General features: G+C 46.6%; 51 protein-coding genes, 1 tRNA gene, 1 other RNA gene, 2 pseudogenes and 1 riboswitch (2 of these 56 cut by a window edge). Of the genes and pseudogenes, 28 read left to right on the top strand and 27 right to left on the bottom strand.

All coding sequences use genetic code 11. The annotated features are described in order from the left end of the window. Positions 1–618: the 5' portion of a glycosyltransferase family 2 protein gene (locus M2125_RS05455; protein WP_280742001.1), read on the bottom strand. 144 nt of this gene lie to the left of the window's left edge; only the first 618 of its 762 coding nucleotides appear in the window; it begins with the start codon at positions 616–618; its stop codon lies beyond the left edge, outside the window. Positions 619–628: 10 nt separating this feature from the next. Here M2125_RS05455 and msbA point away from each other — a divergent pair, with 10 nt between their 5' ends. Next, positions 629–2,392: a lipid A export permease/ATP-binding protein MsbA gene (msbA, locus tag M2125_RS05450; RefSeq protein WP_076023831.1), complete on the top strand. Its 1,764-nt coding sequence runs from the start codon at positions 629–631 to the stop codon at positions 2,390–2,392. Here the strand turns inward: msbA and rng are convergent. The 8 genes and pseudogenes from rng to M2125_RS05410 all read right to left on the bottom strand — a co-directional run bounded on the left by rng (position 2,389) and on the right by M2125_RS05410 (position 9,066). After that, on the bottom strand, positions 2,389–3,852 hold the full coding sequence (gene rng / locus M2125_RS05445; protein ID WP_076023541.1) for a ribonuclease G: 1,464 nt from the start codon (positions 3,850–3,852) through the stop codon (positions 2,389–2,391). The two genes, msbA and rng, sit on opposite strands and share 4 nt — an antisense overlap. Further along, the gene (locus M2125_RS05440; RefSeq protein WP_198929281.1) at positions 3,849–4,478 is read right to left on the bottom strand and encodes a Maf family protein; all 630 of its coding nucleotides are present in this window, start codon (positions 4,476–4,478) and stop codon (positions 3,849–3,851) included. Before M2125_RS05440 ends, rng begins: the two co-directional genes overlap by 4 nt. Then, positions 4,471–4,914: a 23S rRNA (pseudouridine(1915)-N(3))-methyltransferase RlmH gene (gene rlmH / locus M2125_RS05435; RefSeq protein WP_280742661.1), complete on the bottom strand. Its 444-nt coding sequence runs from the start codon at positions 4,912–4,914 to the stop codon at positions 4,471–4,473. The genes M2125_RS05440 and rlmH overlap by 8 nt, the downstream gene beginning before the upstream one ends. Before the next feature lie 43 nt (positions 4,915–4,957). Then, positions 4,958–5,350: pseudogene (gene rsfS / locus M2125_RS05430) on the bottom strand (ribosome silencing factor); the annotation flags it as partial. A 38-nt stretch (positions 5,351–5,388) separates the two neighbouring features. Beyond that, entirely contained in the window at positions 5,389–6,078 is a 690-nt protein-coding gene (locus M2125_RS05425; RefSeq protein ID WP_277541692.1) for a nicotinate-nucleotide adenylyltransferase, read from the bottom strand. Position 6,079: 1 nt separating this feature from the next. Next, positions 6,080–6,991 (bottom strand): oxygen-dependent coproporphyrinogen oxidase, encoded by a 912-nt coding sequence (hemF, locus tag M2125_RS05420; RefSeq protein WP_277541749.1) that lies wholly within the window; start codon positions 6,989–6,991, stop codon positions 6,080–6,082. Positions 6,992–7,023: 32 nt separating this feature from the next. Then, the gene (gene purD, locus M2125_RS05415) at positions 7,024–8,301 is read right to left on the bottom strand and encodes a phosphoribosylamine--glycine ligase (RefSeq protein WP_280742660.1); all 1,278 of its coding nucleotides are present in this window, start codon (positions 8,299–8,301) and stop codon (positions 7,024–7,026) included. Positions 8,302–8,346: 45 nt separating this feature from the next. After that, positions 8,347–9,066: a YebC/PmpR family DNA-binding transcriptional regulator gene (locus M2125_RS05410; RefSeq protein ID WP_076023545.1), complete on the bottom strand. Its 720-nt coding sequence runs from the start codon at positions 9,064–9,066 to the stop codon at positions 8,347–8,349. Positions 9,067–9,216: 150 nt separating this feature from the next. On the opposite strand from M2125_RS05410, the gene M2125_RS05405 reads away from it, so the two are divergent. After that, positions 9,217–9,301 (top strand) — tRNA-Leu (locus tag M2125_RS05405). A gap of 39 nt (positions 9,302–9,340) precedes the next feature. Here M2125_RS05405 and M2125_RS05400 read toward each other — a convergent pair. The 3 genes from M2125_RS05400 to lptF all read right to left on the bottom strand — a co-directional run bounded on the left by M2125_RS05400 (position 9,341) and on the right by lptF (position 12,611). After that, the gene (locus M2125_RS05400; RefSeq protein WP_076023546.1) at positions 9,341–10,282 is read right to left on the bottom strand and encodes a CysB family HTH-type transcriptional regulator; all 942 of its coding nucleotides are present in this window, start codon (positions 10,280–10,282) and stop codon (positions 9,341–9,343) included. A 62-nt stretch (positions 10,283–10,344) separates the two neighbouring features. Next, on the bottom strand, positions 10,345–11,499 hold the full coding sequence (lptG, locus tag M2125_RS05395) for an LPS export ABC transporter permease LptG (RefSeq protein ID WP_076023547.1): 1,155 nt from the start codon (positions 11,497–11,499) through the stop codon (positions 10,345–10,347). Beyond that, complete coding sequence (gene lptF, locus M2125_RS05390; protein WP_076023548.1) at positions 11,496–12,611, bottom strand: LPS export ABC transporter permease LptF; 1,116 nt, start codon at positions 12,609–12,611, stop codon at positions 11,496–11,498. The genes lptG and lptF overlap by 4 nt, the downstream gene beginning before the upstream one ends. Positions 12,612–12,799: 188 nt before the next feature. On the opposite strand from lptF, the gene M2125_RS05385 reads away from it, so the two are divergent. The 9 genes from M2125_RS05385 to M2125_RS05345 all read left to right on the top strand — a co-directional run bounded on the left by M2125_RS05385 (position 12,800) and on the right by M2125_RS05345 (position 22,609). Then, positions 12,800–14,389: a leucyl aminopeptidase gene (locus M2125_RS05385; RefSeq protein WP_425334239.1), complete on the top strand. Its 1,590-nt coding sequence runs from the start codon at positions 12,800–12,802 to the stop codon at positions 14,387–14,389. Between the two features lie 10 nt (positions 14,390–14,399). Beyond that, positions 14,400–14,864 (top strand): DNA polymerase III subunit chi, encoded by a 465-nt coding sequence (locus tag M2125_RS05380; RefSeq protein WP_076023549.1) that lies wholly within the window; start codon positions 14,400–14,402, stop codon positions 14,862–14,864. A gap of 11 nt (positions 14,865–14,875) precedes the next feature. Further along, positions 14,876–15,664 carry a prolipoprotein diacylglyceryl transferase gene (lgt, locus tag M2125_RS05375; protein WP_280742658.1) on the top strand — a complete coding sequence of 263 codons (789 nt, stop codon included), beginning with the start codon at positions 14,876–14,878 and terminating at the stop codon, positions 15,662–15,664. Between the two features lie 21 nt (positions 15,665–15,685). Then, the gene (locus M2125_RS05370; RefSeq protein WP_076023551.1) at positions 15,686–16,603 is read left to right on the top strand and encodes a LysR family transcriptional regulator; all 918 of its coding nucleotides are present in this window, start codon (positions 15,686–15,688) and stop codon (positions 16,601–16,603) included. Positions 16,604–16,736: 133 nt separating this feature from the next. Beyond that, complete coding sequence (locus tag M2125_RS05365) at positions 16,737–18,041, top strand: malonyl-CoA decarboxylase (RefSeq protein WP_076023552.1); 1,305 nt, start codon at positions 16,737–16,739, stop codon at positions 18,039–18,041. Positions 18,042–18,149: 108 nt separating this feature from the next. Beyond that, positions 18,150–19,184 (top strand): TRAP transporter substrate-binding protein DctP, encoded by a 1,035-nt coding sequence (dctP, locus tag M2125_RS05360; protein WP_076023553.1) that lies wholly within the window; start codon positions 18,150–18,152, stop codon positions 19,182–19,184. A 1-nt stretch (position 19,185) separates the two neighbouring features. Next, on the top strand, positions 19,186–19,701 hold the full coding sequence (locus M2125_RS05355; protein ID WP_277541682.1) for a TRAP transporter small permease: 516 nt from the start codon (positions 19,186–19,188) through the stop codon (positions 19,699–19,701). A gap of 2 nt (positions 19,702–19,703) precedes the next feature. Then, positions 19,704–21,059, top strand: coding sequence for a TRAP transporter large permease (locus M2125_RS05350; RefSeq protein WP_076023554.1), 1,356 nt, complete (start codon positions 19,704–19,706; stop codon positions 21,057–21,059). A 26-nt stretch (positions 21,060–21,085) separates the two neighbouring features. Then, complete coding sequence (locus tag M2125_RS05345) at positions 21,086–22,609, top strand: malonate--CoA ligase (protein WP_280742657.1); 1,524 nt, start codon at positions 21,086–21,088, stop codon at positions 22,607–22,609. Here the strand turns inward: M2125_RS05345 and M2125_RS05340 are convergent. The 5 genes and pseudogenes from M2125_RS05340 to M2125_RS05320 form a co-directional block, all read right to left on the bottom strand. Continuing rightward, complete coding sequence (locus M2125_RS05340; protein ID WP_076023556.1) at positions 22,606–23,424, bottom strand: sulfite exporter TauE/SafE family protein; 819 nt, start codon at positions 23,422–23,424, stop codon at positions 22,606–22,608. The genes M2125_RS05345 and M2125_RS05340 overlap by 4 nt on opposite strands. Then, positions 23,425–23,643, bottom strand: a non-coding RNA gene (gene ssrS / locus M2125_RS05335) — 6S RNA. It lies immediately after the preceding gene. A gap of 99 nt (positions 23,644–23,742) precedes the next feature. Next, positions 23,743–23,964 (bottom strand): annotated as a pseudogene (locus M2125_RS10950) (cell division protein ZapA); the annotation flags it as partial. Then, complete coding sequence (locus tag M2125_RS05325) at positions 23,945–24,226, bottom strand: hypothetical protein (RefSeq protein ID WP_280742656.1); 282 nt, start codon at positions 24,224–24,226, stop codon at positions 23,945–23,947. The pseudogene M2125_RS10950 and the gene M2125_RS05325, both read right to left, overlap by 20 nt. A gap of 110 nt (positions 24,227–24,336) precedes the next feature. Beyond that, positions 24,337–26,397 carry a TonB-dependent receptor domain-containing protein gene (locus M2125_RS05320; protein WP_076023558.1) on the bottom strand — a complete coding sequence of 687 codons (2,061 nt, stop codon included), beginning with the start codon at positions 26,395–26,397 and terminating at the stop codon, positions 24,337–24,339. Between the two features lie 134 nt (positions 26,398–26,531). Beyond that, positions 26,532–26,747: riboswitch (cobalamin riboswitch) on the bottom strand. An 84-nt stretch (positions 26,748–26,831) separates the two neighbouring features. Here M2125_RS05320 and M2125_RS05315 point away from each other — a divergent pair. From M2125_RS05315 to M2125_RS05295, 5 genes are all read left to right on the top strand, one after another. Further along, positions 26,832–27,449, top strand: coding sequence for a Crp/Fnr family transcriptional regulator (locus M2125_RS05315; protein ID WP_280742655.1), 618 nt, complete (start codon positions 26,832–26,834; stop codon positions 27,447–27,449). A 141-nt stretch (positions 27,450–27,590) separates the two neighbouring features. Continuing rightward, positions 27,591–29,300: an oxalyl-CoA decarboxylase gene (gene oxc / locus M2125_RS05310; protein ID WP_076023560.1), complete on the top strand. Its 1,710-nt coding sequence runs from the start codon at positions 27,591–27,593 to the stop codon at positions 29,298–29,300. A 35-nt stretch (positions 29,301–29,335) separates the two neighbouring features. Continuing rightward, entirely contained in the window at positions 29,336–30,586 is a 1,251-nt protein-coding gene (gene frc / locus M2125_RS05305) for a formyl-CoA transferase (protein WP_076023561.1), read from the top strand. A 256-nt stretch (positions 30,587–30,842) separates the two neighbouring features. Continuing rightward, a complete protein-coding gene (gene frc, locus M2125_RS05300) occupies positions 30,843–32,090 on the top strand; it encodes a formyl-CoA transferase (RefSeq protein WP_277541678.1) in 1,248 nt (415 codons plus the stop codon). A gap of 1 nt (position 32,091) precedes the next feature. Continuing rightward, entirely contained in the window at positions 32,092–33,024 is a 933-nt protein-coding gene (locus M2125_RS05295) for a methionyl-tRNA formyltransferase (RefSeq protein WP_076023563.1), read from the top strand. Here the strand turns inward: M2125_RS05295 and M2125_RS05290 are convergent. From M2125_RS05290 to metG, 5 genes are all read right to left on the bottom strand, one after another. After that, a complete protein-coding gene (locus M2125_RS05290; protein ID WP_280742654.1) occupies positions 33,021–34,256 on the bottom strand; it encodes an MFS transporter in 1,236 nt (411 codons plus the stop codon). The two genes, M2125_RS05295 and M2125_RS05290, sit on opposite strands and share 4 nt — an antisense overlap. A gap of 47 nt (positions 34,257–34,303) precedes the next feature. Continuing rightward, positions 34,304–35,155, bottom strand: a complete 852-nt coding sequence (gene panC / locus M2125_RS05285) for a pantoate--beta-alanine ligase (protein ID WP_280742010.1) — start codon at positions 35,153–35,155, stop codon at positions 34,304–34,306. Next, positions 35,152–36,015, bottom strand: coding sequence for a segregation and condensation protein A (locus tag M2125_RS05280; RefSeq protein ID WP_076023566.1), 864 nt, complete (start codon positions 36,013–36,015; stop codon positions 35,152–35,154). Before M2125_RS05280 ends, panC begins: the two co-directional genes overlap by 4 nt. Further along, entirely contained in the window at positions 36,008–36,196 is a 189-nt protein-coding gene (locus M2125_RS05275) for a DUF3460 family protein (protein WP_076023567.1), read from the bottom strand. The genes M2125_RS05280 and M2125_RS05275 overlap by 8 nt, the downstream gene beginning before the upstream one ends. A 150-nt stretch (positions 36,197–36,346) precedes the next feature. After that, positions 36,347–38,017 carry a methionine--tRNA ligase gene (metG, locus tag M2125_RS05270; RefSeq protein WP_076023568.1) on the bottom strand — a complete coding sequence of 557 codons (1,671 nt, stop codon included), beginning with the start codon at positions 38,015–38,017 and terminating at the stop codon, positions 36,347–36,349. 145 nt (positions 38,018–38,162) lie between these two features. On the opposite strand from metG, the gene M2125_RS05265 reads away from it, so the two are divergent. The 4 genes from M2125_RS05265 to M2125_RS05250 all read left to right on the top strand — a co-directional run bounded on the left by M2125_RS05265 (position 38,163) and on the right by M2125_RS05250 (position 42,803). After that, positions 38,163–39,002 (top strand): formate dehydrogenase accessory sulfurtransferase FdhD, encoded by an 840-nt coding sequence (locus M2125_RS05265; protein WP_076023569.1) that lies wholly within the window; start codon positions 38,163–38,165, stop codon positions 39,000–39,002. A 61-nt stretch (positions 39,003–39,063) separates the two neighbouring features. Continuing rightward, positions 39,064–39,630: a dCTP deaminase gene (dcd, locus tag M2125_RS05260; protein ID WP_076023570.1), complete on the top strand. Its 567-nt coding sequence runs from the start codon at positions 39,064–39,066 to the stop codon at positions 39,628–39,630. A 12-nt stretch (positions 39,631–39,642) separates the two neighbouring features. Further along, the gene (locus tag M2125_RS05255) at positions 39,643–40,557 is read left to right on the top strand and encodes an ion channel (protein ID WP_076023571.1); all 915 of its coding nucleotides are present in this window, start codon (positions 39,643–39,645) and stop codon (positions 40,555–40,557) included. Further along, entirely contained in the window at positions 40,554–42,803 is a 2,250-nt protein-coding gene (locus tag M2125_RS05250) for an arginine/lysine/ornithine decarboxylase (RefSeq protein WP_076023572.1), read from the top strand. The genes M2125_RS05255 and M2125_RS05250 overlap by 4 nt, the downstream gene beginning before the upstream one ends. An 89-nt stretch (positions 42,804–42,892) precedes the next feature. On the opposite strand, the gene argH is transcribed toward M2125_RS05250, so the two are convergent. Beyond that, positions 42,893–44,311 (bottom strand): argininosuccinate lyase, encoded by a 1,419-nt coding sequence (argH, locus tag M2125_RS05245; protein WP_076023836.1) that lies wholly within the window; start codon positions 44,309–44,311, stop codon positions 42,893–42,895. Positions 44,312–44,354: 43 nt separating this feature from the next. Between argH and hemC the strand changes: the two genes are divergently transcribed. Together hemC and M2125_RS05235 are read left to right on the top strand one after the other, a co-directional pair. After that, positions 44,355–45,311: a hydroxymethylbilane synthase gene (gene hemC, locus M2125_RS05240; protein WP_076023837.1), complete on the top strand. Its 957-nt coding sequence runs from the start codon at positions 44,355–44,357 to the stop codon at positions 45,309–45,311. Between the two features lie 14 nt (positions 45,312–45,325). After that, a complete protein-coding gene (locus M2125_RS05235) occupies positions 45,326–46,132 on the top strand; it encodes a uroporphyrinogen-III synthase (protein WP_280742653.1) in 807 nt (268 codons plus the stop codon). Here M2125_RS05235 and M2125_RS05230 read toward each other — a convergent pair. The 3 genes from M2125_RS05230 to M2125_RS05220 all read right to left on the bottom strand — a co-directional run bounded on the left by M2125_RS05230 (position 46,122) and on the right by M2125_RS05220 (position 49,899). Next, positions 46,122–46,685, bottom strand: a complete 564-nt coding sequence (locus M2125_RS05230) for a chorismate--pyruvate lyase family protein (protein WP_277541665.1) — start codon at positions 46,683–46,685, stop codon at positions 46,122–46,124. The two genes, M2125_RS05235 and M2125_RS05230, sit on opposite strands and share 11 nt — an antisense overlap. Positions 46,686–46,687: 2 nt before the next feature. Then, complete coding sequence (locus tag M2125_RS05225) at positions 46,688–48,223, bottom strand: DEAD/DEAH box helicase (protein WP_076023574.1); 1,536 nt, start codon at positions 48,221–48,223, stop codon at positions 46,688–46,690. Between the two features lie 278 nt (positions 48,224–48,501). Beyond that, positions 48,502–49,899, bottom strand: a complete 1,398-nt coding sequence (locus M2125_RS05220) for a coniferyl aldehyde dehydrogenase (protein WP_280742652.1) — start codon at positions 49,897–49,899, stop codon at positions 48,502–48,504. 52 nt (positions 49,900–49,951) lie between these two features. Here M2125_RS05220 and msrA point away from each other — a divergent pair, with 52 nt between their 5' ends. Then, positions 49,952–50,524, top strand: coding sequence for a peptide-methionine (S)-S-oxide reductase MsrA (msrA, locus tag M2125_RS05215; protein ID WP_277541663.1), 573 nt, complete (start codon positions 49,952–49,954; stop codon positions 50,522–50,524). A gap of 29 nt (positions 50,525–50,553) precedes the next feature. On the opposite strand, the gene pdxH is transcribed toward msrA, so the two are convergent. Continuing rightward, positions 50,554–51,189: a pyridoxamine 5'-phosphate oxidase gene (gene pdxH, locus M2125_RS05210; RefSeq protein ID WP_076023577.1), complete on the bottom strand. Its 636-nt coding sequence runs from the start codon at positions 51,187–51,189 to the stop codon at positions 50,554–50,556. A 22-nt stretch (positions 51,190–51,211) separates the two neighbouring features. On the opposite strand from pdxH, the gene M2125_RS05205 reads away from it, so the two are divergent. The 5 genes from M2125_RS05205 to pepN all read left to right on the top strand — a co-directional run. Beyond that, the gene (locus tag M2125_RS05205; RefSeq protein ID WP_076023578.1) at positions 51,212–51,961 is read left to right on the top strand and encodes a tRNA threonylcarbamoyladenosine dehydratase; all 750 of its coding nucleotides are present in this window, start codon (positions 51,212–51,214) and stop codon (positions 51,959–51,961) included. Positions 51,962–52,193: 232 nt separating this feature from the next. After that, positions 52,194–53,567, top strand: coding sequence for an amino acid permease (locus tag M2125_RS05200; RefSeq protein ID WP_076023579.1), 1,374 nt, complete (start codon positions 52,194–52,196; stop codon positions 53,565–53,567). A 20-nt stretch (positions 53,568–53,587) separates the two neighbouring features. After that, a complete protein-coding gene (gene ald, locus M2125_RS05195) occupies positions 53,588–54,706 on the top strand; it encodes an alanine dehydrogenase (protein ID WP_076023580.1) in 1,119 nt (372 codons plus the stop codon). Between the two features lie 81 nt (positions 54,707–54,787). Continuing rightward, a complete protein-coding gene (locus tag M2125_RS05190) occupies positions 54,788–55,363 on the top strand; it encodes a TMEM165/GDT1 family protein (RefSeq protein WP_076023581.1) in 576 nt (191 codons plus the stop codon). Between the two features lie 26 nt (positions 55,364–55,389). Continuing rightward, on the top strand, positions 55,390–57,671 hold the 5' portion of the coding sequence (pepN, locus tag M2125_RS05185; protein ID WP_280742651.1) for an aminopeptidase N. It continues 316 nt past the right edge of the window; only the first 2,282 of its 2,598 coding nucleotides appear in the window; it begins with the start codon at positions 55,390–55,392; the stop codon falls past the right edge of the window.

Genomic DNA, 57,671 nt, shown 5'->3' with positions numbered 1-57,671 from the left:
GCCATTGAGAATGGCTTTGAGGGGGTTACTCGTTTTTCCCTTGCTAAATGCTTGCTGGGCGGATGCAGTCGAGTAGCGGTCGATTTTCTGTAAAACCTGCGAATAGTTCATAAAGCTGAAATGCAGCATGGGGTTTTCTAGTCGCGCAACTTGACCGCTGGGGATTAGTCGCTCATGGACTAAGTCATCGGAGAATCGTGCTGTACCCCGCTTGAATAAGCGCTTCACATAGTCGGGACTCCAGCCCGAATGGCGGATAAATCGCCCACAATACCAAGACAGGCGCGGGATCGCAAAGCAGTCAACATGAGCGCTATGGGCAATAGCCCTCTGAATTTCAGCTCTGAGGGCGGGCGTGAGCCTTTCATCGGCATCCAGGGATAAAACCCAGTCTCCACTAGCCAAATCAAGGGCGCGGTTCTTTTGGGGTCCAAAACCGGGCCAATCTGGTGGGCTGGAGATGACGGCAGCATGGTTTTTAGCGATTTCTAGGGTGCGATCGCTGCTATTGGTGTCTACCACCACAATTTGCTGGGCAATCCCCTCTAGAGAGGCTAAACAGTCGCCTAAATTGGCCTCTTCATTGCGGGTGATGAGTATGACGGATAAGGTGGGCATAATTCATTATATGAATGCTCAAGACCGTACTGCTCTAAATCGCTTAATTGCCTACCTCAAACCCCATATTGGCCTGATTATTGGGTCTTTATTGGCTATGGCTTTGGTGGCGGGCGCTGAAACCTCCATCCCTGCCTTAATGAAGCCTTTGCTGGATCGTGGCTTCACAGGCCAATTAAATAGCAAGCTCTGGCAGGTGCCGGTATTTTTGGTTGGCTTGGCTCTAGTACGTAGTTTGGCTCAATTTTTATCTAATTATTTATTAACTCGCGTGATTAATGAAGTGCTTTTAAAGCTACGAGAGCAAATGTTTCATACTTTGCTGCGCGCTAAAACAGCCTTTTTTCAGAAAAATTCTGCTTCCAACTTAATTAATGCAGTGGTTTTTGAGGTGAATAACGTACTCACCATTATGGGCAGCATGCTGATTAGTTTGGTGCGCGATTCTCTCACCGTAGTTGGTTTAATGGGTTATCTGATTTATTTGAACTGGAAATTGACGCTAGTTGTCTTGGTTATTTTCCCGGTCATTGCGCTCATTATGAGCAAAATTAATCGTCGCCTACGGTCTCTAAATCGTGAGCAGCAAACCTTAACCAGTGACCTTGCATATATCGTTGAAGAATCTGCGGCTGGATATAAAGTTGTCAAAGTGCATGGTGCAGAAGAGTATGAGATGCGGCGCTTCATGAATAAGGCTGAACGCTTACGCCAATTTGCCATGAAATCAGCGGTAGCTGGCGGTTTAAATCAACCCATTACACAGTTGATTGCCTCTATGGCACTGTCCATTGTTTTGGTGATTGCCTTGATGCAGTCTACCTCTGAAGGTACGACTGTTGGTGGGTTTGCAGCTTTTATTACCGCAATGATGTTAGTCATTTCGCCGCTAAAACATTTGGCTGATGTCAATCAACCACTACAGCGAGGCTTAACTGCCGCAGAAATGATCTTTGCCATGATGGATGAGCCGATTGAGGAAGATGAGGGGCGGCAGCAAGCAATGCAAAGCTTGGATAAAGCTAGTGGTGCCATTACATTTGAGCATGTTGGATTTTCTTATGCGCAGGAAGTAGGGCGACAAGATGCGCTAAAGGAAATTAACTTAACAATTGAACCGGGCGAAGTAGTAGCGTTTGTGGGCCCATCCGGTGGTGGTAAATCAACTCTGGTAAGTCTCATTCCACGTTTTTATATACCTACTAGTGGGCGCATCTTGTTAGATGGTATTCCCTTGGATCAAATTCGTTTGTCAGACCTCAGAAAGCAAATCGCATTTGTTAGCCAGGATGTGATTTTATTTAATGACACTATTGCAGCCAATGTGGCATATGGTGCAGTGGGCGATGAAGGGGTGGATCGTGCTCGTGTCATCAAGGCTTTGGAGGCTGCTAATCTGTCTGCCCTGATGCAGGAGCTGCCTGAAGGTATAGATACTTTGATTGGGGATAACGGTAATCGTTTATCTGGCGGTCAGCGTCAACGTCTCGCTATTGCTAGGGCAATATATAAAGATGCACCCATCTTAATTTTGGATGAGGCTACTTCGGCTTTGGATTCGGAGTCTGAGCGTCAGGTTCAGGATGCTTTAGAGCACCTCATGGTTGGCAGAACGACTCTAGTCATTGCACACCGCTTGTCGACTATTGAACATGCCAATCGAATAGTGGTTTTAGAGCAAGGCGAGATCGCAGAAGCCGGTTCGCATGCTGAGCTGATTGGGCGTGATGGTTTGTATGCTAACTTGCACCGCATCCAGTTTTCGAATGCTTAACTTAAAACGATATCGTATTGCTCTTGGCGGAAACTACTTTCTGATTGAAGTTTGATTGGCTTATTAATAAAGTCGCCTAATTGAGCTAAGAATTGATTTTCTTCTTCAAGGAATAAATCAATGACATCGGGTGCAGCCACAATTCGAAATTCTCTCGGGTTGAATTGACGATGTTCACGGACAATTTCTCGAAAAATCTCATAGCAGATGGTTTGTGCAGTTTTTACCTCGCCTTTGCCAGCGCAGCTAGAACAAGGCTCACAGGTAATATGTGCTAACGATTCACGGGTACGCTTGCGAGTCATCTCAACCAAACCAAGAGCGGAAAAATCACTGACTGAAGTTCTTGCATGATCACGCTCTAGATTACGTTTGAGTTCATGTAAAACTAACTCTTGGTAGTCTTTGCCAAGCATGTCAATAAAATCAATGATGATAATACCGCCTAAGTTGCGCAGACGGAGCTGGCGTGCAATTGCTTGGGCTGCTTCTAAGTTGGTTTTAAAGACCGTGTCATCGAGATTGCGTGCCCCAACATAACTTCCGGTATTGACGTCAACAGTCGTCATGGACTCCGTTTGATCAATCATGAGATAACCGCCAGACTTAAGATCAACGCGACGTCCCAGCGCCTTATTGATTTCGGCATCAACATCAAATAAATCAAACAGGGCGCGCTCACCACGATGCAGGGTTAATTTATCCAAAAGATTTGGCATATAGAGCGTGGCAAACGCTTTTAACTTTTCAAAATTCTCTGCCGAGTCCACCCGAATTTGAGATGTATCTTCGCCAGCGACATCTCGTAAAACCCGCTCAGCGAGACTGAGGTCTTGGTAAAGCAGTGCTGGTGCAGCTTGATGATTGGCTGCCGCCCGAATATTTTGCCAAGTCGTTCGTAGGTAATGCATGTCATGCTCAAGTTCGCTATCGCTGGCATCTTGTGCGCTGGTGCGCACAATTAGACCCCCTTTCTCATCAGGAGGCATTAAACGCGCTAAGCGGGCCTTAATAGCCTCACGATCTTCTGGTTGATCGATGCGCTGAGATACGCCAATATATTTTTCTACCGCAAGATCGCTACCAGCAGGTGGGAGATACACTAGATTTCTGCCGGCAATGCTCAGTTGGGTTGTTAATCTAGCGCCTTTAGTCCCTAGAGGATCTTTTAAAACTTGCACTAGCAAAGTTTGACCTTCAAATAGCAGTTTTTCTATTTGAGCCTGTGGATTGTTTTGGGTGATGTCAGCAACATGTATAAATGCAGTGCGCTCGAGACCAATCTCAATAAAAGCAGACTGCATTCCAGGGAGAACGCGTACTACTTTTGCTAAATAAATATTGCCAACGATGCCGCGTTGACGAGTACGCTCAATTTGCAATTCTTGGACAGCGCCTTGTTGAATGAGTGCAACCCGAGTTTCTTGGGGGGTGATGTTAATCAGTATCTCTTCATTCATTTGCGTGTCACTTTAGCGCGATTGAGTAGCTCTCTGGTTTCATGTAGCGGAAGTCCCATAATACCGCTATAGCTGCCTTCAATGCTGGGGATGAGTGATCCCCCAAGACCCTGAATGCCATAGGCGCCAGCCTTGCCAAATGGCTCACCGCTGGCAATATAAGTGGCTATATCCTGCTCTGAAAGCGCGGCAAATTGAACTTTCGAAACTTGCACGATGCACAGTGGCTTGAAGTCTAGGGCAGGCGTGATCGCAACCGCAGTGAGTACTTCATGTACTTTGCCGCTGAGCATGGTCAAAATGCGATCTGCATCCAATGCATCTGCTGGTTTACCTAGGATTTCTCCTTTGGGATCATCTGGCAGGCTAACGGTAGTATCTGCACATAAGATTGGGGCCCAAGGTAATTGACGCTCCTTCCAGCGTTGCAAGGCCGCAGTACTTTTGGCCAAGGTGACACGTTCTACATAGTCACGGGCTTTTTCATGGGGCAGGGGTATCTCGATAGACTCGCTATCTTCCTCGGGACTTGGCAGCAGCATCTCAAATTGCACCCCTAACTGCTTGAGAAGCTCTTGCCGGCGTGGACTCTGAGAGGCGAGATAGATGAAGGAATGATTATTCACGATGATAGGGGTGTCCCTGCAGAATCGTCCAGGCTCGATATAGCTGCTCAACCAACAGAACGCGTGCCATGGCGTGGGGCAAGGTTAAGCTTGATAAGCGCCACATGGCTTGCGCTGTCTGCTTGACGCTTGGATCTAAACCATCAGCACCACCAATTAAGAAGGTAATATCAAAACCCTCTTGTCGCCAGTTCGCTAATTGAGTGGCTAGATTTTGGGTGGTTTGATCTTTGCCGCGCTCATCAAGTGCAATGACTCGTGAACCTTTTGGTATTGCCGCAGCGATTTTAATTGCCTCTTTAGCGGGCGTTAAGTCTGGCTTGATCTCTTTAATTTCAATGCTGCAATCGGCAGGCATGCGCTTGATGTAATCATGGGTAGCAGCTATCACCCAGTCTGGCATCTTATGACCAACGGAAACGATTGTTAAGCGCATGAGCCCAATTGAACCAGTTAGGAACTAAAGATGAGAAGACTTAATCGTCATCCTCATCATTAGACTCACTTGCTTTCACTAAGCCCTTTTCGCCAGCCAGCTTCACTCGGACCGGTTTTGCACCCCACATACCCTCAAGTTGATAGTATGAGCGCAGCATCGGTTGCAGAATATGAACAACGATATCTCCGCAGTCGACCAAAACCCATTCACCAGTTTCCAAGCCTTCAACAGAAATGACTTCGCCGCCCTTGGCATTCACATCCTCTTTAACGGACATCGCCAAAGAGCGCGTTTGGCGATTACTAGAGCCAGTGGCAATAATGACCCGATCAAATAGCTCGCTTAATTTGGTGGTGTCATAGACGCGAATATCTTGCGCCTTGACGTCCTCTAGTGCGTCAATGATGACACGTTGTAATTTGCGTAATTCCATAATTTCTCAGTTATCTTTATAGGGTGATCTTAGCTTGATTATTGATATAAGCCTAGATTTGTGATGATTTCAAAAGCATGTGCAGGGATTTGCTCGGAGGCCACCGTAGTCCGAGCGCTTGTTTTAAGGTGATTTCTCAGTTCGGTAGATGAGAGATCGATCGAAAGCTTGTTATCAATATATATGTGGCCATATGCTTGATTTGCAAGTACCTCAAGCCCATTGGCACCTTGGTTTTTCAGTAATTGCGCCATTTCTGGGCTCAATTCTTTCTGTAGATCATGATGGGGTCGGCTGGCTGCAGCAATATTGACTTGATTGATCAGGTCTTTCCAAGATTTCCAACTGGGCAGCCCAATTAGGGAGTCTGCCCCCATTAACCAAATGAGGCTAGCGTCTTTGCCGTAACGCTCCCTAAGTGAAAGCGCGGTATCGATTGCGTAGCTCGGGCCAGCCCGATCAATCTCAATCCGATCTACCCCGATTTTGGTTGGAATCTTCAAATACAGAAAAGCCCTAGCTAAATCGATGGCAGCAGCCTCAATCAAACTAAAGCGCACTTGAGCAGATGTGATGGTGTCGCTTTTTTGCCATGGTTGACCACTCGGGATGAGCAGCAATTCATCTAAGTGGAGCAGTTTGGCAAAATGGGTTGCAAGTTTGAGGTGTCCAATATGTGGTGGATCAAAAGTCCCACCCAATATCCCAATTTTCTTCAGGGTATTCAAATTAAGCTAACCAGTCACGCGGCTTTAAATAAAAATCGTATAGCCGTGCTTCTGGGGTTCCTGGTTCAGGTTGCCAGTTATAGCGCCATTGGACCACTGGAGGCATCGACATCAGGATAGATTCTGTGCGACCACCAGAGTGCAACCCAAAAATAGTACCGCGATCAAAAATGAGGTTGTATTCCACATATCGTCCACGACGATATTCTTGGAATGATTTTTCTGCCGCTGTAAAAGGTGTTTTATAGCGCTTCTCAACGATAGGCAAATAGGCATCAACAAATGCATCTCCAACAGCACGTGTCATCGCAAAACTGGCTTCAAATCCAAGGGAGTTAAAGTCATCAAAGAAGATGCCGCCAATACCACGAGGTTCCTCGCGATGTTTTAAATAGAAGTACTCATCACACCATTTTTTAAAGCGGGGGTGGAGATCTTCACCAAAAGGTTCAAGTGCATTCTTGGCGGTTTGATGAAAGTGTCTGCAGTCCTCCTCAACCCCGTAGTAAGGGGTTAAATCAAAACCTCCCCCAAACCACCATACCGGCTCTTGATCTGGCGCTTGCGCAATAAAGCAGCGCACATTCATATGAGTGGTAGGTACATGTGGATTGTTGGGATGAAAAACAAGTGATACCCCCATTGCCTCAAAACTACGACCAGCTATTTCTGGGCGGTGATGAGATGCTGAGGGTGGCATCTGTTCGCCACGGACATGTGAAAAACCTACGCCACCTTTTTCTAGGATCGAGCCACCGTCCAAAATACAGGTGCGCCCATACCCTTTCAGCTTGCTATCTTCGGGTTTGTGCCACTCATCGGCAACGAAGGCTTTGCCATCGAGCGCACTCATTGCGCTAGTAATGCGATCCTGCAAACCCAAAAAGTAATTTTTTAGGGCGGCAATGTCGATTTGAGTGTGTGTGCTTGAAGACAAGATGTTCTTTATTTAACGGCGCGATAGCCAATATCTGTGCGGTATTGCATGCCATCAAAGTGAATTTTTGCAATCGCGTCATATGCTTTTTGTTGAGCGCCACGTACGGTATCGGCTAAACCAACCACGCACATCACACGGCCACCAGAAGTGACCAACTTGTCATCCTGAAGTTTGGTGCCAGCATGAAAGCTTAATTGATCTTCTGTATCCGCCGGAATGCCAGTAATCACATCGCCATTGCGTGGGGTATCCGGATAGTTATGCGCAGCCAGCACTACCCCTAAGGCTGTGCGGCGATCCCATTCGAGTTCAACTTCATTGAGTTTGCCATCGACGGCGTGATCTAAAGCGTTTACCAAATCACTGCGCAAGCGCGCCATGATTGGTTGCGTTTCAGGATCGCCCATACGACAATTAAATTCTAGGGTTTTAATTTTTCCATCCGGAGAAATCATGAGGCCAGCATACAAGAAGCCGGTATAGGGAATGCCATCTGCTTCCATACCCTTCACCGTTGGCATGATTACCTCGCGCAGTGCGCGCGCATGAATCTCTGGTGTGACCACTGGGGCAGGGGAGTAGGCGCCCATTCCCCCGGTATTAGGGCCTTGATCGGCATCAAGCAAGCGCTTGTGATCTTGGCTAGTTGCCAAGGCGAGCACATTTTTACCGTCAACCAAAACAATAAAGCTAGCTTCTTCACCAGTCAGAAATTCTTCAATCACGACACGGGCGCCTGCGTTACCAAGCTTGTTGTTGGCCAACATCATATCTACTGCTGCATGCGCTTCATCTACAGTCATTGCAACCACAACACCTTTACCGGCTGCTAAGCCATCAGCCTTAATCACAATCGGCGCACCTTTTGCATCAATATAGGCGTGCGCCTCTAGTGCACTGGAGAAAGTTTGATAGTCTGCCGTAGGAATGCCATGACGTTTCATAAAAGCTTTAGAAAAATCTTTAGAGGACTCCAATTGGGCGGCTAATTGTGTTGGTCCAAAAATACGCAAACCATTATTGCGGAATACATCCACAATACCAGCAGCCAAAGGCGCTTCAGGGCCAACAACAGTTAAATGAATTTTTTCACGTTTGGCAAAATCAGCTAGGCCTTGCAGGTCGCTGATAGGTAAATTCACAATGCCTGCAGCGGTTTGTTTTGCTGTGGCGGTACCGCCATTTCCAGGTGCGACATAAACCGTTTGCACCTGAGATGATTGGGCCAATTTCCATGCAAGGGCATGTTCGCGTCCGCCAGATCCAATAAGTAGAATTTTCATAACAATTTGCTTAATAAATTAATGAATAGTTTGTAGTGGCACCGCTTAGATGGCGGCATTCGAGAAGACTTCTTGAACATCATCTAGGTTCTCTAATGCATCTAACAGTTTCTGCATGCTTTCAGCCTGTTCTGCATCCAAGGCGATTTCAGTCTCAGGGCGCATGGTGACAGTAGCTAATTCGGGTTTCAGGCCAGCCCTCTCAAGTACTTCCTGCACCTGTGTAAATTCAGGCACTGGTGTTAAAACCTCGAAAGAGCCATCGTCATGACTGATAACATCCTCGGCACCAGCATCCAGGGCTATTTCCATGAGTTGATCTTCATTGGTGCCGGGTGCAAAGAGCATCTGACCGCAATGTTTAAATAGGAAGGCAACTGAACCTTCTGTACCCATATTGCCACCATATTTATTAAATGCATGACGTACTTCGGCAACCGTGCGAGTGCGATTATCGGTCATGCAATCGACGATGATTGCAGCACCATTAATTCCGTAACCCTCATAACGAATTTCCTCGTAGTTCACGCCCTCAAGGGAGCCTGTACCACGGGCAATCGCTCTTTGTACGTTGTCGTTGGGCATGTTGGCATCTTTTGCTTTATCAATTGCAAGACGCAAGCGCGGGTTGGTAGGGATATCTCCCCCGCCTAATTTAGCTGCAACAGTGATTTCTTTAATCAGTTTGGTCCAAATCTTCCCGCGTTTCTCATCTTGACGACCTTTGCGGTGTTGAATATTGGCCCATTTTGAATGGCCGGCCATACAGTAAGTCCTCTTAATAATTTGGCTATAGGACTCTATTTTAAGGGCTTACCAAGCAAAGGTAGGGGGAGCCAAGCATTTTTTGTTACACTCTTATGTCTTAGCAGCAACAAAGTAGTTAATTAAGCAGAATTTCCACTGCAAACACCTGCCCCGGTGATGGAATTGGTAGACGTGCCGGACTCAAAATCCGGTGCCGCAAGGCGTGGCGGTTCGAGTCCGCCCCGGGGCACCAATTCAGATGGCCATTGCCCTCTTGATTCCCTCAAAAATTTTAGATCTCGTAAGTTTCCGACTCGCTCGACATTGCTTGCTCAACTATTTTCTTTGTGAGGGTGGGTGAGAAGAGTTCAATAAAAGTGAAGACAAAAGAGCGCAGATAGGCGCCTTGTTTTACACCGAGATGAGTGACGTTGTTGCCAAACAAGTGCCCCACTGGAATCACCTTAAGATTGCGATCACGTTCGGCATCATGCGCCAGCCCCGATACAATCCCGACACCCATACCCGTTTCTACATAGGTTTTAATCACGTCGGCATCAATTGCCTCCAGAACAATATCGGGACTTAAATTGCGCTGGGCGAATGCCGCATCAATTTTGCTGCGTCCAGCAAAAGCTTTGTCATAAGTAATGATCGGATACTTGGCAATTTCTTCCAGGGTAATGCTAGCTTGATTAAGAAGCGGGTGGCTTAATGGCACCATGATGACATGCTGCCATTGGTAGCCTGGGAGCGCTAGTACACCGGGTGTATTGGCAATGCCTTCTGTAGCAATAGCGATGTCTGCACGATCATGAATTAAGAGCTCTGCAATTTGACCGGGGTTACCTTGCTGAATGCTGACCCGGACCTTTGGAAAGCGCTTGGTAAATTCTGTCAGCACTTTCGGCAGAGCATAGCGCGCTTGAGTGTGGGTAGTGGCAATGACAAAGCTGCCTTGATCTTGGCTGGCAAAGTCTTTACCGACGCGCTTGAGTGTTTCGACTTCATCCAAAATGCGCTCAATCGAAACCAAGATGCGCTTGCCAGGCTCTGTAAGAGAGCGTATGCGCTTGCCGTGGCGTCGAAAGATTTCAACGCCGAGCTCATCCTCCAATTCAATAATGGCCTTGGAAACTCCCGGCTGAGAAGTGAAGAGGGCTTTGGCAGCTGTCGTCAGATTAAAGTTTTGTCGTACCGCTTCGCGTACAAAACGAAATTGATGCAGGTTCATATTGATTCCGATCTATATATCTACATAGATATAGAAATCAAATTCTATATTATTTTAGGGCATTAAACCCGAGAAACTCGATTTAAGGAAACAATCGCTAAACAGAAATATAAGAGGGGAGGCATAGCTGCCGTCACCACTGCAGGCCAGGCACCAAGGATGCCGATATTAGAGAACAAGGAGTTGAAAAGCTGAAAACTCATACCCAGCATGATGCCGCCAAATACTTTGATGCCTACACCACCAGCTCGCACTTTCATGTAAGCAAAAGGGAGTGCCAAAGTCAGCATGACAAAGATGGTGAATGGATAAATTACTTTTTTCCAGAACGCAATTAACTGACGATGGGCATCTTGATTATTCTCTTTTAAATGAGAGATGAAGCGCCCTAGGCTAACAATCGACATTTTCTCGGGGCTGACCAGTAGGACGCTCAGAATTTGGGGTGTCACTTCAGATTGGAGGGTGACTATCGGATGCGTCAAGGTTTGTGCAGAATAGACTGGATTTAAGGGATCTGCTTGCTTCGTCTCTGTAAAGCGGGTCTCGGTGACATCATCTAAGATCCAGGTGCCCGAATGATCAAAACGCCCTGAGGCTGCCGAGCGAATCGAGAGTAGATGATAGCGCGCATCAAATTCATACATGCGAATATTAAGGATCTCGTTATCACCCCCTATTTTTCCGACATTGACATAGCGAACCCCTGGTCGAACGGGTCCATTGCCATCATCATTGCGCAAGCGATCCTTGACCCAGACTCCAGTTTTGAACTCTGATTCATAAGCTGAGCCTAGCGCTTTCACCCGAATTTGTTCTGACAAAGATTCAGAATAGGGGCCTACCAGCTCACTCATTAATAGGGTTAGTAAAATTAATGGAGTTGCGATCTTGGCTAAAGTCATGATGCCTCGTTTTGCATCTAAACCAGCGATTCTTAAAATCGTAAATTCAGACTGACTTGCTAGCATTGCAAAAACATAAATACTGCCAATTAAGCCCGCAACAGGAATAATTTCAGATACTCGGCTTGGCGCCTTTAGTAGCACATGTAACAGTGCAAGTGGCAGAGTGTATCCACCTTTTACTGAGCCTAACTCACTGAGGATGTCAAAAAATAAAAAGAGCGCTACCAGTGCAAATAAGATGAATGCAAAGGCAACATAAATTTGCTTTGCTAAATAACGCTCATATATGTAAGGAAACAATAATTTCATTTACGCCCTTTGATTGTTGGCAATTGTCGTTGCCACCACTTTAGGGACGGATTGATTCGATTGCGTATCAAGACAAAGGCCATGCATAGTGCCAAGGCATGGATGGGCCAAATACCAACCAATACGCTGATCTTTCCTTGTGACACAAAATTTTGAGTGAGGTTAAGCAGGTTGCTATAGATTAAGTAAAGCAATACCGCATAAAACATGGCGGTGTAGTTACCTAACCTTGGGTTGACATAAGCCAATGGAATAGCAATCAACACCAGGCCAAGTGCCATCAGCGGGAGGCCAATACGCCAAAGCAGTTCTGCTTGATTGGGGTTTTTTGCCTGCGGATTAGGATCATTTAATAAATCCATAACCGACTTCTCTCGGTCCCGAGGAGGGGGGTCTAAAGATTCTTTGCTACGAATCTTGGTTGAGTAATCGTCAAATTCTAGAATCCTAAAATCAGGCTGTGTTGGTTGGCCCTCATAGCGGCGACCGTTGTGCAAGATGATTGATTTTTCTCCGCCTTCTGAATTCTGAATATAGCCGTTCGCTGCAACTGCAATATTCATACGCCCATTCTTTGAATCGGCCACGAAGATATTTTTTACTTCGCTTTTTTCAATATCAAGCTCTTCGATAAAAAAGACTCTTGGAGACTTTGCCGATTCCTTAAATTGACCTGCCGTTACCATCGAAACGTCATCGCGCTGTTGAAAGCGTTGACTAATTAAGGTGGATTCACGATTAGACCAAGGCCAAACAAAAAGGGCCAGTAATGCGATCACAACAATTAAAGGTGTAGCAAATTGCAAAATTGGGCGAATTAAATTAGTTACGCTCAGCCCGCTAGCAAACCAGACAATCATTTCCGAATCTTTGTACCATCGCACCAATACGATTAATACTGCGACAAATAAAGAGACGGTTAATAGAACCGCTGTGTAGCCCAGGGTAGCTAAGGCAATCAAGACAAAGGCATCTTGGGGGTTCACCGTGCCGTTGGCAGCAAATCCCAGAATACGAATCACCAGGGTAGTAATCATGATGGTGATTAAAACCAAAAATACCCCGCCCGTTGTAAAGCTGAGCTCGCGGCGAAGGGATTGGTTAAAGATCATGAATGGTATTTAAATCGGGCGATTATTGAGATTTTGACTGTTTTGTAGTTTATTTTAGATTTCTAGCCCAAAAAGCGGTTTTTGGATAATGAAAGGCGAAAGCCGCATGTCGGAGGATAATGGATAAAAATGAATTTTCCTCCTTTGAATCGACTTATCCACCCCAAAAATCGCCATTTATTATGACAATTCAATTTAGCAACAAGATTTTTCCTCTGGCTGACCTGCAACATTCCAAAGAACAAAAAGCCAGCCTCCTCATGCTTTTGTCGCAATCATCCGATTGCTTGGTATTGGCGTATTCCAAGTCCGATGTAGATGCGCTAGCTAATCCAAAGTCGAAAACTGGTTTATTGGTCGAATTAGATCGTCTTTTGGGTGGTTCAGTAGCCAGTGCTCAAGCACTTGGAGATTTGGATGGCAAGCAGGCTAATGCATGCATGATCAGAGCTGAAAAAACCTGGGCCACTCATGGCGTCAAAGCGAAACGCGTTTTATTAATTGGTTTAGGTGAGTTTGTGAAATCCAGGGGTTTGGATATTTACGCCAAGATTGCACGTGCTGGTTTAAAGGCATTGAGTGGCGGCTCAATTAAAAATGCACTTTGGTATGTCCCTAGCTTTGCGTTAGACGTAAGTCAAGATAATGTTGAGCAGGAGGTGCGCCTGACTATCCAATATGCGGGTGATCAGACCTATCGCTTTGGGGTTCGTCAGCCAGCACTTAAATTTAAAGCGAAGGATGCAGCCGACTCATTTGCGCAACTCACCTTTGCTGGTAATGAAGCCTGCGCTAAAGCCATTAAATCTGCAATTGCAGAAGGCAGTGCCCTAGTTGAGGGTATGAATTTGGCAAAAGATCTTGGCAATTTACCACCTAATATCTGTACACCTACATACCTTGGCAAGACTGCTCAGGGCTTAAGTAAAAAGACGGATTTAAAAGTAGAAGTCTTGGGTCTAAAGCAGATTGAAGCTTTGGGTATGGGATCTTTTTTAGCGGTTGCCAAGGGTTCAGATACACCGCCGCAATTTATTGTGATGCGTCATCAGGGCGGTAAAGCCGGAGAGGCGCCGATCGTGTTGGTTGGCAAGGGGATTACTTTTGATACTGGGGGGATTTCTCTCAAGCCAGGCGAGGCCATGGATGAGATGAAGTACGACATGTGTGGAGCTGCTTCAGTGATTGGTACCATGTATGCCGTAGCCCTCATGAAGCTCAAGAAGAACGTGATTGGTGTGGTTCCTACTTGTGAAAATATGCCATCGGGTGGCGCAAGTCGTCCCGGGGATATTGTGAAGAGTATGTCTGGTCAAACGATTGAAATTCTCAATACCGATGCTGAAGGTCGTTTGATTTTATGCGACGCTTTAACCTATGTGGAACGCTTTAAGCCAAAGGCAGTGATTGACGTTGCGACATTAACGGGTGCCTGTGTGATTGCATTGGGTCATGTTCATAGTGGCCTGTTCTCGGACGACCAAGAGTTGGTGGATGCCTTAAGTAAGGCTGGTCAGACTTCATTGGATACGGTGTGGCGTTTGCCGCTTGATGCTGCTTATCATGAGCAGCTTAAATCAAATTTTGCGGATGTAGCCAATATTGGTGGCCGCCCAGCAGGCAGCATTACTGCGGCTTGTTTTCTCTCCCGCTTTACTGAGAAGTACAAATGGGCGCATCTGGATATTGCTGGAACAGCATGGAAAAGCGGGGCGGCAAAAGGTGCAACAGGTCGCCCTGTGCCTTTGCTGTTGAACTACTTGCTTGAAGCAAGGTAATTAGTTCAATATGGCCCGGATTGATTTTCATAGCAATGTGAGCGATAAGCTTGAGTACGCGTGTCGTTTGACGCGCAAGATTTGGAGTGCCACTCCGATAGGCGAGCCCGTTCGAAATATTGTGATGGTCGGTGAGAAAGCGGATCTCCAAAAATTAGACGAGCTCCTTTGGATATTCAGCAGTACTGAATTTTTACCCCATTGTTTTATAGAAGATGAAGCGGCTATCGAAACACCAATTGTTTTGAGTATGGATTGCTCACCTTCGACTTTAAGTGCCATTCCCCACGCCGACATACTGATTCACTTGGGTATGCGCATGCCAGACGATGTACCCGCTTTAGTTGCGCGTTTCCCGCGGATAGTGGAGGTGGTCACAGTAAATGAGGCTGAGCGCCTCGCTGGACGTGATCGCTATAAGGCTTATCGTGACTTGGGCCATGAGTTGCATAATTTCGATCAATCCAAAAGTTAAGACTCCTTTTTATGTTGATACATCCCCAGTTTGACCCAGCAGCCATTCGCATTGGATCTTTTGCCATTCACTGGTATGGATTAATGTACCTCTTGGCGTTTGCACAATTTTTAGTGTTGGGACGACTGCGTATTCGGATGCCGCAATATCAAACTTTGGGTTGGACTTATAAAGATTTAGAGGATCTTTTATTCGCAGGCGTTCTGGGGGTAGTCTTGGGTGGTCGCATTGGTTACACCCTGTTTTATATGCCCAGTTTTTATCTCTCACATCCTCTCAGTATCCTAAAAATTTGGGAAGGGGGCATGTCTTTTCATGGCGGCCTGTTAGGTGTATTGATTGCTCTACAGTGGTTTGCTTATAAAAAGAAAACTACTTTTTTTGTTGTGAGTGATTTAGTTGCACCCTTAGTGCCGTTTGGCTTAGCGTTTGGACGCTTGGGTAACTTCATCAATGGTGAGCTGTGGGGGCGACCTACCGACCTTCCATGGGGCATGGTCTTCCCAGTGGTAGATGCAATTCCAAGACACCCTTCGCAAATTTATCAATTGCTTGGTGAAGGTATCTTGCTTGGTATTGTTTTGTGGGTATACGCAAGCAAGCCACGTGCCGTTGGAAAAGTTTCGGGCTTATTCCTGTTGGGGTATGGGATCTGTCGCTTCGCAGCTGAATTTGCGCGTGAGCCAGATTCATTTCTAGGTCTTTTGGGGCTCGGACTTTCTATGGGGCAGTGGCTATCACTCCCAATGATCTTCTGTGGAATCGTTTTGTTTCTGGTCTCTAAGCGAAAATTGGCATAAATAGAAAGAGCTCGGTAATTCATGGCGCATGAAGAGGTCACGCTACGCAAGCTAGAAATACTGTGCTCCTTTGTCAGGACTGGTAGCTTAAGCAAAACAGCCGATGAATTACTGCTTAGCTCAGTAAGCATTCACAAGGCGCTGCATTCACTCGAAGAGAGTATTGGCTGCCCCTTATTTATCCGAGAGGGCCGTTTATTAAAGCCTTTGCCTACGGCGCTATATTTGGCGGAAAGCGCCTCAGATCTATTGAGTGATGTAGAACGCATCATCAAGAGAACGCGCTTAAAAGCTGGCATTGAGTCTGGGCAAATTCGCCTTGGTTCAATGTACTCCTTAACGGCCAACATTATTCCCAAGTTGATCATGGGCACAAAGATTCGACGTCCTGATCTTGATATTGATTTGTTTCTCGGGTCTAACGAAGATTTGATGAAAAAACTTTACGAGGGAAGTATTGAGGCAATCATCATAGCCACCCCCTCAGCGGGCTTAGCAGAGGATGTCCAAGTAGTCCCACTATTTGAAGATCGCCTGTTCTTAGCCTCCTCAAAAGGGCGGCAGCCTGCAAATCCACAGGCAGATATGGCGCACTACAGGGAGGAAAAGTTTCTCACCCTGCATGATGGCTTCGCCACTACCTCTGGTTTTTATGAGGTATTTGAACTAGCTGGCTTTAAGCCCAATCTGGTGATGAAGGTGGGGGATATTTTTTCTTTAATGAATATGGTTGCTAGTGGCATGGGGCGATCCATTCTCCCCGGGCGCGTTAAGGCTCTAATGGGGGATTCCATTGAATTTACCCCCTTGCTCGGCAGGTATGAGGTGGTGCAGCGTATTGCTCTGATGTACCTCACGGTTAACGAATCGAATCCAAATATTTTGGCTTTAGCAGCCGAAGCCCGCATGTTGCATCGCAATAATAATGTAATGCAATAAACTGGAATCTCAAATAATTAACTTTAAGTTAATGAATGGCAATAAAAGTTAATTGATTTCGCCTGCAATGATCCTTACATTAGATTTAATGAAGTAAATTCGTTTGGCACTCTTTTTTGAGAGAACACAATAAATGCTTGAAAAGTTAGCAAAAGCTCGTAATTTGGCCAAGGCAAATAATGCGATCAAACGCCTTATTTCTGAGCGCGGTGAATCTAATGCTGTGAGTATGGCCGATGATGTTGTGAATAACTATCGCAAGCTAACCAGAGATCAGTACGTAGCATTTTTTACTTATCTTTTCGAGAAGTTAAACCCAGATGCCGCATCGGTGATGGAGGCTGCGCAAAATTTTGTTGCTGAAGCCAGTGCGCGTAATTACATTCGCCTACAAAAAGTTTCCGAGTCCCCTCGCCAAGAATTATTTCGCCGCTTAAATCGCGCTAGCCAAGGTACGGCTGCGGTAGTGCAAATGCGTCGCGACCTATTGCAGATCTTGGATAAAAAACCTGAGCTTGCCGCAGTTGATTTTGATATGCGTCACTTACTCTCATCTTGGTTCAATCCTGGATTTCTAAAAATGCATCAGGTGGATTGGAAGTCCCCCGCAGAAGTATTGGAGAAGTTGATTCAACACGAGGCGGTTCATGCGATTGATGGCTGGGATGATTTACGTCGCCGCTTACAGCCTGATCGTCGTTGCTTTGCATTCTTTCATCCGCAACTTCCTAGCGAGCCTTTGATCTTTGTGGAAGTGGCGCTTTTGCCTGAGATTCCTACCGTCATTACGCCATTGGTTGATAAAAAAGCGGAGACGCTCGATCAACCATCGCAATTTAAGGTTGCTGTTTTCTATTCGATCAGCAACTGTGAGCCCGGCTTACGCGGGGTTTCAATGGGCAACTTCCTCATCAAGCGTGTTGCAGAGACATTGCAAGCGGAGTTTCCAACACTCAAAACTTTTGTCACGCTTTCTCCTATTCCTGGATTTATGGATTGGGTGGCTGGCGGTGCCAATTTAGGTGAGGGCGTTCCGGCAGAGCGCTTAAAGCCGGCCTTAAAAACTGCTAGAGACCAGGCGCTAGCAGTTCTCAAGCTAGAGACACAGTCTTGGAGCGAGCGCTTAAGCGCGGGATGGCATCCAGATCAGGCATCTGAAAAAGAAAAAGAGGCTTTGTTATGTCTAGCCAGCATCTATTTAGGGTTGGCTTCAACTGGGCGCTCAGGTAATCCAGTAGCTAAATTTCATCTGGGTAATGGTGCAAGGTTGCATCTCATTAATTGGGCGGGTGACTTATCTCGCAAAGGCTTGCGCCAGTCGGCTGGTTTGATGGTGAATTATTTGTATGACTTAAGTGCAGTAGAGGAGAATCATGAGCGTTTTTCCAATGGGGAAATCGTTTATTCAAAAGCAGTAGCGCGTTTAATGGCCAAATAGCACCCAAAGAGGTGCTGGTCATAAGTGTTTAAAATGCCAGAAGTAGCAAATAAACAATCTTTATCCACATAAGATTGAATTTAATAAAAAAAGTTTTAGGAGATCGCAATGTCAGATACCAAAGAAATAAGTGAATTTCGTCGTCAAATCCTGCTTGGTGCCGCTGGCGCTTCTTTGTCTATGTATAACCTGCCCACTTGGGCGCAGGCAAATGCACGCAGTTTGAAAATTTCGCATCAGTTTCCAAGTGGAACTGATTTCCGTGACCGTCTATGCAAAAAATTTGCAGAAGAAGTGCAAAAAAAGACCGCTGGCGCATTAAAGTTCGAGGTCTATCCACAGTCCTCCCTGATGAAGACAAATGCGCAATTTAGCGCGCTACGTAAGGGTGCGCTGGATTTCTCTTTTTATCCTATGCCTTATGCAGGTGGCGAAGTGGTCGAAGCCAATATTGGTTTGATGCCTGCCTTAGTTACCAGCTATGAGCAGGGTGCGCGCTGGAAAAATGCTGAGGTAGGCAAAATCCTCACTAAGGTGCTTGAGTCAAAGGGGATTGTGATTGTGAGTTGGGTGTGGCAAGCTGGTGGCGTAGCTACCAAGACCGGCCCGATTATTGTTCCAGACGACATCAAGGGCGTGAAAGTACGTGGCGGCAGCCGTGAGTTTGATGCCATGCTCAAAGCTGCCGGCGGTTCAGTCATGACATCCATTCCTTCAAGCGAGGTCTACCAGGCTGTTCAAGCCGGTTCTTTGGAGGCTGCTTACACCTCATCTGCCAGTCTGATGTCATTCAAATTGGCCGAGCTTACAAAAAATTACACCAGCGCAAAGAACAAATCCTACTGGTATATGTTGGAGCCGTTACTAATGTCTAAGATGGTCTTTGATTCATTGCCTCAGAACCAGCGCGACATCATCATGTCTGTCGGTGCAGATATGGAGAAGTACGGTACACAGCAGGCTAAGTTGGATGATATTGATTGCGCTGTTGCGTTTGCAAAAGCGGGTAACAAGGTCTATGACATTGATTCCGCTGCTGTCGATAAATGGAAGGCTATCGCAAAAGTATCTGCATGGAAGGAATTTTCTGATCGTAATGAAACCTGCGCAGCAATGATGCGTTCTGCCGAAGCAATCTCATAATATGAAGCTCTTTATCCTGCTTGACCGATGGATGTCGGTGTTAAATAAGTTTTTAATGCTTTTGGGATCAGTGGCCCTGATGGTATCGGCCCTGATTTTGAGCTACAGCGTCTTATCCCGCGGGCTCTTTCATGCAGCAAATGATTGGCAGGATGAAGCAGCTTTATTTTGTTTGGTAGGCGTCACTTTTCTTTGCAGCTCTTATGTGCAAGAAAAGCGGGGGCATATTGGTATTTCAGCAATAGAAGGTTTATTGCCTCATCCAGTCAATCAGGTCAGGGGAGTCATCATTGATGTGATCTCCTGCCTTTTCTTTGGATTCTTTTCCATCAAGACTTGGGATTTGCTAGTTGAAGCTTGGGTTGATGGGCAGGTGACGAATTCCACTTGGGCGCCTTCCCTTTGGATTCCATACTCAATGATGTTTGCGGGGATGTGTTTATTGACCTTCCAAATTTTTTTACAAATATTTGTCAGAAAACCAGTTGTCTCTGACCTAGTTGGTGGAGGTCACTGAGCATGTCTGTATTAACTATTGGTATTTTGTTTGGCCTTGTAACACTCCTGATTATGTTTTCAGGAATATCCATCGCATTTGCCTTGGGTATTGTTGCAATTATTTTTATGTACTTCTTTATGCCCGCATCCTCTTTGGATACGGTGGCGTTGAATGTATATGAGGAGATGTCTAGTATCACCTTAATGTCTATTCCGCTCTTTATCTTGAAGGGTGCGGCTATTGGACGCTCCAGGGCTGGTAAAGATTTGTACGATGCTCTCCATGTGTGGATGGGTAAGATACCTGGTGGTTTGGGTGTGGCAAACGTGTTTGCATGTGCTTTGTTTGCGGCAATGGCCGGATCAAGTCCTGCTACTTGCTCAGCAATTGGTAGTGCTGGCATCCCGGAGATGCGTAAGCGGGGTTACTCCCCAGGTTTTGCAGCGGGGATCATTGCTGCAGGAGGCACCTTGGGTATTTTATTGCCACCATCTATCACCATGATTTTGTATTCAGTTGCATCAGAGCAATCATTGGGTAGGTTATTCCTGGCGGCGATTGGTCCAGGCGTCATGTTGGTAATCTTCTTTGCTGCATACACTATCTATCGTTATAAAAAAGAATATGCCCGTGCTTATGAGGCTTACAACGTTGGTGCTCCATCTGCCCCCATCTTGGAGCGTCAGACATACACCATGCAACAAAAAATTAGCGCATTGCCACGCGTTTTGCCGTTCTTGATTTTGTTGATTGGTGTCATGGTGGCTCTGTATGGTGGTTATGCTACCCCTGCAGAGACAGCCGGACTGGGCGCCGTTTTTGCATTCTTGCTTATTGCCGTTATTTATCGCATGTGGCGTTTCAAAGACCTGTACCCATTGTTAGATGTCAGTATTCGTGAGTCGGCGATGTTGATGTTCATTATTGGCATGTCTTTGTTGTTTGCCAACGTCATGAGTTATCTGCACTTGAGCCAATCAGCCGCCCAAGCGATTGTTGATTTACACACTTCTCGCTGGCTTTTGCTGACTGCAGTGCTGCTGATGGTGATCTTCTTGGGCTTTTTCTTGCCTCCAGTCTCCATCATTTTGATGACGTCCCCGATTTTCTTGCCTCCGCTACGTGCTGCAGGATTTGATTTGGTTTGGTTTGGAGTGGTGATGACTATCATCATGGAGACTGGCCTGATACATCCTCCGGTAGGACTGAATATTTTTGTGATTAAAAATATTGCCCCCGACATTACTTTGAAAGAAATTATTTACGGTGTGATGCCATTTGTGGCCATCATGATTTTCTCTGTAATTCTTCTATGCATCTTCCCCGAAATTGCTACAGGTCTATCTGACTGGGTAATGGGACCTCCATTGGTATAAAAAATCAGTATTTAAGGAATGTATTTATGAATTTGTATTCAATCTTGGAAAAAGGTTTTCCAAAAGATAAACAGTCATGCGCCCTCGAAACGCATGATGGCCTTTATTACTCTTGGAGTGATTTGGAGCGTGCCACTGCAAAGATGGCTAATTTGCTCAAAAGCCTTAAATTGCCCAAGGGTTCGCGTGTAGCGGTACAAGTTGAAAAATCGCCAGAGGCCCTTTTTCTTTATCTCGCTACGATTCGCGCAGGGTATGTATATCTTCCATTGAATACGGCTTACCAGGCTGCTGAGATTGGGTACTTCCTTGAGAATGCTGAGCCGGCTGTAGTGGTCTGTAGTAGCAAGAACTTCTCATGGGTTTCGAAAACAGCGTTCAAGGCAGGTACTCAGCATGTCTTCACCTTAGATGAGAACCGTACCGGTACATTATTGGAGCGTGCTGGTGCTCAAAGCGACAGATTCAAGACGGCAACAGTAAAAGAAGATGATTTGGCCGCCATCCTCTACACCTCCGGCACAACCGGGCGTAGTAAGGGTGCGATGTTGACCCATAAGAACCTGAGCAGCAATGCCAAGGTTTTGCAGAAGTTCTGGGGTTGGAAAAAAGGCGATGTGTTGCTACATGCCCTACCTATTTTTCATGTGCACGGATTGTTTGTGGCTGCTCATGGCGCCCTGATCAATGGTAGCAAGATGATTTGGTTGCCACGCCTAGATACAGCACAGTTAATTCATTACATGCCTAAATCCACTGTGATGATGGGCGTGCCCACTTTCTACGTACGTTTATTGGCTGATAAGGGCTTTACTAAAGAAGTGACTCGCAATATGCGTCTCTTTGTTTCTGGTTCGGCACCTTTATTGACTGAAACATTTAACTCATTTATTGAGCGCACTGGACAGTCCATTCTGGAGCGCTACGGCATGAGTGAGACCGTGATGTTAGTCTCCAACCCCTATAAGGGTAAGCGTGTGGGCGGCTCAGTTGGCTTGCCATTACCAGGCGTCAAAGTACGTGTGGTCAATGAAAACAATAAGCCATGTGGAGTCGATGAGATTGGTAACGTTCAAGTCAAAGGCCCGAATGTATTTGCAGGTTACTGGCGCATGCCCGAAAAAACTGCCGAAGAATTTACTAATGATGGTTGGTTTAAAACCGGCGACGTTGGTCGCTGGGGTGGTGATGCCAATGGCGGCAAAGCACCCAAAGATTACCTGTGCATTGTTGGCCGTAGTAAGGATTTGATTATTTCAGGTGGCTATAACGTCTATCCAAAAGAAATCGAGAGCTTTATTGATGATATGGATGGGGTGGATGAAAGCGCCGTGATTGGTATTCCGCATCCTGATTTTGGCGAAGCGGTGATGGCTGTTGTAGTTCCTAAGGCAGGGGCAAAATTGGATGCCCAAGCGATGATTGCTACCTTGAAAACACAAATTGCTAATTTCAAAATTCCAAAGCGTTTAGAAATCGTGGCAGATTTGCCGCGCAACGCAATGGGTAAGGTACAGAAAAATATCTTGCGTCAGCAGTACACTAACTAAAAGCCAAAGGCCTTGCGGCTTTCATTAAACATGAAGGCGGCAAGGCAAAATAGCATTACGCCAAAAATCCGTTTCAGTTGCACTACATCTAATTTTCTAGCCATCTTTGCACCGATGGGCGCCGTAAAGATGCTGACAATAACAATGCACGCAACTGCTGGCGCGTAAACATACCCTAGAGAACCTGCCGGTAAATTTGGAAGACCCCAGCTTCCATACATGTACCCAATAGTCGCTGCAGCTGCTATCGGAAAGCCCAACCCAGATGAGCTTGCCATTGCCGTATGGGGCTTCACATTGCACCAGAGCATAAACGGTACGGTAATGAATGCGCCACCTGCGCCCACCAAGCTGGCGAGCATACCTACACACAGTCCAAATAAAAACAAGCCAATTGGACCAGGCAAATTACGCCCGGCAGTAGGTTTTTTATTCAAAATCATCTGCACTGCAGAGTAAACGATAAAAATAGCGAAAAATAGGGATAGCCAAGAAGTGTTGATGGCCTCAAAAATTTTGCTACCTCCAACCAGGCCGCCAACCACCATGCCAGGGCTTAATGCGGCAACCAGCTTCCAGTCAATCGAGCTGTGTTTATGGTGCGCCCAAATGGCGGAAGAGGTTGTAAAGAGGATGGTTGCCATACCGGTGGCAATGGCCATATGAACAATCAGTTCTTGCTGAAACCCCAAGTGATTGAAGACCAAAATCATGAAGGGAACCAAGATCATCCCACCACCAATGCCTAATAGGCCAGCTAGAAAGCCAGAGATGCTACCGCACAGTAGAAGTAAAGTGATATCACTTAGGTACATGAATTCCCCGCCTTGGCCGCTAGGCCGTCATCCTGAACCCTAGGGTTCAAGGTGGAACGGCTACTCTGCTTCGGGTGCATTAAGGGTCTCAGGGAGTGAACAGCTCGAGGCTGCCACTGTAAGACATCAAAACGCTCACGCCCACAAGGTAAAGATCGTTCCTGATGCTTGCGCATCGGTTCAAGGAACTATTGGCCTTGGCGAGCCAGGCAGGGAAAGGGTTTGCATCAAAGTATCTACCTGATCTTCTAGCGATCGAATCTCATCATGAAGACGAGAGATTTCTTCAGAGTTGAGATTGGTAGTGCTTTGGTCTTGCGAAGGTTGTGCGCTTGCTTGCAAGGTAATGAGATCGCCTGCAATTTTAAGAGCGGCCATCATGCTGGCGCGTTCAATACTGCGATTGCCGCCATTGATAGCAAGTTTGATTTGTTCATCCACTAAAGTGCAGGCAGCGCGCAACAGCGGTTCATGCTCGGCGCTAGTGGCCAAGGTAATTTTTTGACCGGCGAGAGTTACCTCAATGCGTTGTTGGCTCATTGTCATCCTCTTGATTGGTTGGGGCAACCGCTTCGCCAAGTAAGTTCAGCTGGCGGCCATCGCTTTGTTCTGGCAGGCGACTCAAAATATGTTGTATGCGTTTTTGCGCATCTTCAATTTTGTTCTCGAGTTGAGTACGATCTAGATTGAGTTTTTTAACCGCTTCAGTGGCCAGGGCAATTTTTTCAGCCACGCGCGCAATGACAGCACTTAAGTTATCCATAGTTACCTCGTTTGGGGAATGAGGGGTTTGCTCGATCATATTGGCATTGTAGCCTTAGGAAAAGCTCTTGGCAGGAGGTCGACCCCCCTGGCAACATTGGACTATGTTTTTCTTTAGGGAAGGGCCCCTAAATAGGGGTCCTTAGAGGTTTACTTCATTGCGTAGCGAATTCCCACGAAGACATTGGAGCCCATAGTGTTGTAACCATAGGTCAATTGATATTGCTTATCGAAAATATTGTTCCAGCGGGCAAATACAGTCCAATCTTTTTCAAATTCATAACTTGTATATAAGTTAAATATAGAGTAGCCCCCCATTTGTCCGCTATAAGGCGCAAAAGTTGTGGCATCAAATCCAGGCATGTCTTGTCTTTGCCCCGAGAAAGTGCCGCCAAACCCAGCAATCAATCTCTGATATGCATATTCTGCTGAGGCATTCCCAAAGGTGCGTGCTCTTTTATACAGAGTGGTATCAGCAGTAACATTTTCAGGGTTTTCTTGATCAATCGATCCTTTTAATGTGAAGTTACTAACTTTTGCCATCCCACCAAAGGATATGCCAGTGATATGGGCGTATCCGACATTATTAGCGCAGCCGCCAAGAAATTGAATGGCTTGTGCCGTGCACCCAACCAGGCCTGATTGAATCATATTGCTGATGCTGTTGTCGTAGGCAACTAAATGAGCCTCATAGTTGCTTGTGTCATAGTGAATCCCTATTTCAGTATTTTTACTTTTCTCTGGAAGAAGGTTGGGATTTCCGTATCCTGGGTAATACAGGTCATTGAAGCTTGGCGCTCTGAAGCCAGTGCCGTAATTAATGTTTACTCGCCATTCTTTGGTGAAAAAATAACCATAAGAAATTGCCCCTGTTGTTTGAGGGCCGTAGGCTGAAATACTGTCATTACGAATAGAGATATTTGCTAGATTATCGCCTCGTTTGAGTTGATATGATGCTGCTATTGAATTGGTGTCCCTCGTCTGACTAAAGCCTGTAGATGGCCCTGTTGTCGAGCTTATTCCATTATTAAAGTTGTAATCAGCAACAGAGTTATATTGCAGTGATTTCACGCTTTGAGTTCTTCTTTCACCCAAAATCTGCAAAAGATCGCTGCCTAAGCTAATGTCGTTTTGCCATGTGTATAAGTTTTGATTGGTATTAATGTATGGGCTATAGGCTGGGCTATATGGCGTTGCGTCTTGAATGGATTGTCCATTGTTATTTGAAATCGATGCTTGTAATGAGCTTTTCCAGATATCAGTGATTTGATTTTTTGAAAACAGTGTGTAAATCCCAATTTGTGAAATCGTATTTTGGGCTTGTTGCGGACCTGGGGCTCCAGAGACCATGCCTGTAGACCAACTGGAATTATTGTAGTAGTCGAGGGTATTAAATTGGGGTACCTGTGAGTTCATACGACTTTGCATCATCTGAAATCCAAATGTTTGCCCCTGAGCCCATTCTTGTGAAAGCTTTCCGGTAACACCATTTTGTACATAACCTGTTTTCATGGCCGTTAGTGCAAACGGATTATTGCTAGCAACGCTATTAAAGCCTGTTGATAGTGACTCACTAACCCCCAATGAATAACGAATTTTTTGATCGCTATCAGTCGAGCCATAAATGCTAGCGCTACTAACGCTGGTTCCATAGGTGCCATATCCAGTAGATGCGCTTACCTTGGCGGGCCCATTGCCATCCTTGGTAAAGATCTGCACTACACCGCCAATGGCATCAGCACCATACAGACTACTTTGTGGGCCAAAGACGATCTCGATATGATCAATTAAGGGCAGGGGTATGGATTCCCATGTAGGCCCACCATTAAAGGCGGAGTCTGATCGAACACCATCTATTAATACAATGCTTTGTGAATTAGAGGTTCCGCGAAGAAACACGGATGCTCCTGAGTTTCCGGAGCCACCCGACCCATTGGTTATTTGGACTCCTCTTTGTCTTTGAAGTAAATCTACTAGACTGGTTTGCCCAGCTTGTTCAATTTCCTCACGGCCTATGTAGTCGTAGTCCGCCAATACATTAGTTGCCAAAGTTGGCGCTCGATTGGCTGTGACGAGCACAGGATCCATAGGGTTGGGAGCTGTTGCTACTGTGACGTTTGCGGAACTTTGAGCAAAGGAATTGATGGATGGGATGCAAATTACCGCGCCACAAAGTAGTGCGCATATTTTGATGCTGAACTGCTGCTTCATATTGAGCCTTCTGCCTTCGAATCGCCAAGCTAACTTCCCCGTAAGCTGGGCCGAACAGAATTTCACAGGCAGGGGTATAGACGTCAATTGGGCGCAGGGGCGCTTCATCGGCGTGCGAAAGTTCCCCGTCCGCAAAAATTCCACCTGTCTTGGCCGGTATCCGGGCTAGTAAATCTCAGAATCTGGCCTTCCCATGCAATTGACGCGCACAGTGGCTCATTCAGAATCCTGACACCCAAAATTGCAGCTTAAGGGCGCATTTACTTACCGTTGCGGGGGCAGCACACGTTTAGTGTTTCCCGTTTAACTTTATTGCACTGCAATAAAGCACCACGACCCCGCTATTCTAGCTTAATGGACAGCGGGTTTTTATAACTCTTTCACAGGTTTTACCCTGAAAAAGCCTACAATGGAGCCTCTAGGATTGAGGATTCATGACAGTATTAGATAAGCACCCCGAAAAAAACCTGATTCGCTTGCAGCTGAGCCAAAACTCGGTTTTAAAAAACTTGGATGCCCAATCCATGGCCGATTTAGAACGCTGTTTAGAGATTTCGGATTTAAAGAAATCTGAAATCCTGCTCCATCAAGGTGATCATCAAATGGAGCAATACTTTGTTCTAGATGGCATCCTCAAGCGCATTGTTTCCAGTCCAGATGCAAAAGAAATGATTTTGCGATTTGCGATCGAAAAGGACATTGAGACTAGCTATGCTGCTTGGCGTCTCAAGACGGCCGCCCCATACAGCATTGCTTCGGTTACTAAAGCGCGCGTAGCTCGTATGCCGCTTAAAAAATGGGCTGAATTTCTTGAGCAACACCCGGTTTTAAAAGAAAGCTTTGAATTTGAAGTAATGCGCCTCATGAGCGAAATCATGGCGCATACCATCACTCTTCATATGCTTGATGCCCCGGGTCGGGTAGAGCGTTTCTTGAGAAAGTATGAGCCACTCTTCGACTTGTTGCCGAAAAAAGAGTTGGCCGCTTACTTAAATCTGTCACCTGAGACTTTGAGCAGACTCAAAACCAAGCACGCCGAACTTTTCATATAAGTTTTTTCCCTGCCGCCCCCTCATTTCGGGGGAAGTTGACCAAAGTCAATGATGAAGCTTTACCTCAGGCCTAAGATTCATCACAGTCTGGGCGGGAGCATTTAAATTCCCCTGGAAATACTAACAACCTAATGAATTCCTATGACAACAGATAATCAATCCCCACAGTTAACCGATGGCTTTCACTTAGTAATCGAAGCCCTCAAAGCAAATGACATTGAAAATATTTTTGGCTTAGTTGGCATTCCAATTACCGATTTGTGCCGTTTAGCTCAAGCTGAAGGTTTGCGCTTTATCGGCTTCCGTCATGAGCAGCACGCCGGTAATGCCGCTGCGATTGCTGGCTACATGACGCAAAAGCCTGGTATTTGCATGACTGTTTCTGCGCCTGGTTTTTTGAATGGCTTAACAGCATTAGCAAATGCAACAGTCAATTGCTTCCCAATGATTTTGATCAGCGGCTCCAGTGAGCGTGAAATCGTTGACTTGCAACAAGGTGACTACGAGGAGATGGATCAGCTCAATGCTGCCAAGCCTTACGCTAAGGCTGCTTATCGTATTAATCACATCGAAGATATCGGTATCGGTTTTGCGCGCGCAATTCGTGCGGCAGTTTCTGGTCGTCCAGGAGGCGTTTACTTGGACTTGCCAGCACAATTGCTCAGTCAAACCATGCCTGTCGAAGAGGCCAAAAAGTCTATCTTCAAAGTAATCGATCCAGTACCACGTCAAATTCCTGCTCCTGATGCAGTTGAGCGTGCGCTCAATGTTTTAAAGGGCGCTAAGCGTCCATTGATTCTCTTGGGTAAAGGCGCTGCTTATGCTCAAGCGGATCAACAAGTACGTGATTTGATTGAAAAATCAGGCATTCCATATTTACCAATGTCGATGGCTAAGGGTTTGTTGCCTGACAACCACCCACAATCTGCTTCAGCAGCACGCTCTTATGTATTGGCTGAAGCGGATGCCGTATTGCTCGTTGGTGCTCGCTTGAACTGGTTATTGGCGCATGGCAAGGGTAAGACTTGGGGTAAAGAGCCGAAGAAATTTATTCAGATTGATATCCAAGCAAACGAAGTCGACAGTAACGTACAAATCGATGCGCCATTAATTGGTGATATTGGTTCCTGTGTTGGCGAGTTATTAAAAGGCATAGCGGCTGTTCCAAAGCCAAGTGCGGAATGGTTAAAGGCGATTGCTGAGAAGAAAGATAAGAACTTAGCGAAGATGGCTGAGACGCTGGCTAAGGAAGTGTCACCAATGAACTTCCATGGCGCTTTGCGCGTGATTCGTGATGTTGTTAAAAAGAACCCAGATATTAATTTGGTAAACGAAGGTGCAAATACACTCGACTTCTGCCGCGCAATTGTAGATATGTACAAGCCACGTAAACGTTTTGACTCTGGTACATGGGGCATCATGGGTATTGGTATGGGCTACGCTATTGGTGCTGCTGTAACTAGTGGCTTGCCAACCATTGCAGTTGAGGGTGACAGTGCTTTTGGTTTTAGCGGTATGGAATTAGAAACAGTTTGTCGCTACAACTTGCCAATTACTACTATTGTCTTTAACAACAACGGCGTATATCGCGGTACTGACGTGAACCCAACCGGCGGAGCTGATGTTGCGCCAACTGTATTCGTGAAAGATGCTCGTTACGACAAGATGATTGAGGCATTTGGTGGTGTTGGCTACTATGTAACAACACCCGCAGAATTGGAAGCAGCATTAACTGAAGCGATTGCAGCTGGCAAGCCTGCTTTGATTAACGCAGTGATTGATGAAACAGCCGGCACAGAAAGTGGGCGTTTAACCAACTTAAATCCATCTACTGCTGCAGCTAAAGCTTAACTATATTTGTTACACAAATTCAAGGAGAAACAACAATGACTAAACCATTAGAAGGTATTCGTATTATCGATTTCACACACGTGCAAGCAGGTCCTGCATGTACTCAATTGTTGGCTTGGTATGGTGCTGACGTGATCAAAGTGGAGCGCCCTGGTTCTGGTGACGTAACACGTAGCCAGTTGCGTGATATTCCTGGTGCTGATGCTTTGTACTTCACCATGTTGAACGGTAATAAGCGCTCTTTAACTTTGGATACAAAGACTGCCGAAGGTAAAGAAGTATTGGAAAAAATGATCAAGACTTCCGACGTCATGGTTGAGAACTTTGGCCCAGGCGCCTTGGATCGCATGGGATTTTCTTGGAAGCGTATTCAAGAATTGAACCCAAAAATGATCATGGCCTCAGTAAAGGGCTTTAGCGATGGTCATTCATATGAAGATTTAAAGGTATATGAAAACGTAGCGCAATGTGCTGGTGGTGCTGCTTCCACAACTGGTTTCTGGGATGGTCCTCCCACTGTTTCTGCTGCTGCATTAGGTGATAGTAATACAGGTATGCATTTGGCGATTGGTATTTTGACTGCATTGATGCAGCGTCAAAAAACTGGCAAAGGTCAAAAAGTATCTTGCTCAATGCAAGATGCTGTTTTGAATTTGTGCCGCGTGAAGTTGCGCGATCAACAGCGTTTGGACAAAATTGGCTACCTCGAAGAGTACCCACAATACCCACACGGCTCATTCTCTGATGTAGTACCACGTGGTGGTAATGCTGGCGGCGGCGGTCAACCAGGTTGGGTTCTCAAATGTAAAGGTTGGGAAACTGATCCAAACGCCTACATTTACTTCACAATTCAAGGCCATGCTTGGGAGCCAATCACTAGAGCGATTGGTAAGCCAGAGTGGGCTACAGATCCCGCTTACATGACTGCAGAAGCTCGTCAGGATAAGATTTTTGACATCTTTGCAACTATTGAAGATTGGCTCAAAGACAAGACTAAATATGAGGCGGTAGATATCTTGCGTAAGTTTGATATTCCTTGCGCCCCTGTATTGTCAATGAAAGAGTTGGCTAATTCACCAGACTTGCGTAAGAGTGGTTCGATTGTTGAAGTTGACCACAAAGTACGTGGCAAATATTTGACCATTGGTAGCCCAATCAAGTTCTCCGATTTGGAAATTGAAGTTGGCCCTTCACCAGTCTTGGGTGAGCATACTGATGAAGTATTGGCTGACCTTGGCTATGGCAAAGAAGAAATTGCCAAGTTGCACGAAGCTAAAGCGGTTTAATTACCGTCTTTAGTAAGCACGATTTCTTAGTGCTGCACAAAAGGCGCTCCTAGTGAGCGCCTTTTTCTATTTTGCAGGCATTTCCAGCCCTCAAACCAGCAAGAAATTCATGAAAACCCGTCTTTCTTGCCTTGTAAACCCTACATAGGATTCTCCCTAGGTTATGCCCAAAAACAGGGCATCCATGATATTTTGAGATTTGCCGCTGGTAAAATTGGCTTAATTCAAAAATTTCAATCTTATTAGGACTTAAACCATGGCAAAAGCACTAGAGGGGGTCAAAATCCTCGACTTTACGCACGTTCAATCGGGACCAACCTGTACGCAATTGTTGGCTTGGTTTGGCGCTGATGTAATCAAGGTGGAGAAATCAGGGGAGGGCGATGCTACCCGTAGTCAATTACGTGACATTCCGGATGCCGATAGTTTGTATTTCACGATGCTCAATCACAATAAGCGTTCCATTACCGTTAATACTAAAACTCAACGCGGTAAAGAAATCTTGGAGCGTTTGATTAAAGAATGTGATGTACTGGTTGAGAACTTTGCACCTGGTGCATTAGATCGTATGGGTTTTTCTTGGGAGCGCATTCAAGAGCTCAATCCAAAAATGATCATGGCTTCGGTTAAGGGTTTTGGCCCTGGTCCATACGAGGATTGCAAGGTTTATGAAAACGTCGCGCAATGTGCGGGCGGTTCTGCATCTACAACTGGTTTTGATGATGGCCCACCCATGGTCACCGGCGCACAAATTGGCGATAGTGGTACCGGCTTGCATTTGGCATTGGGTATCGTTACTGCACTTTACCAGCGCACCCATTCTGGCCGCGGCCAAAAAGTGTTGGCAGCTATGCAAGATTCTGTATTGAACTTGTGTCGCGTGAAGTTGCGTGATCAACAGCGCCTTGAGCGCAACGGTACGATGAAAGAATATCCACAGTATCCGAATGGCACCTTTGGTGAGTCAGTACCTCGTGCTGGCAATGCCTCAGGTGGTGGTCAGCCCGGCTGGATTTTGAAGTGCAAGGGCTGGGAAACTGATCCAAACTCATATATTTATGTGGTGGTGCAGGCCCCAGTGTGGGAGGCAATTTGCAAAGTAATAGGTCGTGAAGACTGGATTACTGATGTACGTTTTGCATCACCAATGGCGCGTTTGCCGCACTTGATGGAGATTTTTGCTGAGATTGAAAAGTGGACGATGACGCTCTCCAAGTTCGAGGTAATGGATATTCTGAATAAATATGACGTTCCATGCGGCCCCATTTTATCGATGAAAGAGATTGCAGAAGAGCAGTCATTGCGTGATACAGGGACTATTGTTGAAGTAGATCATCCGATTCGTGGCAAGTATTTAACGGTTGGCAATCCAATTAAGATGTCGGATAGCGAAACTGAAGTAACACGCTCACCACTGCTGGGTGAGCACACTGATGAAATTCTCAGTGAGCTTGGATTTACAACGGATGAATTGATTTCTCTGCGTCACGATAAGGTCATCTAATATGCGGGTTGCATTGATTGGTAGTGCGGATTTTGGTAAGGCAACTCTCGAAGCTTTTTTGGATCGCGGCGATGAAGTGGTAGCTGTTTTCTGCCCACCTGATAACCCCAAATCATCCAAGCCTGAGGCGCTTAAAGCGGCTGCCATAGCTAGGGGTATTACCCCTTTGCAGTTTGCTTCTCTAAAAGGAGCGGATGCTGCTCAAGCAATGATTGATAGCAAAGCGGATATTTGCGTCATGGCTTATGTGTTGCAATTTGTGCCTCAGGAATTGGCAAAGCTGCCGCCTCATGGCACGATTCAGTATCACCCCTCTTTGCTGCCAAAATATCGTGGTCCCAGTGCCATTAACTGGGCGATTGCCTTGGGCGAAGAGAAGACTGGCTTAACGATCTTCCGTCCTTCCGATGGCTTGGATGAGGGTGAGGTGATCTTGCAGAAAGAGGTCTCCATTGGCCCAGATGACACTCTTGGAAAAGTCTATTTTGATCATCTATTCCCCTTAGGCGTTCAAGCCTTGCTTGAGGCTGCTGATTTAGTGGTTGCTGGCAAACACCAAGAGCTCGTGCAAGATGAATCACTGGCAAATTATGAGGGTTGGTTTGATGCTAACGCTGCCAAAATTCATTGGGCAACTCACATTGGTCAGATCTACAACTTAATTAGGGCCTGCAATCCAGCGCCTGGTGCCTGGACCAAGTTTGGCGAGCAAAAGGTGCAGATTTATGACTGCCATAAGCATGTTGCGGCCACCTACGGGGCTGTGAAAGGCAAGCCTGGGGAGGTTACTCAAATTACTTTGGACTCTTTCTTTGTGGGCTGTCATGGTGGTCAGATAGAGGTTCTGAAGGCGAAGGGGGCTGCAGCCAAGGTGAATGGTGCTGAGCTTGCAAAAGAGTTAAAACTCGAAGTAGGGCAGTTTTTCGAGCTCTAAAATTTGTGCTTAAAGCGCCAATAGAGCGTGCTGGACACGGCGATCAGGCATGTTGCTGAAATCGCCAGTGACCAATGAATTCCAATCATGCCGCCTAATAGGCCAACAGTAATACCAGCCCCTGCACGCATACCCAGTGCTGACATATTAAATAAGCCAATCACTCTGCCACGAATCTCAAGTGGCGCATTGAGTTGCACAATGGTTTGAGCCATTGAGTTAAATGAAAGCTCAAAAAAGCCGCCAATAAATAGACAGAGGATTGCCAAAAGATATTGCTCAGATAGGGCAAAACACAGTAGGGAAGCGCACCATAAGACAGCCAGTCCAATCGCAGTAATGGGGCTTGTTTTCAGAATTCCCTCACGACTTTCAAGCAGCAAACCTGCCAGTAATGCGCCGGCAGCATCAGCCGCCAGTAAGGTGCTATACAGAATGCCCGGATCGCCATGCCCTAAATCTTGAGCAAAGCCTGGCATTTGCGCTTGATAGCTATTGCCAATGAAAAATGATGCAGCACCCGCGAGCAATATCATTGAAGTGATTTTGTACTCATGGGCAATTTCTTGAGCGGTGATGAAGATATCTTTAAAGCCTTTAAAAGCCCTCGGCGGTGCAATGGGGGAATCTCTAAATTTGGGTCCGCAGGGGGCGTTCATCAGCCAAATCAGATTGGGTAGATAGAAGCAAGCGTTGAGGATAATGCCCACTTTTGGCCCCAGGCCAAGCATCATGAGGGCGCCAACCGCTGGACCAACTAATAGGCCAAGATAGCGAGCCGTTGCTAAGAGGCGAATTCCGCTAGGCAAATTCGACTTACCAACTACGTCATACAGAATAATTTGAGTGGAGGTCATCCACAGTACGCCGGAGCAACCATGCAACACTAAAAGAGCCATTGCCTCCCATAGTTGCAGAGAGTCTGTGAGGAAGAAATAACCCCAAGCAAGTGAGCAAAACATGAACATCAACATGCCAATTTGAATTAAGCGGCGCGGATCAAAGCGGTCTGCAAGGGCGCCAGCTGGGACTGAAAAGACCAGATAGGGCAACCAGTGAGAAATGACTGCAAAGCCACCTAACTCTGGAGAATGAAACTGTTGAAACATCATCCAATAGCTAATGACATGCTCTATGTTGTCAGCCATCATGGTTAGCAAGAACGCGCTAATTAAGAAGCGATATGCTGGAATGCGAAGCGCCGCGAAAGAGGGTGGGTGTGTTGTTGACATCCTAATTTCTGCAGGCTAGCTCAAGTCAAAAACTTTTAGATAAAGCTTTAGATTTCTAAGTTGTCGATGAGCCTGGTATTGCCAATTTTGGCAGCGGTCAAAATGACGAGTGATTCACCATTTTGCAGGCTTTCATCTGAAGAGATAGATAAATCAATTTGCTGACGGATGGCGATGTAATCAGGTTGCCAGCCACGTTTCACTAACTGCTCAACGGCCTGCTTTTCAATTTGACTCAGAGAGGCGCTATTGCGATCTTTTAAATCCAATACTTGATGGCGCACCTCATTGAGAATGCGTTGTAAGTGCGGGGCTTCTACACGTTGCTCAGGCGTTAGGTAAGAATTGCGTGAGGAGAGGGCGAGACCATCGTCAGCACGAATCGTTTCGCCAGGAATAATATCGACTGGCAATGCAAATTGCTTGACCATCTGACGAATGATCATCAGCTGTTGGTAATCCTTTTTGCCAAATACTGCCACTTTAGGTTGTACGCAAGAAAATAGTTTTAAAACAACGGTGCAAACCCCTTGAAAAAATCCTGGACGGAACTCGCCCTCAAGAATTTTTCCTAGTTGCTCGGGAGGTTCTACGCGATATTCTTGCGGCTGGGGATAGAGATCGCGCTCTGTTGGGGCAAATAAGATATAGACCCCTTCTTTTTCTAGCTTATCGATATCGGCTTGCATAGTGCGCGGATAGCTGTCGAAATCTTCATTTGGACCGAATTGCAGGCGATTTACAAAGATGCTAGCAACCACTGGGTCTCCATGTTGCCTCGCAAGGCGCATTAAAGAGAGGTGGCCCTCATGTAGATTACCCATAGTCGGTACAAATGAGGCTCGATTTTGTCCGCGCAAGTGATCGCGCAGCTCCTGAATATCGCTAATTATTTTCATGCGCTAGGTGTGTAAGCAAGTCGCACGTAGATTGGTGCATAGGGTTCTGCTTGGGTAATTTCTACGAGCGCTTCGCGCGAGAGCTCTAACATCGCGATGAAGTTCACAATCACCACGGGTACGCCTTTGCCAGATTTGATGGCTTCTTCAAAAAGTTCACCAAACTCTACAAAGCGGGTGCTCTGCAGGCGGCGCAAGATACGCGTCATAAAGTCCCGCACTGAGAGTTCTTCGCGTGTAATGGTGTGGTGTTGGTTGAGTTTGGCGCGATGCAAAACATCTCGCCAAGCCATTTGTAGATCGTCTAAGTTGACCTCAGGCCATGTGATGGCAACAGTGGTGTCAACATGACCATGTGCAATTTGAAAATCGCGGCCTTGTTGAGGTATTTGATCAAGTTCTTGAGCAGCCAATTTCATGCGCTCGTATTCAAGCAAGCGGCGTACTAATTCTGCGCGAGGATCTTCTACCTCTTCATCGCTATCTGCCTTCTTCATTGGCAGAAGCATGCGCGATTTAATTTCGATTAGCATGGCTGCCATCAATAAGTACTCTGCGGCAAGCTCTAAATTGTGGTGACGAATTTGATCGATATAACTTAGGTATTGTTGGGTCACCTGCGCCATCGGGATGTCAAGCACATTGAAGTTTTGCTTACGAATTAAATAGAGCAAAAGATCAAGAGGACCCTCAAATGCCTCAAGAAAAACCTCCAAAGCATCCGGTGGGATATAGAGATCGGTAGGGAGCTTGAATAATGGCTCACCATAGAGTTTTGCAAAGGCCGATGACATCCCATCAGTAACTGATGGAGTGCTATCCAGTAAATCAGATATCGGCTGGGCGCTTGGCTCAGTCATTCGAGTAAACGTAAGAGCGTTGCTTTAATTTGGCGACTTTTGCGCGGCGCAAATCCTCTGCAGTTTGAGGCTCTTGATCCCAGAGGAGGGCGCGGCCTGCTTGCTGCTCGGCTTCCAGCTGGGGCTTCTCGGATTTCAGCTCATTTAAGAACGTAGTGAATTCGGACTGATAACGTGCCATCATGTTTCCTAAAATACTCAATTAATTCAATAACTTATAAAATTACTATGACCCCAAGCAGGGGCAGCCTCCATCATTATTAACGATTTTTATAGCGGCGGAAGCGACTTGGCCTTAATTGACCCAAAAAAAGCCGTTTTTGCCCGATTTCTACTGGTTTGCCAGCAGTAATGCATCGATTTGAGGCGCCTCTACACGAGTCATTAGGTGCTTGTAGGCATGAATGGGATTTTTGCTTGAAAGAGGTGTATTCACGTCTTTCCAGCTCAGTGATGGGATGGAAAGGAATTCTTCTACACCAGTGGCTACTTGAGGGATGACCGGTTTGAGATAAAGCGTCAGCAAGCGGAAAGCCTCTAAGGTCACACTGCAAACCGGTTGAAGTTCAGCTTCACGGTCTGGGCTTTTGGCAATCTCCCAAGGTTTGTTCTCATCAACAAAGCTATTGACCTTGTCGGCTAATTCCATAATGCTGCGCAATGCCTTGGCATACTCACGACCCTCGTAAAGCTGGGCAATTTTTTCGCTAGCACCTTTAATCTCTATGAGCAGAGGGTGGTTCATAGCTGCATCAGAAACGACGCCACTAAAGCGCTTGACTAAGAAGCCTGCGCTACGACTCGCTATATTGATGTACTTGCCCAATAGATCGCTATTGACTCTAGCAACAAAATCCTGAAGATTAAGATCCAAATCTTCCATGCTGTCATTAAGTTTAGTAGCGAAGTAGTAGCGGAACCATTCTGGATTAAAACCAGACTCAATTACGCTGTGCGCTGAGATTAATGTACCGCGAGACTTACTCATCTTCTCACCATCGACGGTAAGGAAGCCATGGGCAAACACATTGGTGGGAGTGCGATAGCCGGCGAACTGCAAAGTGGCTGGCCAAAATAAGGTGTGGAAATAAAGAATATCTTTGCCGATGAAATGATATTGCTCGGTAGTGGTCTCTGGTTTAACCCACTCGTTAAAGTCTAGGCCTTTGCTTTGGCAGTAATTGAGAAAGCTGGCATAGTAACCAATCGGAGCGTCGAGCCATACATAGAAATACTTGCCGGGGGCATCTGGAATTTCAAAGCCGAAGTAAGGGGCATCGCGGGAGATATCCCAGTCGCCAAGCTTGCTTTCACCAAAATTGCCAACCCACTCTTTCATCTTATTGCGGGCTTCGGGCTGAAGGGGGGTTTTCACTTGCGTCCACTCGCGTAAGAATGCCTCGCAACGGGGATCGGAAAGTTTAAAGAAATAATGGTCTGAAACTTTTTTAATTGGAGTGGCACCACTGACTACTGAAAACGGATTTTTAAGATCCGTGGGCGAGTAAGTTGCTCCGCATTTCTCGCAATTGTCACCGTATTGATCTTTGGCACCGCATTTAGGGCACTCGCCTTTAATAAAGCGATCAGGCAAGAACATTTCCTTGACGGGATCGTAGGCTTGCTCAATAGCCCTTTTCTCAATTAGTCCAGCATCACGTAATTTGAGATAGATGCTCCGAGAAAGTGTTTCATTTTCGGGGCTATCAGTCGTGTAGTAGTTATCAAACGAAATTAAGAAGTCATCGAAATCACGCTTGTGTTCTTTCCAAACATTGGCGATAAGTTCTTTTGGTGTGAGACCTTCTTTTTCAGCGCGCAGCATAATCGGCGTGCCGTGAGTATCGTCGGCGCCAACATAATGGACTTCGTGTCCACGCATTCTTTGGTAGCGAACCCAAATATCAGTTTGTATGTACTCAACCAAATGCCCAATATGGATTTGACCATTGGCGTAAGGAAGAGCGGAGGTAACAAGAATGCGGCGTTGGGGGCTACTCATAACAACGGTTTGACTCAAAATAAAGGTGAATACAGGATTATGAGCCTAAGACTGGCTCTGAGCAGCCATTTTAGACTGCGGTTAAAGTAAACCCTCGACAATACCTTGTTTAAATTAAACTGAGCCCTCTAAAAGAAAGCGCATCATGGCTGTAGCACCAAATATCACCCTGTCTCATGCCTCCATCCCGCTTGTGCACGAAGTCGAGGTGATTGATGAGCTCGGGCGCCATAAAACGACCTTTATTCCAGGGGAGCGTCCTTTAACTATTTATCTGGATAAGCGTGAGGTGGTGACCCTGATGACCTTAGGGAGCGCCCCTGAGGCTCTGGTTTTGGGATATTTGCGTAATCAGCGCCTAGTTGAGTCTCCGGATGATATAGAGAGTATTCAAGTGGATTGGGAAACGGAATCTGCTGCAGTGAAGACGCGTCGCAGTACTGTTGATATCGATGCGCTTACCAGTAAAAGGGTGGTTACTACCGGTTGCGGGCAGGGCACTATGTTTGGGGGGCTCATTGATGAGATTTCAGATATTTCCCTGCCGGATGGCCCCCAGTTAAGCCAAGAGGCGATTGTGAGTCTGATCGATGCTATTCGCACTCATGACACCATTTATAAAAAATCAGGGTCAGTCCATGCCTGTGCCGTATTTGAGCGGGCTGGTGAAGGTCAAGTCCGCCTTTTGTATTTTATTGAGGATGTTGGTCGCCATAATGCCGTTGACTCTATTTCTGGCTTGATGTGGCTTGCTAATAAAGCAGGTAGAGATTTGATCTTCTTCACCACTGGGCGTCTGACTTCAGAAATGGTCATTAAGGGCGCTCAAATGGGGGTCCCATTTCTGATGACCCGTTCAGGAGTGACTTTAATGGGTCTGGAATTGGCTCGCAAGACCAATTTAACGATTCTTTCGCGTTGCTCTGGCAAGCATTTTGAAATCTATCACGGGCCACAGAGGGTGGTTTTTAGCTCTGCCTCTTAAAGAGATGTCCTCAGTGTGCAAATTATTGAGCTAATACCTGCGAAGGTTTTACAATTTGGGTATGACTATTAAATCCGACCACTGGATTCGCCGCATGGGCGAACAAGGCATGATCAGCCCCTTTGAACCTGGCCAAGTCCGCCAGGATGCTTCTGGGCAAAAAATCGTGAGTTATGGCACCTCTAGCTATGGCTACGATATTCGCTGTGCTGACGAGTTCAAAATCTTTACCAACATCAACAGCACAATTGTTGACCCAAAGAATTTTGACGAACAATCCTTTGTCGACTTCAAGGGACCGGTTTGTATTATTCCCCCGAATTCATTTGCATTAGCTAGAACAGTTGAGTATTTCAAGATTCCACGTAGTGTCCTAACTGTTTGTGTTGGGAAGAGCACCTATGCCCGCTGCGGCATTATTGTCAATGTCACACCCTTCGAGCCAGAGTGGGAGGGTTACGTTACTTTGGAGTTTTCCAACACCACACCACTACCTGCAAAAATCTATGCTGGCGAGGGATGTGCGCAAGTATTGTTCTTTGAGAGTGATGAAGTTTGCGGCACCTCTTACAAAGACCGTGGTGGCAAGTATCAGGGTCAGCGGGGCGTTACCCTGCCGAAGACTTAAGTCTCCACGGCAGTGGACGAATTTCACTTTGGTAACCGCAATCAGCGGATTAACCTTGAGGAATATCAAGCTACATTAACGCGATCAACCACCGCGCGTCCTGAAAATAATTTCTATCACTGGCTTCTTGGAACTACCTGGACGCGCTTTCTAATACTGGTCGTCCTCGTTTATTTATGTACTAATGTTTTATTTGCATTGGCTTACCTTGCCTGTGGTGTCGGCGCGATCACCAATACTGAGCCCGGTTCTCTGATTGATCTTTTTTACTTCAGTGCGCAGACGATGTCGACTATCGGCTATGGGCAGATGACTCCGGTCGGTCACTGGCCAAATTCTATTGTTACTTTCGAGGCTTTTTTTGGGATTGTCTATTCCGCTTTAACTACGGGTTTGGCTTTTGCACGCTTTACACGGCCCACTGCTGGGGTGCACTTTTCTAAGGTTGCTGTGGTCGGTTTGCATAACGGCATGAAGAGTTTTAAATTTCGTCTTGCAAACGTGCGCCGCTCCCATATTGTCGAGGCGCAGTTACGCCTTTGGTTGGTTTCCGAGAGTATGACTGCGGAGGGTGAGCGTTACCACCGCTCCATTGAATTACCCCTGCGTAGAGCTGAAAACCCTGTCTTTTCGATTATGTGGACAGCGATGCATAGTCTCGATAGCGCTAGCCCCTTATTGGAGTGCTTTATGTCAGGAAGCGCTAATCATCAATGGCATTTATTGGTCACATTTACTGGTTACCATGAGAGCCTTGCCAATCAAGTCTATGCTCGCCATGTTTACTTGCCTAAGGATGTGCAGCAAAATGCAAGGTTTGTCGATATAGTCACGGTTTCGCCTCAGGGTAAGCGGGTAATTGATATGGCCAATTTTGAGAAGTGGGTTCCGAATTCTTCGGATAAATTAGTAGGGGAGTTTTTATGAAATTTCGTTTCCCAATCATTATTATTGATGAGGATTTTCGTTCCGAGAATATTTCCGGATCTGGTATTCGTGACTTGGCAGAAGCCATTGAGCACGAAGGTATGGAAGTCATTGGTCTGACCAGTTATGGTGACCTGACCTCTTTTGCCCAACAGGCTTCTCGCGCCTCATCATTCATTGTGTCGATTGATGATGAAGAGTTTGTTTCTGACTCAGAAGACCATGATTTACCGGCACTCAATAATTTACGCGCATTCATTACTGAAGTGCGTAAACGCAATGAAGATATTCCAATCTTCTTATATGGTGAGACCCGAACATCACGCCATATGCCAAACGATATTTTGCGTGAGTTGCATGGGTTCATTCATATGAATGAAGACACCCCTGAATTCGTGGCGCGCCATATTATTCGTGAAGCCAAGGTATATCTCGACTCTTTGGCGCCACCATTTTTTCGAGCACTCACAAATTACGCTTCAGAAGGCTCTTACTCTTGGCACTGCCCTGGCCACTCCGGCGGCGTTGCTTTCTTAAAGAGCCCTGTGGGGCGGATGTTTCATCAATTCTTTGGTGAGAACATGCTCCGCGCTGACGTTTGTAATGCCGTCGAAGAATTAGGACAACTTCTAGATCACACTGGCCCAGTTTTGCAAAGTGAACGTAATGCTGCGCGCATCTTTAATGCCGACCATTTATTCTTTGTAACAAACGGAACCTCTACTTCAAACAAGATTGTTTGGCATTCAACCGTTGCTCCTGGCGATGTTGTGTTAGTTGATCGTAATTGTCATAAGTCAGTCATTCATTCGATCACGATGATGGGCGCGATTCCAATCTTCTTGATGCCGACCCGCAATCACCTCGGCATCATTGGCCCCATTCCAAAAGAAGAATTCGAATGGCAGAACATCAAGAAGAAAATAGATGCTAATCCATTTATCAAGGATAAAAATGTAGTGCCGCGTGTGATGACGCTGACACAAAGCACCTATGACGGTATCGTGTACAACGTCGAAATGATTAAAGAGATGCTTGATGGCAAAGTGGATTCTTTGCATTTTGATGAGGCATGGTTGCCGCACGCTGCTTTTCATCCATTCTATAAGGATATGCACGCGATTGGCTCTGATCGCAAACGTACCAAGAAAAGTTTAATGTTTGCCACTCAGTCAACTCATAAGTTGCTGGCAGGGCTCTCACAAGCCTCGCAAGTCTTAGTGCAAGATGCTGAAGATACTAAGCTCGATCGAGATTGCTTCAATGAAGCGTATTTGATGCACACCTCTACCAGCCCGCAGTACGCCATTATTGCTTCATGTGACGTATCGGCTGCCATGATGGAATCTCCTGGAGGCACTACCTTGGTTGAGGAGTCGATTGCTGAGGCAATGGACTTCCGCCGCGCGATGCGTGAGGTGGATGATAAGTTTGGAGCAGATTGGTGGTTCAAGGTGTGGGGTCCGGATCACCTTGCTGAAGAGGGTATTGGTGAGCGTTCTGATTGGGTGCTGGAACCGAATGCTAACTGGCATGACTTTGGCGGCGTGGCCCAAGGCTTTAATATGCTTGACCCCATTAAAGCAACGGTTGTTACACCTGGCTTAGATATTGAGGGTAACTTTGGCTCGATGGGTATTCCAGCAAGCATTGTGACTAAATACTTGGCTGAGCATGGTGTGATCGTTGAAAAATGCGGTTTGTATTCTTTCTTCATTATGTTCACGATTGGTATTACCAAGGGACGTTGGAATACCTTGGTAACTGAGTTACAGCAATTTAAAGATCACTTTGATAAGAATGCCCCTCTATGGAAAGTGCTTCCAGAGTTTGTGGCGAAGCATCCGCGCTATGAGCGCGTTGGTTTGAAGGATATTTGTCAGCAGATTCATGAGTTCTATAAAGGCCGTGATGTAGCCCGCATGACCACTGAGATGTATACCTCAGATATGGTTCCAGCCATGATGCCTGCTGAGGCATGGGCAAAGATGGCTCATAAAGAGGTTGACCGCGTACCTTTGGATCAATTGGAGGGGCGTGTTACCGCTATGCTAGTGACGCCATATCCTCCAGGTATTCCGTTGCTCATTCCTGGTGAGCGTTTTAACAAACGCATTATTGACTACCTCTACTTTGCGCGTGATTTTAATACCCAGTTTCCTGGATTTGAAACTGACATTCATGGCTTGGTAAAAGCTGAAGTGGATGGTCACGCCGAGTATTACGTCGATTGTGTGCGTGCTTAGAGTCATTGCATTCTCTTCGTAGCTGTAATCCCATTAAAAAAGCCCAAGGCAATCACGTCTTGGGCTTTTTTCTAAGTGGTTCGAGCGCCTTACAAGCTAATGCGCCCCTGCTTAACGGCTGCTAGTACTTGACTGGGCGCAGTTCCGCCAGCATGGGCACGGGATTGCACTGAGCCATCAACTGTGAGTAGTGCAAATACATCATCACCCAATAGCTCTGGGCGATTATCTAGACCACATGCAAACCGAAGTTCAGCAAGACTCAGGTCTGTCAACATGCAGTTTCTGCCAACACAGGCCTTAACAGCGTGAGCAACGGCTTCGTGTGCATCGCGAAAGGCTAGTCCCTTCTTAACGAGATAATCAGCTAGGTCGGTAGCGGTAGCAAATCCTTCTTCAGCCGCAGCTTTCATGACTGCGGCTTTCACCTCAATATGGGGCACCATGTCGGCAAAAATACGTAAGGTGTCTTGCACGGTATCAACCGCATCAAACAAAGGTTCTTTGTCTTCCTGGTTGTCTTTGTTGTAGGCAAGGGGCTGACTCTTCATCAGCGTTAATAAAGAGATGAGATCTCCATAGACGCGACCTGTTTTACCGCGTGCGAGCTCTGGTACATCTGGATTTTTCTTTTGCGGCATGATGGAGCTACCAGTACAGAAGCGATCTGGTAAATCAATGAAGCCAAAACGCGGGCTCAGCCACAGAACCAATTCTTCAGATAGACGTGATACGTGCATCATCAATATCGAAGCAAAGGCACAAAACTCAATTGCAAAATCTCGATCCGATACGGCATCGAGTGAGTTATTGCAAATGCCATCAAATCCCAAGGCCTGCGCTACTTGCTCGCGGTCAATCGGATAGCTGGTGCCTGCTAATGCTGCTGCACCGAGTGGAAGGCGATTAAAGCGAGCGCGCAAATCACTTAAGCGGCTTGCATCACGACTAAACATTTCAAAATAGGCCATGAGGTGATGGCCAAAGGTGATAGGTTGCGCTACTTGCAGGTGCGTATGTCCTGGCATGATCGTGCCCGCATGTTTTTCAGCAAGATCGAGGAGGGCGGTGCGCAAAGTTTTTAGACTAGTTGCAATTTCGTCTACGCTAGCACGCAACCACAGGCGTAAATCAGTCGCCACTTGGTCATTGCGTGATCGGCCAGTGTGCAGGCGTTTGCCAGCATCACCCACTAATTCTGTTAAGCGCGCCTCAATATTGAGATGAACATCTTCTAGGGCGAGTTGCCAATTGAATTGACCAGCTTCAATTTCAGCCAAAATTTGAGCCATACCACCTTGGATATCAGCCAGATCCTGGTTGCTAATAATTTTCTGATTCGCTAGCATTTGTGCGTGGGCTAAAGACCCTGCAATGTCAACCAAGGCAAAGCGTTGATCAAAGCCAATGGAGGCGGTATAACGCTGGACTAATTCAGTGACGGGTTCAGCAAAGCGAGCCGACCAGGCTTGGGCTTTGTTGGCTAAGGAATTTTTAGATGAGCTCATAAACACAGTATATTGGTGTAATTCAATGATCATTTTAAATGCTATGTCGCAAACCCCCGTTTCTCCCCCAAGTCGTCTCGTCATTGCCTCTCGTGAGAGTCGTCTAGCCATGTGGCAGGCCGAACACGTCCGAGATTGTCTAAAAAGTCTCTATCCTGCATGTGACGTGCAAATTTTGGGGATGACTACCCGTGGCGACCAAATTTTGGACAAAGCGCTCTCAAAAGTGGGTGGCAAAGGCTTGTTTGTGAAAGAGCTAGAAGCCGCCTTAGAGGATGGTCGCGCCGATTTGGCGGTACATTCCCTCAAAGATGTCCCAATGATCATGCCTGAGGGCTTTGAACTTGCCTGCGTGATGGCGCGTGAGGATGCCAGGGATGCATTTGTATCAAATGACTATGCTAGCTTGGAAGATTTACCTGCGGGAGCGGTGGTGGGTACCTCCAGCCTGAGGCGTGAGTCCGTTCTGCGCTCACGTTTCCCTCACTTAAAGATTGAACCCTTGAGGGGCAATTTAGATACCCGTATGGGTAAATTAGATCGTGGCGAGTATCAAGCCATCATTTTGGCGGCCGCTGGTTTAAAGCGTTTGGGCCTAGAGAGTCGCATTAGAGCTTATTTACCTTATGACCCCTATACCCCAGCAGCGGGCCAGGGCGCCCTAGGAATTGAGATGTTGAGCGCACACCCCCAGATCAAGCATTGGCTTGCTCCCCTCAATGATTTACCTACCTTGTTAGCAGTTTCTGCTGAACGCATGGTTTCCCGTCAATTGGGCGGGTCATGCGAAGTACCTCTAGCGGCCCATGCCACCTGGAATCAAAATCAAATGGAGATTCGTTCTTTTGTGGCTAGCATTGATGGCAAGGCTGCCTGCATGGCACGCTCAAGCGCTATGGTCAAGACCGTTGCGGATGCTGAGGCATTGGGTTTAGCAGTGGCGCAAGATTTGATCGGACAGGGTGCGGCCAAATTATTGCCCCATGGCTTACCCGGCTAAATTAGGCGTCTCACATGGGTACTAAAACCATTGTAGTGACCAGGCCAGTAGGGCAGGCTACTCAATTAATAGAAGCGATGCGAGGGCATTTTCAAGGGGCTACTACTCAGATCCTATCCCTGCCTTTATTAACGATTGCGCCCAAAGCAAGTAAAGACTTAGGCGATCAAATTCTAGAGGCCTTGCAGGATGCTGATTTAGCTATTTTTGTGAGTCCAAATGCAATTGATTGTGTCATGCGTTTAATCGGGGGTGGTTGGCAAGCGATATCAAAAGCCATCGTTCCTATTGGAGTAATGGGTGGCAGTAGTCACGCTGCACTCGTTGATCATGGTATTGGCCATGAAGCTGCGCCTACCCCAATTATTTTTCCTCGACAAAATAAGCAATGGGACTCTGAAGGTTTATGGGCAGAACTGCAATTACTCTACCCTCATTGGGCGGGACGTAAGGTGGTGATTTTTAAGGGTGATGGCGGGAGGGATTGGCTGGCCGATACACTAAAGGATGCTGGAGCAAGCGTTCAAGCAATCTCTGTCTACACCCGCACCCCTTTGGATATTGAAAGCCCCGCTTGGGCTGCTATTGGTGATTTAGATATGGCGCAGTCACTCTGGCTTTTAACTTCCTCAGAGGCGGTGCGTTATTTGGGTGCAGCAATCAAATCGCACCTGCATCAGGATTTAGGTGCTGCAACAGCCCTGTGTCCTCACATTAATATTGCGCAAGGAGCTAAAGACGTCGGTTTTGGTCGGGTGCTAGGATGCGATCCGGGTGATGAAGCTTTGATTGCCGCCAGCAAAAAATGGCTTAATAATTAAGCAGCGCCGGTAAAAATACTTCACTCACCAGTAGTGGATGCCCCTTTAGCTTGTAAAGGGTCCGCCTTGACCAGACCGGTGTGGCTAGGGAGGGATACTTTTTTTGGCAGATCCTCCAAAAACAATCTCTTTTTTTCAGAAAAGCAATTTTACGAAGCGCTTTTTTCTTGGTACTTGTTCGCGACTTTGCAAACAGTACGGCGCCCAAAGGTTTAGTGCCTAAACGTAAGACAGATTGATTGCTGCCGCTCAAGCTTGGGGTGGGGATGATGCTGCGCGCCATTACAAGGGCTTCTCCATTAGCACAGAGTAAAACCTCGCGTATCCGACAGCGCTTGATCTTGAAATGAAAATAGCGACTTTCGTCGCTATTTAGATCTTGTCGACCATCGTTTAAAACCAAAACTTCTAGTTTTTTGGAAATGGCTCGCTCAATTTGTTGAGTTAATGATCCGGTATCACTTAGCCAAGACTGCCACTCGCGTGGCGCTTGATGAATCCCACCGGAATCGACTCGATTCCAAAAAGAACGGAGGCGACGACGGTGAGTCAATGTTAGCTACCGCTAAAGTTTCTACGTTGACCACCTGTTTTTGGTTTCGCAAAACGCGGACCAGCGGATGGACGCGAATCCCCGGAGCGTGCTGGACGTGAGTCAGCAGAACGCGCAGGGCGTGAATCACCGAAGCGATTGCCTGGACGTGAGTCACCAGCAGGGCGTGGCTCAGATGAGCGCGCTGCAAAATGATTGCCGTCTGAGCGACCACCACCAGAGCGAGACTCTGAACGTGCGCCTGAACCGTAACGACCGCCACCACCAGAGCGATTGCCACCGCCTGGACGACCGCCACCAGGACGACCACCGCCACCACCAAAACTAGGCTTGGCTTGTGGCTCAAGGCCGGCAATGACTGAAGCAACAATATCTTGCTGTGTAAAGCGTTCAATGTTCCTGATCTTAGCGCGATCACGATGCTCAACGAGGGTCACTGCTACTCCGCTACGACCAGCACGTCCCGTTCTACCAATGCGGTGCGTATAGTCTTCAGGCTTCATTGGTAAACCAAAGTTAATCACGTGAGTAATACGAGGTACATCAATACCACGAGCAGCTACATCAGTCGCAACTAAAATTTTGGTGTGGCCTTTACGCAGTGACTCAAGGCGACGCATACGCACAGCTTGAGGCATTGCGCCATGCAGTGCGGTTGCTTCGTAACCATTGGCACGCAATGTATCAGCAATTTTTTCGCTCTCAACTTGAGTGCTAGCAAAGATCACCGCTTGATCCAAAGTGGCATCTGCCAAAATGTGCTCTAGCAATTTATGCTTGTGTGAGACGCTATCAGCCCAATGCAATTTTTGCTCGATGTTCGCATGTTTCTCACCTGCGTGAGCTAGTTCAATCCGTTTGGCGTTTGAAGTTAACTCATTTGCCAAAGACATAATCTTTGGTGCAAAAGTGGCAGAGAACATCAAAGTTTGCGTGCGGCCAGCACAGCGTTTATCAATTGCCTCGAGATCATCAGCAAATCCCATATCGAGCATACGATCGGCTTCATCAATTACGAGTTGTTTTACATCATCTAAGCGAATTGCTTTACTGTCGCACAAGTCGAGCAAACGACCTGGGGTTGCAACAACGAGGGATGCACCTTTGATGGCCTGAATTTGCTTGCCGTAAGGCATGCCACCCATCACAGTTGCAATGCGAATGCCTTTAAAGCCGCGAACTAAGTTCACCGCATCGGCTGTAACCTGTTGTGCCAATTCACGGGTAGGGCAGAGTACCAACACCTTGGGTTGAGCGCGACCTGGAACAGGTGAGTTGTTTGGGTTGTCTTCGATTAGTTGATTAATTAAAGGCAATAAAAAGGCTGCGGTTTTACCGCTACCGGTTTGACTGCTGACCAATAAGTCACCACCAGCAAGCGCGGCAGGAATAACCTGAGCTTGCACGGCAGTAGCTTGGGTATAACCCAGCTCAGCAACGTTTTTAAGAAGTGGCGCTGCCAGCTTGAAAGACTGAAAGGCCGTGTCTGTGTTTTTTGAGTCCGTGGACTCGTGATTGGTTTCTTTAGAAAAAGTCATGCTATTACACATCCCCTTTGAGGGATGTCTCCGTATGTTGCACCCATTGTTTTTTATAGGGTGCGATGGTCAAAGGCATCGACCATCAGACAGGCGGCAGCGCGTTTTTTGAACTTCGGTGTTTATGGCTTCTAAACGGTACGCTGAAATATAGCTGGGGGGCGATGAATCAAATTGCTTTAAAAAAGCCCCTCATTATGGCATTTTGAAGCTTGGATTACAAGGGTTATCCCCGATTAATCTGTATTAATTGAAAGAAAGTCCCAAATAGATCAAGATTACTTCAGCCAGCGCAGCAATCGCTCTGTGCCCTTGCCATAAGGTGGGCGAACTAATTTAGTGGCGCGCAAGAAATTCAGGCCAAACAGTCCTCTTGCCTCCAAAATCGATTTGCTGTGACTAAAAGTATCGAAGCCCGCTTTGCCATGATAGGCACCCATACCGCTCGCTCCAATGCCTCCAAAAGGCAATTCTTCAACTGCTACATGCAACAGAGTGTCATTGACAGTGACACCGCCAGAGCGGGTTTCATTGAGGATGCGCTCCATGGCTTTCTGATCTCTTCCGAACCAATATAAGGCAAGAGGATTGGGTTTGGAATGGATGTAGTTGATTGCAGCGTTGGCATCTTGAGCAATCACAATGGGAAGAATGGGTCCAAACAATTCTTCCTGAAGGGCTGCTGCATCTTGTGGGGTGTTGAGTAGAGCGACGGGTGTAAATCGTCTAAGGCCGCTAGGATCAGCATCGAGCAGGGTAATCACTCGCGCCCCTCGTTGAACAGCATCATTGACTAGGAATTCCCAGCGCTGCAATTGCGAATCATCAATTGGACCTGTTAATTCTTCTGGATTGGAGAAGAGCGCTTTTGCTGCAGCTCGTAACTCTATAATAAAAACTTCAAGCTGATTTTGTCCAATCAAAATATAGTCTGGAGCAATGCAGGTTTGTCCACCATTAAAAAGCTTGCCATAGATAATGCTTCGGGCTGCATCCTTCAAATTGGCTGAGGGATCCACGACTGCTGGAGACTTACCACCCAGCTCCAGAGTAACTGGTGTCAAGCTCTCAGCTGCGGCACGCATCACTTTTTTCCCAATATTCTCTGAGCCAGTAAAGAAGAGGTGATCAAAAGGTAATTGCGCAAATGCTTCTGCAACTTCGGCATCACCAGTGGTGACGCTAAATTCACTGGGGTGAAAGTATTCGTTAATGAGGTTAGCCAAAAAGCCGGAGGTGCGCGAACAGCGCTCGGATGGTTTGAGCCAAACGCGATTGCCAGCAGCAAAGGCGGCAATCGCTGGAATCAAAGCCAATTGAATGGGGTAGTTCCAGGGGCTGATGATGCCTACTACTCCAATAGATTGTTTCATGATCCATGCATATGAGGAACCCATAGTGAAGGGCGCAGACTTCAGTTCTGGCTTCATCCACTCTTTCAGGTGTTGGCGCGTGTATTTGCACGGTTGGTAAATCATCTGAAATTCTGCCAAGCTGGTTTCAACCTGATGCCGAACCCCAAAATCAGCGCTCACTGCTTTGCAGATTTTTTCCTCATTGGCCTCAATCATTTTTTGGATGCGAGCAATCCGCTCCAATCGAACCTCTAAAGTAGGATTGGGCTCTGCATTAAAAGCGGCTTTAATTTCATCAAGTTGGAGCGTCAGGCGATTCATGGGGTTATTTCGGTGTTAAGCAAACGATTGAATAAGGCATTAGGATAAAGCTATGAACGAGACTATGAATAAAAACGATGCTGTCTTAGAGCGTGCCACCCTAGGTGGGGGCTGTTTTTGGTGCCTGGAAGCTGTTTATCAGCAAATTACTGGGGTAAAAGCTGTGATTTCAGGCTACGCAGGTGGTGCCAGGCCGAATCCCAGTTATGAATCGGTTTGTACTGGCGTAACTGGTCACGCTGAAATTGTGGACATCTACTTTGATCCAGGGGTGATTTCGTTTCGGGATTTACTAGAGATCTTTTTTGTGATTCATGATCCAACCACGCTCAATTACCAAGGCCATGATCGGGGTACACAGTATCGTTCTGTGATCTTTACGCACAGTGAAGCGCAATATCAAATTGCACATGAAGTGGTCAAAGAATTAGATGCTTCCGGAATCTATGCAACTCCAGTCGTTACTCAAATAGATGCGGCACCCACTATTTATCCTGCTGAGGACTACCATCAGGATTATTTCCGTCAAAACCCAGGTCAGGGTTACTGCATGGCAGTTGTAGCGCCAAAGTTGGCAAAATTTAGAGCGAAATTTAAAGCCTTAATAGCGCCAGAGTTTCAATAAGCGCACATCAGCACGAAGCAATTCAAATCTCAGGGCGCTAAACGCGTAATCTTCCACTCACCCCCATCGAGTCGGTAGTGGATTCTGTCATGCAGGCGGGAGGGGCGACCTTGCCAAAATTCAATATCAGTGGGGTGCAAGCGATAGCCTCCCCAATGCTCTGGGCGGGGTGGAGCATCACCAAATTTTTCCTTTAAACGTTTTTCAGCTTCCTCTAGAAATTCTCGATTCGGAATTTCGGCACTTTGAGGAGATGCCCACGCACCTATTCTGGAGGCAGGTGGGCGGGAGTGGTAGTAGTCATCACTCTCAGCACTGGTCACACGCTCGACCTTGCCCTTAATACGAACCTGACGCTCTAATTCATGCCAATGAAACAGGAGGGCTGCCTGGGGACGGACTGCCAATTCTTTACCTTTTTGGCTTTCGTAATTGGTGAAAAAGGTAAATCCATTCTGATCAGCCCCTTTTAGTAAGACAATACGGGCTGAGGGATTCCCCATTGCATCCGCAGTTGCAAGCGTCATTGAGTTGGGCTCTGGGCATTGTGCCTTGATTGCTTGGTCAAACCAGAGTTGAAAAAGGAGCAGCGGATCGGCTGATACTTCAGTTTCTGAGAGCTGACCAAGGGTATAGTTTTTGCGGAGCTGGGCAATGGAGTTCATTTTTTCAGTATAAAGAGAAGCTATGGCAGAAGACAATATCGAAGACCGTCGTTTTGGAGGTGTAGGTCGCCTCTATGGCCCAGTGTTACGAGAGCGCTTTCTTAATGCCACGGTAGTAGTTGCCGGCTTAGGTGGCGTTGGATCCTGGGCGGCTGAAGCACTTGCCCGAACTGGTATTGGTCATCTGGTATTGATCGACTTTGATCATATCGCTCAGAGCAATACCAATCGTCAGTTGCATGCCTTAGAGGGGCAGTATGGCAAAGCAAAAGTCCAGGCAATGAGCGAACGTATGCGTCTCATTAATCCGGATATGAGGATCACGGAGCACGATGAGTTTTTGGATCCCGAAAACCTAGATCGACTGATTCCGGGCGATGCGTTCATCTTAGATGCCATGGATTCAGTGCAAACTAAAATTGCCTTGGTGGCTTGGGCGGTAAAAAATAATCGTGCTTTAGTCATGTGCGGCGCAGCTGGGGGAAAAACAGATCCCACCTCCGTGCGCTGTAGTGATCTTTCCAGAACTGAGCAAGATGCCTTATTGGCTAAGGTGCGTCAAGAACTCCGCCAAAAGCATGGCTTCTCCCGAGACCTAAAAAAGAAAATGGGTGTGCGCGCTATTTATACACATGAGCCACGTGCAGGAGCGGCTGCGGGTGGTTTAGCATGTTCTGGCTATGGTTCAACCGTAATGGTTACTGCAGCCTGTGGACTTGCGGCGGCTGCAGAAATACTGAACTTAATCGGTGCATCAGCTGAAATAACCTGAAGAAGCAATAATTTATTAAGGGGATTCCCTGTAGGAACTTACTTATTCTGTGGTCATCCTCAACTTGAGAATCTTCATCAAAGCCTCTGTTCATCTGCGCTTTGATTTTTAGTAGATCACTTTTTATTCTTTTCATTACTTTAGGCACTTTTATGCGCTGGTGATTCTGCCAACTCCTCCCTAGACTTTGCTCCGTCGGCACATTAGCCGCGATTAAACAAAGGAGGTCTTTTTGCAGACAGAACATACTGGCTTAAAACGCCATCTCAAAGTACGCCATATTCGCTTGATGGCTTTGGGATCGACTATCGGTGTCGGATTGTTTTTAGGGTCCGCAAGCGCGATTCAAATTGCTGGACCATCCATCCTCCTTGCTTATCTACTAGCGGGAATTGTTGCCTTTATCGTCTTGCGAACTCTGGGCGAGATGGCAGTGCATGAGCCGGTTGCGGGCTCTTTTGCAGCATATGCAAATACCTATGTGGGACCACTTGCTGGCTATATGGTGGGCTGGGGCTATTGGACCTATTGGATTGTGGTGGGAATTGCCGAGGTAACAGCGGTAGGGATTTATATGACGATCTGGTTCCCCGAAATCCCGCAATGGATATGGGCACTCTCATCGATTGTCATGATGGGCTTCATTAATTTAATTGCGGTCAAGGTGTTTGGTGAGTTTGAGTTTTGGTTTGCCTTGATCAAAGTCGTAGCAATTGTTGCCATGATTGCCTTAGGTGGTGCGGTCATTTTCTTTGGCTTTACCAATGATTGGCAGCCCCTGGGATTTGATAATTTGTGGCTGCATGGGGGATTTTTTCCAAACGGCTTTACTGGAATGCTCTTGTCCTTGCAAATGGTTCTATTTGCCTATGTTGGTATAGAGATGATTGGGTTATCAGCTGGTGAGGCCGAAAATCCGCAAAAAACGATTCCAATGGCAATTGATTCACTCGCTTGGCGAATCTTGATCTTTTACATGGGTGCAATCTTAGTCATTCTCGCGATTTTTCCCTGGAATGAAGTGGGTCAACACGGTAGCCCATTTGTGGTGATGTTTGAGCGTATCGGATTACGTGAGGCTGCGGGGGTCATTAATTTTGTGGTCATCACTGCGGCACTGTCTTCATGTAATGCCGGCATTTTTAGCGGCGGTCGTCTCTTATATGCTTTATCCGTCAATGGTTATGCCCCGGCACCTTTTGCAAAGCTCTCAAAGTATGGTGTGCCTCATCGTGCTGTCATGACCACTGTGGCAATTTGCATGACTGGGGTAGTGCTGAACTACTTTGTTCCTGATAAAGCCTTTCAATACATGATGGCCGCCGTAACCTTTGTGGGCTTGATGGTATGGATTGCCATCTTATTTACACAAATGAAGTTCCGTCATTCATTAACTGGCGAGCAGGTTGCCCAATTGGGTTATCGCGCGCCATGGTGGCCTTATTCCTCGTGGTTTGCATTGGCATTCATTTTCCTGGTCGTAGTAATGATGGGATTTCATGAGGATGCACGGATCGCTTTGATTTTGGGTCCATGTTTATTAGGGGTGTATCTAGCTATGTTTTATATCGTTGGCTTACATCGCAAAACGAAATTGAATCGGTAATTCAAATAAAGGAGATGGGAATGATTATTGGCGTACCTCAAGAAGTAAAAAATAACGAGTTTCGCGTTGGTCTCACACCAGGCAATGTGAGCGGTTTGTGTAGGCAAGGGCATGCTGTTTTAGTGCAACGTGGCGCAGGCGCACAAATTGGTTTAAGCGATGAGTCTTACCGTATTGCAGGAGCAACATTGATTAATAGCGCTGCCGAGGTTTACAGCAAAGCAGAGATGGTGGTGAAGGTAAAAGAGCCGCAAGCGCAGGAGTGCGCCATGTTGCGCGAAGATCAAATTCTTTTTACTTATTTGCACTTAGCTCCAGACCCAATGCAAACGAAAGCATTAATCAGTTCTGGCGCGAGCTGCATTGCTTATGAAACTGTGACCGGACAAGGTGGTGGGTTACCACTCTTAGCGCCCATGAGTGAAGTGGCAGGTCGCATGGCTATACAAGCCGCGGCCGCTCATTTAGAAAAAACCAATGGAGGTTTGGGTATTTTGATGGCAGGAGTGCCTGGAGTATCGGCCGCTAAGGTGGTCATTCTAGGTGCGGGTGTAGTGGGTCGTAACGCATTGCAAATGGCTACTGGAATGGGGGCTGATGTTTGTATTTTTGATCGTGATATTGAACGCCTGCGACAAATTGATTTTCTCTATGGCAATCGGGTGAGAACCTATTACTCAGATTCCTTATTGATCGAACAAGAGCTCATGGCCGCTGATGTAGTGATTGGAGCCGTTTTATTACCAGGTGCTGCAGCGCCCAAATTGGTAAGTGCAGAACTGATTCGAAAAATGAAAACGGGAGCTGTCGTAGTAGATGTGGCGATCGATCAGGGTGGATGTTTTGAAACATCCAAGCCAACAACGCATGCTGACCCTACATTTTTAGTTGATGGCGTTGTGCATTATTGCGTTGCCAATATGCCAGGCGCAGTTGCTAGAACCTCCACCTTTGCATTGACTAATGCTACTTACCCCTTTGTTGAGGCGCTAGCTAATCAGGGAATGATGCGTGCACTCTCTACAAACTATCACTTGAGGGATGGTTTAAGTGTGCATCGAGGTGTTCTCACGTCTGAGCCGGTAGCGCAGGCTCAATCCTTGAGTTTTGTGCCGGCTGAGGTGCTCTTGGCTGCTTAAAGACGGTGATGCAATCCTTCGCTATTGGCGAATTAGAAATTCATTGATAATGGATTTCTAACTCATTTAGCCAATTGACCTATGGACTTTTCAGCTCTAACCCTTTCTGCAGGAGTGGTTGCTCTTGCGGAAATGGGTGATAAAACCCAATTACTCTCTCTGATGCTCGCGGCACGCTACCCCAAGCAGGGCCTTGCGATTATTGCTGCCATTTTCTTTGCCACCATTGCAAATCATGCCTGCGCTGCCTATCTAGGTCATTGGCTTACTTCTTTTGTCAGTACCGAGGTTTTACGCTGGATATTAAGCGCTAGCTTTATCGGTATTGGCTTATGGCTTTTGGTGCCTGATGAGATTGATGAGACAGAAGGCTCCAAGGTGGCCAATAGCCCGTTGCAGGTTTTTATGCTGACCATAGGCCTTTTTTTCCTAGCTGAAATGGGGGATAAAACCCAAATTGCCACCATTGCCCTGGGTGCACGCTTTAACGATGTATTTTCAGTCACGATTGGCACTACTTTGGGGATGATGCTAGCCAATGTGCCGGCAGTATGGATTGGCCAGAAATTTACCCAAAAGATGCCCATTAAATGGGTTCATGCCATTGCTGCCATTACCTTCATTGGCATTGGCCTGACTGCATTGATTTGGGGATAAGCACTTAGGGCGATTAAAATTGCCTTATGAAAACTGATCTTCCCCAGAGCTTTCGTCGGCTCGAATACCGTCCCCCTAATTTCACTTTTGGAAAAGTTGCACTCGATATTGCCTTAGACCCTGCTCGCACGATCGTCAAGAGTAGCTTGGAGGTATTGCCAGGCCCCGAATTCAAACCAGGGGAGCCGCTGGTGCTACAAGGTCAAGAATTAGAATTTGTGAGTCTGCGCATTAACGGGGCAGCGCATCGCCATTTCGAATTAAATCCCGAATCAATAACGATTCACTCTCTTCCCAATGAAGGAAGGGAGGCCTTCATGGTAGAAATTATTTCCATCTGTGTGCCTGAGAAAAATACATCACTGATGGGTTTGTATGTCTCGAATGGCAATTTCTTTACTCAGTGTGAGGCTGAAGGATTTCGGAAGATTACTTACTTCTTAGATCGCCCTGATGTGATGGCCCGTTATACCGTCACATTAAGAGCACGTGAAACTGAATGCCCAGTATTGTTATCGAATGGCAATTTAATCCATAAGGAGAAGTTGCCTAATGGTTGGCACAGTGCTGTTTGGGAGGATCCATTTCCTAAGCCATCGTATTTATTTGCATTGGTTGCTGGTAAGTTGGAATGCATTGAGGAAACCATCACCACTGGCAGTGGAGCTAAAAAGTTACTGCAAATCTGGGTGGAGCCACATGATCTGAATAAAACCCGTCATGCAATGGATTCTCTAATCGCCTCAATCCACTGGGATGAAAAGCGCTATGGTCTTGAGCTTGATCTAGAGCGTTTCATGATTGTGGCTGTAGGTGATTTCAATATGGGCGCGATGGAGAACAAAGGCCTCAATATTTTCAATACCAAATATGTATTGGCGCAGCCTGAAACCGCTACCGATGCTGATTTTGCCAATATTGAAAGCGTTGTTGGTCATGAATATTTTCATAACTGGACTGGTAATCGGGTTACCTGCCAAGATTGGTTTCAGCTTTCCCTAAAAGAGGGTTTAACGGTTTTCCGCGATCAAGAATTTTCAGCCGATCAAATGGGTAGTGAGTCGGGCAGGGCGGTGAAGCGCATTGAAGACGTGCGTACCTTGCGTCAATTGCAGTTCCCCGAGGACGCAGGTCCCATGGCTCATCCGATTCGCCCAGATGAGTATCAAGAGATCAATAATTTCTATACCGTCACGGTATATGAGAAGGGCGCAGAAGTGGTGCGCATGTACCAAACCTTGCTTGGCGTTGATGGCTTTAGAAAAGGTATGGATCTGTATTTCAAGCGCCATGATGGCCAGGCGGTTACCTGCGAGGATTTCCTGGCGGCAATGGCTGATGCAAATGGACGCGATCTCACTCAATTTAAAAACTGGTACAGCCAAGCAGGAACGCCCAGAGTGAAGGTGGAGGAACATTACAACGAGGCCAGCAAGCAGTATGTGCTGACGCTCACCCAAAGCTCGGCCAAGGTAAATCAACAGCCTTTTCACATTCCACTCAAAATGCGTTTGCTCACTTCAAGCGATGATCAAAAGGAGCAATTGCTTGAGCTGACCCAAGAGAAGCAAAGCTGGACTTTTGAAAATATCTCGGAGGAGCCTGTGCTCTCGATTAATCGGGGATTCTCAGCGCCGATTATTCTGAACTTTGTTCAGGATGAGGCAGATTTGTTGACTTTATTTTCTAGCGATGACGATGCATTTAATCGCTGGGAAGCGGGGCAGAAACTTGCCATGCAATTTATCTTAGATAATCGCTTGCCTGGTGCCCAGCTAATTGCGGCATATCGCACGCTTCTATTGGATCCTGATTTAGATCCAGCGTTTAAAGAGCTTGCTATGACCTTGCCAGCTGAGGCATATTTATATGAGCAATGTGCAAGCGTTGACCCACAAAATATTTACAGTGCACGCCGCGCTTTCCGTCATGCCATCGCAACTGAGTTGCGCATGGAGTGGGCTGCTTTATATCAACAAATGCAAACGCCTGGCGACTTTAGTCCGGATGGCGTAAGCGCTGGTAAACGAGCCCTGAAAAACTTGGCATTAAGCATGTTGCTCGATGCCGATGTGGCAATCTGGTCAGCAATGGCAGTAAATCAATATCAAAATGCCAACAATATGACAGATCGTTATGCCGCATTGTCTGGATTGGTGGTGAATGGATCCAAGCAAGCTGGCATCTGTTTGCGAGATTTTTATACTCGCTTTACCGACGATGCATTAGTGATCGATAAATGGTTTGCGCTACAAGCAAGTCGTCCGCCTATTGCAGGCGTAGAGCCTGCTTTAGTGGATGTCATGCG

The sequence above is a fragment of the Polynucleobacter sphagniphilus genome, from assembly GCF_029892205.1.
GTDB classification, from domain to species: domain Bacteria; phylum Pseudomonadota; class Gammaproteobacteria; order Burkholderiales; family Burkholderiaceae; genus Polynucleobacter; species Polynucleobacter sphagniphilus.
This window is presented reverse-complemented; position numbering and strand designations above follow the sequence as displayed.

Excerpts from the sequence above, each read along its gene's own strand:
- M2125_RS05205 (WP_076023578.1), top strand. The coding sequence starts at position 51,212 with ATGGCAGAAGACAATATCGAAGACCGTCGTTTTGGAGGTGTAGGTCGC.
- metG (WP_076023568.1), bottom strand. The coding sequence starts at position 38,017 with ATGAGTAGCCCCCAACGCCGCATTCTTGTTACCTCCGCTCTTCCTTAC.
- frc (WP_076023561.1), top strand. The coding sequence starts at position 29,336 with ATGACTAAACCATTAGAAGGTATTCGTATTATCGATTTCACACACGTG.
- lgt (WP_280742658.1), top strand. The coding sequence starts at position 14,876 with ATGTTGATACATCCCCAGTTTGACCCAGCAGCCATTCGCATTGGATCT.
- dcd (WP_076023570.1), top strand. The coding sequence starts at position 39,064 with ATGACTATTAAATCCGACCACTGGATTCGCCGCATGGGCGAACAAGGC.
- M2125_RS05400 (WP_076023546.1), bottom strand. The coding sequence starts at position 10,282 with ATGAACCTGCATCAATTTCGTTTTGTACGCGAAGCGGTACGACAAAAC.
- lptG (WP_076023547.1), bottom strand. The coding sequence starts at position 11,499 with ATGAAATTATTGTTTCCTTACATATATGAGCGTTATTTAGCAAAGCAA.
- ald (WP_076023580.1), top strand. The coding sequence starts at position 53,588 with ATGATTATTGGCGTACCTCAAGAAGTAAAAAATAACGAGTTTCGCGTT.
- rng (WP_076023541.1), bottom strand. The coding sequence starts at position 3,852 with ATGAATGAAGAGATACTGATTAACATCACCCCCCAAGAAACTCGGGTT.
- M2125_RS05225 (WP_076023574.1), bottom strand. The coding sequence starts at position 48,223 with ATGACTTTTTCTAAAGAAACCAATCACGAGTCCACGGACTCAAAAAAC.
- M2125_RS05265 (WP_076023569.1), top strand. The coding sequence starts at position 38,163 with ATGGCTGTAGCACCAAATATCACCCTGTCTCATGCCTCCATCCCGCTT.
- M2125_RS05235 (WP_280742653.1), top strand. The coding sequence starts at position 45,326 with ATGGGTACTAAAACCATTGTAGTGACCAGGCCAGTAGGGCAGGCTACT.
- M2125_RS05355 (WP_277541682.1), top strand. The coding sequence starts at position 19,186 with ATGAAGCTCTTTATCCTGCTTGACCGATGGATGTCGGTGTTAAATAAG.
- M2125_RS05345 (WP_280742657.1), top strand. The coding sequence starts at position 21,086 with ATGAATTTGTATTCAATCTTGGAAAAAGGTTTTCCAAAAGATAAACAG.
- panC (WP_280742010.1), bottom strand. The coding sequence starts at position 35,155 with ATGAAAATAATTAGCGATATTCAGGAGCTGCGCGATCACTTGCGCGGA.
- frc (WP_277541678.1), top strand. The coding sequence starts at position 30,843 with ATGGCAAAAGCACTAGAGGGGGTCAAAATCCTCGACTTTACGCACGTT.
- argH (WP_076023836.1), bottom strand. The coding sequence starts at position 44,311 with ATGAGCTCATCTAAAAATTCCTTAGCCAACAAAGCCCAAGCCTGGTCG.
- M2125_RS05290 (WP_280742654.1), bottom strand. The coding sequence starts at position 34,256 with ATGTCAACAACACACCCACCCTCTTTCGCGGCGCTTCGCATTCCAGCA.
- M2125_RS05190 (WP_076023581.1), top strand. The coding sequence starts at position 54,788 with ATGGACTTTTCAGCTCTAACCCTTTCTGCAGGAGTGGTTGCTCTTGCG.
- msbA (WP_076023831.1), top strand. The coding sequence starts at position 629 with ATGAATGCTCAAGACCGTACTGCTCTAAATCGCTTAATTGCCTACCTC.
- oxc (WP_076023560.1), top strand. The coding sequence starts at position 27,591 with ATGACAACAGATAATCAATCCCCACAGTTAACCGATGGCTTTCACTTA.
- M2125_RS05340 (WP_076023556.1), bottom strand. The coding sequence starts at position 23,424 with ATGTACCTAAGTGATATCACTTTACTTCTACTGTGCGGTAGCATCTCT.
- M2125_RS05325 (WP_280742656.1), bottom strand. The coding sequence starts at position 24,226 with ATGATCGAGCAAACCCCTCATTCCCCAAACGAGGTAACTATGGATAAC.
- hemC (WP_076023837.1), top strand. The coding sequence starts at position 44,355 with ATGTCGCAAACCCCCGTTTCTCCCCCAAGTCGTCTCGTCATTGCCTCT.
- M2125_RS05280 (WP_076023566.1), bottom strand. The coding sequence starts at position 36,015 with ATGACTGAGCCAAGCGCCCAGCCGATATCTGATTTACTGGATAGCACT.
- M2125_RS05370 (WP_076023551.1), top strand. The coding sequence starts at position 15,686 with ATGGCGCATGAAGAGGTCACGCTACGCAAGCTAGAAATACTGTGCTCC.
- M2125_RS05250 (WP_076023572.1), top strand. The coding sequence starts at position 40,554 with ATGAAATTTCGTTTCCCAATCATTATTATTGATGAGGATTTTCGTTCC.
- M2125_RS05410 (WP_076023545.1), bottom strand. The coding sequence starts at position 9,066 with ATGGCCGGCCATTCAAAATGGGCCAATATTCAACACCGCAAAGGTCGT.
- M2125_RS05295 (WP_076023563.1), top strand. The coding sequence starts at position 32,092 with ATGCGGGTTGCATTGATTGGTAGTGCGGATTTTGGTAAGGCAACTCTC.
- M2125_RS05380 (WP_076023549.1), top strand. The coding sequence starts at position 14,400 with ATGGCCCGGATTGATTTTCATAGCAATGTGAGCGATAAGCTTGAGTAC.
- dctP (WP_076023553.1), top strand. The coding sequence starts at position 18,150 with ATGTCAGATACCAAAGAAATAAGTGAATTTCGTCGTCAAATCCTGCTT.
- M2125_RS05220 (WP_280742652.1), bottom strand. The coding sequence starts at position 49,899 with ATGAATCGCCTGACGCTCCAACTTGATGAAATTAAAGCCGCTTTTAAT.
- M2125_RS05320 (WP_076023558.1), bottom strand. The coding sequence starts at position 26,397 with ATGAAGCAGCAGTTCAGCATCAAAATATGCGCACTACTTTGTGGCGCG.
- M2125_RS05350 (WP_076023554.1), top strand. The coding sequence starts at position 19,704 with ATGTCTGTATTAACTATTGGTATTTTGTTTGGCCTTGTAACACTCCTG.
- msrA (WP_277541663.1), top strand. The coding sequence starts at position 49,952 with ATGAACGAGACTATGAATAAAAACGATGCTGTCTTAGAGCGTGCCACC.
- rlmH (WP_280742661.1), bottom strand. The coding sequence starts at position 4,914 with ATGCGCTTAACAATCGTTTCCGTTGGTCATAAGATGCCAGACTGGGTG.
- M2125_RS05275 (WP_076023567.1), bottom strand. The coding sequence starts at position 36,196 with ATGGCACGTTATCAGTCCGAATTCACTACGTTCTTAAATGAGCTGAAA.
- purD (WP_280742660.1), bottom strand. The coding sequence starts at position 8,301 with ATGAAAATTCTACTTATTGGATCTGGCGGACGCGAACATGCCCTTGCA.
- pdxH (WP_076023577.1), bottom strand. The coding sequence starts at position 51,189 with ATGAACTCCATTGCCCAGCTCCGCAAAAACTATACCCTTGGTCAGCTC.
- lptF (WP_076023548.1), bottom strand. The coding sequence starts at position 12,611 with ATGATCTTTAACCAATCCCTTCGCCGCGAGCTCAGCTTTACAACGGGC.
- M2125_RS05365 (WP_076023552.1), top strand. The coding sequence starts at position 16,737 with ATGCTTGAAAAGTTAGCAAAAGCTCGTAATTTGGCCAAGGCAAATAAT.
- M2125_RS05315 (WP_280742655.1), top strand. The coding sequence starts at position 26,832 with ATGACAGTATTAGATAAGCACCCCGAAAAAAACCTGATTCGCTTGCAG.